The organism is Pedobacter sp. AK017, from assembly GCF_014200825.1.
In the GTDB taxonomy this organism is placed as follows: domain Bacteria; phylum Bacteroidota; class Bacteroidia; order Sphingobacteriales; family Sphingobacteriaceae; genus Pedobacter; species Pedobacter heparinus.
In genome coordinates this window covers 115,344-173,014 of record NZ_JACHCW010000008.1, presented here as the reverse complement: position 1 = coordinate 173,014, position 57,671 = coordinate 115,344, and the positions used below count along the sequence as shown (strand labels likewise).

The 57,671-nt window shown below is 43.9% G+C and carries 38 protein-coding genes (2 of these 38 cut by a window edge); 26 read left to right on the top strand and 12 right to left on the bottom strand.

Translation table 11 applies throughout. From position 1 onward, the window contains the following. From HDC92_RS13175 to HDC92_RS13140, 8 genes are all read left to right on the top strand, one after another. Positions 1-454: the 3' portion of an RNA polymerase sigma factor gene (locus HDC92_RS13175; protein ID WP_183875156.1), read on the top strand. The gene continues 131 nt to the left of window position 1, outside the view; 454 of the gene's 585 nt are visible here — the last part of the coding sequence; its start codon lies off the left edge, out of view; its stop codon occupies positions 452-454. A 105-nt stretch (positions 455-559) separates the two neighbouring features. Next, the gene (locus tag HDC92_RS13170; protein ID WP_183875154.1) at positions 560-1,558 is read left to right on the top strand and encodes a FecR family protein; all 999 of its coding nucleotides are present in this window, start codon (positions 560-562) and stop codon (positions 1,556-1,558) included. A gap of 180 nt (positions 1,559-1,738) precedes the next feature. Beyond that, positions 1,739-5,164, top strand: a complete 3,426-nt coding sequence (locus tag HDC92_RS13165) for a TonB-dependent receptor (RefSeq protein WP_255484526.1) — start codon at positions 1,739-1,741, stop codon at positions 5,162-5,164. A 21-nt stretch (positions 5,165-5,185) separates the two neighbouring features. Next, positions 5,186-7,027, top strand: coding sequence for a RagB/SusD family nutrient uptake outer membrane protein (locus tag HDC92_RS13160; RefSeq protein ID WP_183875150.1), 1,842 nt, complete (start codon positions 5,186-5,188; stop codon positions 7,025-7,027). A 22-nt stretch (positions 7,028-7,049) separates the two neighbouring features. Beyond that, positions 7,050-8,012: a DUF5017 domain-containing protein gene (locus tag HDC92_RS13155; protein WP_183875148.1), complete on the top strand. Its 963-nt coding sequence runs from the start codon at positions 7,050-7,052 to the stop codon at positions 8,010-8,012. Positions 8,013-8,221: 209 nt separating this feature from the next. Beyond that, positions 8,222-9,742: a DNRLRE domain-containing protein gene (locus HDC92_RS13150; RefSeq protein ID WP_183875146.1), complete on the top strand. Its 1,521-nt coding sequence runs from the start codon at positions 8,222-8,224 to the stop codon at positions 9,740-9,742. Positions 9,743-9,821: 79 nt separating this feature from the next. Beyond that, positions 9,822-10,262 carry a hypothetical protein gene (locus HDC92_RS13145; protein WP_012781445.1) on the top strand — a complete coding sequence of 147 codons (441 nt, stop codon included), beginning with the start codon at positions 9,822-9,824 and terminating at the stop codon, positions 10,260-10,262. A 162-nt stretch (positions 10,263-10,424) separates the two neighbouring features. Next, positions 10,425-11,810, top strand: a complete 1,386-nt coding sequence (locus tag HDC92_RS13140; RefSeq protein ID WP_183875144.1) for a Gfo/Idh/MocA family oxidoreductase — start codon at positions 10,425-10,427, stop codon at positions 11,808-11,810. 147 nt (positions 11,811-11,957) lie between these two features. On the opposite strand, the gene HDC92_RS13135 is transcribed toward HDC92_RS13140, so the two are convergent. Next, positions 11,958-12,317 carry a bleomycin resistance protein gene (locus HDC92_RS13135; protein WP_183875142.1) on the bottom strand — a complete coding sequence of 120 codons (360 nt, stop codon included), beginning with the start codon at positions 12,315-12,317 and terminating at the stop codon, positions 11,958-11,960. Positions 12,318-12,559: 242 nt separating this feature from the next. On the opposite strand from HDC92_RS13135, the gene HDC92_RS13130 reads away from it, so the two are divergent. Continuing rightward, on the top strand, positions 12,560-13,003 hold the full coding sequence (locus HDC92_RS13130; RefSeq protein WP_183875140.1) for a DoxX family membrane protein: 444 nt from the start codon (positions 12,560-12,562) through the stop codon (positions 13,001-13,003). 9 nt (positions 13,004-13,012) lie between these two features. Here the strand turns inward: HDC92_RS13130 and HDC92_RS13125 are convergent, their stop codons facing one another. The 3 genes from HDC92_RS13125 to HDC92_RS13115 form a co-directional block, all read right to left on the bottom strand. Continuing rightward, complete coding sequence (locus tag HDC92_RS13125) at positions 13,013-14,140, bottom strand: glycoside hydrolase family 105 protein (RefSeq protein WP_183875138.1); 1,128 nt, start codon at positions 14,138-14,140, stop codon at positions 13,013-13,015. Then, complete coding sequence (locus HDC92_RS13120; RefSeq protein ID WP_012781449.1) at positions 14,140-14,952, bottom strand: SDR family oxidoreductase; 813 nt, start codon at positions 14,950-14,952, stop codon at positions 14,140-14,142. The genes HDC92_RS13125 and HDC92_RS13120 overlap by 1 nt, the downstream gene beginning before the upstream one ends. A gap of 61 nt (positions 14,953-15,013) precedes the next feature. Beyond that, a complete protein-coding gene (locus HDC92_RS13115) occupies positions 15,014-16,405 on the bottom strand; it encodes a sialate O-acetylesterase (protein ID WP_183875136.1) in 1,392 nt (463 codons plus the stop codon). A gap of 261 nt (positions 16,406-16,666) precedes the next feature. Between HDC92_RS13115 and HDC92_RS13110 the strand changes: the two genes are divergently transcribed. The 14 genes from HDC92_RS13110 (at position 16,667) to HDC92_RS13045 (ending at position 43,542) form a co-directional block, all read left to right on the top strand. Next, the gene (locus tag HDC92_RS13110) at positions 16,667-19,273 is read left to right on the top strand and encodes a glycoside hydrolase family 2 TIM barrel-domain containing protein (RefSeq protein ID WP_183875134.1); all 2,607 of its coding nucleotides are present in this window, start codon (positions 16,667-16,669) and stop codon (positions 19,271-19,273) included. 17 nt (positions 19,274-19,290) lie between these two features. Beyond that, positions 19,291-22,320 (top strand): discoidin domain-containing protein, encoded by a 3,030-nt coding sequence (locus tag HDC92_RS13105; protein ID WP_183875132.1) that lies wholly within the window; start codon positions 19,291-19,293, stop codon positions 22,318-22,320. A 32-nt stretch (positions 22,321-22,352) separates the two neighbouring features. Further along, positions 22,353-25,292 carry a glycoside hydrolase family 2 TIM barrel-domain containing protein gene (locus tag HDC92_RS13100; RefSeq protein ID WP_183875130.1) on the top strand — a complete coding sequence of 980 codons (2,940 nt, stop codon included), beginning with the start codon at positions 22,353-22,355 and terminating at the stop codon, positions 25,290-25,292. A 12-nt stretch (positions 25,293-25,304) separates the two neighbouring features. Then, on the top strand, positions 25,305-26,540 hold the full coding sequence (locus HDC92_RS13095) for a DUF2264 domain-containing protein (protein WP_183875128.1): 1,236 nt from the start codon (positions 25,305-25,307) through the stop codon (positions 26,538-26,540). 13 nt (positions 26,541-26,553) lie between these two features. Continuing rightward, a complete protein-coding gene (locus tag HDC92_RS13090; protein WP_255484525.1) occupies positions 26,554-27,756 on the top strand; it encodes a glycoside hydrolase family 88 protein in 1,203 nt (400 codons plus the stop codon). After that, positions 27,753-29,324, top strand: coding sequence for a GH39 family glycosyl hydrolase (locus HDC92_RS13085; RefSeq protein ID WP_183875124.1), 1,572 nt, complete (start codon positions 27,753-27,755; stop codon positions 29,322-29,324). The genes HDC92_RS13090 and HDC92_RS13085 overlap by 4 nt, the downstream gene beginning before the upstream one ends. Positions 29,325-29,532: 208 nt before the next feature. After that, positions 29,533-32,322 carry a SusC/RagA family TonB-linked outer membrane protein gene (locus HDC92_RS13080; protein WP_183875122.1) on the top strand — a complete coding sequence of 930 codons (2,790 nt, stop codon included), beginning with the start codon at positions 29,533-29,535 and terminating at the stop codon, positions 32,320-32,322. 11 nt (positions 32,323-32,333) lie between these two features. Then, positions 32,334-34,031 carry a RagB/SusD family nutrient uptake outer membrane protein gene (locus HDC92_RS13075; protein ID WP_183875120.1) on the top strand — a complete coding sequence of 566 codons (1,698 nt, stop codon included), beginning with the start codon at positions 32,334-32,336 and terminating at the stop codon, positions 34,029-34,031. Between the two features lie 42 nt (positions 34,032-34,073). After that, positions 34,074-37,163, top strand: coding sequence for a SusC/RagA family TonB-linked outer membrane protein (locus tag HDC92_RS13070; RefSeq protein ID WP_183875118.1), 3,090 nt, complete (start codon positions 34,074-34,076; stop codon positions 37,161-37,163). A gap of 11 nt (positions 37,164-37,174) precedes the next feature. Further along, a complete protein-coding gene (locus tag HDC92_RS13065; RefSeq protein WP_183875116.1) occupies positions 37,175-38,899 on the top strand; it encodes a RagB/SusD family nutrient uptake outer membrane protein in 1,725 nt (574 codons plus the stop codon). 25 nt (positions 38,900-38,924) lie between these two features. After that, positions 38,925-40,430 (top strand): hypothetical protein, encoded by a 1,506-nt coding sequence (locus tag HDC92_RS13060; protein WP_183875114.1) that lies wholly within the window; start codon positions 38,925-38,927, stop codon positions 40,428-40,430. 12 nt (positions 40,431-40,442) lie between these two features. Further along, positions 40,443-41,930 (top strand): hypothetical protein, encoded by a 1,488-nt coding sequence (locus HDC92_RS13055; protein ID WP_183875112.1) that lies wholly within the window; start codon positions 40,443-40,445, stop codon positions 41,928-41,930. A gap of 336 nt (positions 41,931-42,266) precedes the next feature. Beyond that, complete coding sequence (locus HDC92_RS13050) at positions 42,267-43,034, top strand: helix-turn-helix domain-containing protein (protein WP_183875109.1); 768 nt, start codon at positions 42,267-42,269, stop codon at positions 43,032-43,034. A gap of 64 nt (positions 43,035-43,098) precedes the next feature. Beyond that, complete coding sequence (locus HDC92_RS13045) at positions 43,099-43,542, top strand: hypothetical protein (protein ID WP_183875107.1); 444 nt, start codon at positions 43,099-43,101, stop codon at positions 43,540-43,542. Between the two features lie 61 nt (positions 43,543-43,603). Here HDC92_RS13045 and HDC92_RS13040 read toward each other — a convergent pair whose 3' ends face one another. From HDC92_RS13040 to HDC92_RS13030, 3 genes are all read right to left on the bottom strand, one after another. Then, the gene (locus tag HDC92_RS13040) at positions 43,604-44,104 is read right to left on the bottom strand and encodes a DinB family protein (RefSeq protein ID WP_183875105.1); all 501 of its coding nucleotides are present in this window, start codon (positions 44,102-44,104) and stop codon (positions 43,604-43,606) included. 98 nt (positions 44,105-44,202) lie between these two features. After that, complete coding sequence (locus HDC92_RS13035; protein ID WP_012781466.1) at positions 44,203-44,538, bottom strand: MmcQ/YjbR family DNA-binding protein; 336 nt, start codon at positions 44,536-44,538, stop codon at positions 44,203-44,205. Between the two features lie 90 nt (positions 44,539-44,628). Continuing rightward, positions 44,629-45,204 carry a ferritin-like domain-containing protein gene (locus HDC92_RS13030; protein WP_183875103.1) on the bottom strand — a complete coding sequence of 192 codons (576 nt, stop codon included), beginning with the start codon at positions 45,202-45,204 and terminating at the stop codon, positions 44,629-44,631. A 165-nt stretch (positions 45,205-45,369) separates the two neighbouring features. Here HDC92_RS13030 and HDC92_RS13025 point away from each other — a divergent pair, with 165 nt between their 5' ends. After that, positions 45,370-45,663 (top strand): hypothetical protein, encoded by a 294-nt coding sequence (locus HDC92_RS13025; protein WP_012781468.1) that lies wholly within the window; start codon positions 45,370-45,372, stop codon positions 45,661-45,663. Between the two features lie 26 nt (positions 45,664-45,689). On the opposite strand, the gene HDC92_RS13020 is transcribed toward HDC92_RS13025, so the two are convergent. From HDC92_RS13020 to HDC92_RS13005, 4 genes are read right to left on the bottom strand one after another with little or no spacing between them, the layout of a single operon-like run. Further along, positions 45,690-47,897, bottom strand: coding sequence for a glycosyl hydrolase 115 family protein (locus HDC92_RS13020; RefSeq protein ID WP_183875101.1), 2,208 nt, complete (start codon positions 47,895-47,897; stop codon positions 45,690-45,692). Between the two features lie 12 nt (positions 47,898-47,909). Then, positions 47,910-48,908: a GRP family sugar transporter gene (locus HDC92_RS13015; protein ID WP_183875098.1), complete on the bottom strand. Its 999-nt coding sequence runs from the start codon at positions 48,906-48,908 to the stop codon at positions 47,910-47,912. Positions 48,909-48,915: 7 nt separating this feature from the next. After that, complete coding sequence (gene rbsK, locus HDC92_RS13010) at positions 48,916-49,815, bottom strand: ribokinase (RefSeq protein WP_183875096.1); 900 nt, start codon at positions 49,813-49,815, stop codon at positions 48,916-48,918. A gap of 12 nt (positions 49,816-49,827) precedes the next feature. Further along, positions 49,828-51,183 carry a hypothetical protein gene (locus tag HDC92_RS13005; RefSeq protein ID WP_183875094.1) on the bottom strand — a complete coding sequence of 452 codons (1,356 nt, stop codon included), beginning with the start codon at positions 51,181-51,183 and terminating at the stop codon, positions 49,828-49,830. Between the two features lie 183 nt (positions 51,184-51,366). On the opposite strand from HDC92_RS13005, the gene uxuA reads away from it, so the two are divergent. Next, positions 51,367-52,569, top strand: coding sequence for a mannonate dehydratase (uxuA, locus tag HDC92_RS13000; RefSeq protein ID WP_183875092.1), 1,203 nt, complete (start codon positions 51,367-51,369; stop codon positions 52,567-52,569). A gap of 5 nt (positions 52,570-52,574) precedes the next feature. After that, a complete protein-coding gene (locus HDC92_RS12995; RefSeq protein ID WP_183875090.1) occupies positions 52,575-54,713 on the top strand; it encodes a glycosyl hydrolase 115 family protein in 2,139 nt (712 codons plus the stop codon). Here HDC92_RS12995 and HDC92_RS12990 read toward each other — a convergent pair whose 3' ends face one another. Next, positions 54,714-57,671, bottom strand: partial view of a hybrid sensor histidine kinase/response regulator transcription factor gene (locus HDC92_RS12990; RefSeq protein ID WP_183875088.1) — the 3' portion only. The gene runs 1,155 nt beyond the window's last position; only the last 2,958 of its 4,113 coding nucleotides appear in the window; the start codon falls outside the window, past its right edge; it ends in the stop codon at positions 54,714-54,716.

The window sequence follows — 57,671 nt, the reverse complement described above, 5'->3', positions numbered from 1 at the left end:
CGTGGCAAAGGATATCATTCAGGAAGTTTTCCTGACTTTATGGACAATGCGGGAAAAACTACACGAGATCAACAATATTGAAGCTTATCTTTTCCGGATTACAAGATTTAAGGTAATTAAGTATTTACGTAAAGTTTCGGCCGATGACCGCTTAAAAGAAAAGATCTGGATCGCTTTAAAAGACCTGGAGGAAGATGGTGATGCAAGAATAGAGGCTCGTGAATTTGATTCCATCCTAATTTTGGCCATAGCGCAGCTTCCTGCTAAAAGAAAACAAGTGTACCTGTTAAAAAATACTGAGGGCAAAACGTATAAAGATATTGCTCATGAGATGAAAATATCACAGCACACCGTAAAAAACCATTTGTCTTCCGCCAGTGAAGCCATCCGCAAATTTTTTGACCTTACCTTTAAAGCCATAGTGGTTGTGCTCACGACCTTCTGGAATATGTAAATATTTTCGACTGATTTTCAGTTGTTTACCTTTCTTTTTAAGCAATCAGCTGGACTACAATAGGAAATTGCCCTGAGCTGAAGCTACTATATATAAAAGCTTGAGATGAAAGACCGCATAACCTACCTTTTCATGCAGTATTACACAAATAAATCGACTAGAAAAGAACTGGAAGATTTTTTTATGGTCATCAATGCAGCAAAGAATGATAAAGAGCTTAATGACCTGATTAAGCGTGTATACAATGAAATCAAAAAAAACAACCCGTCGCTTACCTATATAAATGAAGCCGGTAAACTTGTACTCAGAGAGCCAGACTGGTTATACGAACCGGAGGTTGAAACACTGCAAACAAGGGCAAAAAAAAGAAGCTTTCATGTATGGCCTGCTGCAGCCTGCTTATTTGTAATTGTTTTTGGTGCAGTAATGTTACAGAAGTTTAATACTGATGTTGTTGAAATTGCCGTAGTGCAAAAGTTTACGGAAAGGGCCGAACATAAGTTTTTATTGCTGAGTGATAGTACCCAGGTGTGGCTCAATGCCTCCAGTACAATTAATTATCCTGAGCAATTTAACGGAAAAAAACGTGAGGTATACCTCAATGGTGAAGCTTATTTTGATGTGAAACATGCCGATAAGATTCCTTTCGTTATCCATACCGGAGAGGTAACTACAGTAGTGCTTGGTACTGCTTTTAATATTAAGGCATACGAAGGCCAGCAGCATATTACTGTATCTGTTAAAAGAGGTAAAGTCCAGGTATTGAAACAGGATAAAGTGGTTTTTACTTTAATTAAAGGACAGGAAATAAAGATCAATAAAAAAGACCTGCAGCAACCTACCGACAAGGTAATTGAAAACAACAATGCAGGATCATGGCAGTATGGATATTTAACTTACGAGGACGAAAACTTTGGTGACATCATCAGCGATATGGAACGGGTATACAACACAGAGATCATCCTGATGAAGGGACAACTGGAAAAGCTATCTGTAACTACCTCCTTTAACCGTGACATTGGTGCAAAAAAAGCGCTTGAAATCCTTTGTGAGCTAACAGATTCAAAGCTGGAAATTAAAAACAACCAATACCTTATAAAGTAACCAGACAACTAACAGAATGTTAACTAAAAGATGAATTGATGAAAAGAACCAGCTAAAATAAATAAACCGTTCCCGGGTACCAGCCGGAGAACGGTATTACGATTAATTAATAACCCATTCGAGAATTATTAAAAACCATTCAAAACTATGCAATTAATCTTTACATACAAGTTTGCTATTATGAAACTTTTTTATCTGATATGCTTTTTAACGCTTAGCGGAGTACTTCAGGCAAACACTTTAGTAGGGCAGGATCTGAACAAGATTGTCGTCTCTTTAGAACTAAAGAGTGCAAGCCTGAAAGAAACGTTGAAACAAATAGAACAACGCAGCAAAATCCGTTTCACTTATAAAAGTGAAGACCTTTCAGGATCTGATCTTGTTACCTATCAGAAGAACAACCAGAAACTGTCAGACGTACTTCAGGAACTGCTGGCCAACACCGGGCTTACCTATGAAAAAATCGCTACAAACGTGCTGATCATCAAAAAAGAATCTGTCTCTAAAGATGCAGAAACAGCGCAGGTATCAGCAGTTGTCATACGTGGTAAAGTCACTGATGATAAAGGAATGCCTATCCCTGGCGTTAACGTGTTGATTAAAGGGACCACTAACGGAACTGTAACTGCCCAGGATGGGACTTATACCCTAAATGCTCAGCAAAATACAGGTACGCTGGTTGTTTCCTTTATTGGATACATTAAACAGGAAATCAATTTTTCAGGAGCAGGAACTTATAATGTGAGCCTCGTAAATGAGGATAAAGGCCTGAATGAAGTAGTAGTGATCGGTTACGGTACAACCACCAAAAAAGACCTTACAGGATCGGTAGGCCAGGTAAAAATGGACGACCTGGTAAAAGCTCCGGTTTTCACTTTTACCGAAGCGCTTGCAGGCCGGGTGGCGGGTGTGCAGGTGTCTACAAGTGATGGACAACCAGGCAGTGCACAAGACATCGTAATACGAGGCTCTGGTTCGCTAACCCAAAGTACTGCCCCATTATATGTAATAGATGGTTTTGCGATGGAGAGTTTTCAAAGTAATTCTTTGAACCCCGACGATATTGAATCGATCACCGTACTAAAGGATGCCTCGGGCACAGCAATTTATGGGGCGCGCGGGGCCAATGGGGTAGTTGTAATACAAACCAAAAAAGGAAAAGCAGGAAAACCTGTAATTACACTAAACAGTTCCCTGGGCGTGCAGGAGTTGAGAAAACAAATGGAAATGATGAGCCCTTATGAATTTGTTAAAACGCAATCAGAGATGATCAACACCAATCTGGTAAACCAGGTTTATTTTCCCAACGGTAAAACTTTAGAATCGTACCGGGATGTGGCTGGTGTGAACTGGCAGGACCTGATATTTCGCCGTGGAACCATGCAGACCCATAATTTTGCCGTCAGAGGAGGCGGTGAACAAAGCAGGTATTCTGTATCAGGTGTGTTAAACGACCAGGAAGGTTTAATGATCAATTCAGGATATACCCATGCACTTGCCCGGGTTTCGTTAGACCAGGATGTAAGTAACAAGTTGAAGGTTGGTTTTAATGCCAACTACAGTAATGCCACCTCTTTCGGTTTGGCTGCAGCTTCCAATACCGGGAGCTCGAATCTCTCCAATTATATATTTGCCAATGTATATGGCTACAGGCCGGTTTCGGCAGATGAAAATGCCAATCTGGAAGAAGAACTGATCGACCCTGATGTGGCGGTTAGCAGCAATAATGTACGTATAAACCCGGTTATCACTGCCCAAAATACACACCGTAAAACCATTAACAGCGAAATTGTTGGCAATGCTTATCTTACTTATAATTTTATCAAAGAATTGGCTTTCAATTCAAGAATAGGTTATAGAAAACGCGTGGTCAGAGGTGAAGCTTTCTATAATTCACTAACTCCGCAAGGCTCCCCCCTAAACCCGGTCAATACCCGTGGGATAAATGGAAATTTCAGTTTTGCTGAGAACAATACCTGGACAGCAGAAAATACGCTGACCTATCAAAAAACTTTTAAGGAAGACCATAAACTTACCGCATTAGGAGGCTTTTCGCTTGAAGGGGTTGGTACAAATACTTATGGGGCTACCTCACAGTTTGTTCCAAACGAACAGCTTGGAATGCTGGGATTGGATGAAGGGACACCTTTAGCAATTGCAGCTAGCGGTGGAGATAATAAACTGATGTCTTTTTTTAGCAGAGTGGATTATAACTACAAGTCAAAATATATGCTCAGTCTTGTTGTCCGTGCTGATGGTTCTTCAAAATTCAGGCCAGGCAAACAATGGGGATATTTTCCATCTGCTGCTTTTGCCTGGAACATGACAAGTGAAAGTTTCATGAAGTCTGTCCCTTTAATATCCAATTCTAAACTTAGGTTAAGCCATGGTTTATCTGGTAACAACAGGATTGGTAACTATGAAACTTACAACCGCATCAGTTTTGACAAGATCGTAAATGGTGTTTCCTTTAATGATACTCCACAGCAAACCTCTGCCTGGCTGTCAGAATTGGGTAATACTGATCTTGAATGGGAAACCAGTATTACCACCAACATAGGATATGACCTGGGCCTTTTCAGAAACAGGATTGAACTGACTGCAGAAATATACCGGAAGACAACCGACAACTTGTTGCTTAATGCCCAGATCCCATTCATTTCGGGATATTCGAACACCACCAAAAATATTGGTAAAATTAAAAATGAGGGTTTGGAGCTTTCCCTCAATACGGTAAACATTTCTACACCTTCATTCAGATGGGAAAGTAATTTTAACATCAGCTTCAACAGAAGCAAAATTCTTGAACTGACAGAGTCAAGTACTTTATTCTCTGACGTTTCAGGTGGTTTTTCGCCGGCTCCCAGTTTGTGGGTAGCAAAAGTGGGGCAGCCGATATCTGTTTTTCATGGTTATGTTTTTGATGGTGTTTATCAGTATGAAGATTTTAATAATCCTGTACCTGGCCTTTATTCGCTGAAGCTTAATGTACCTACAAATGGAAACGCCCGCGCATCTATACAGCCTGGGGATATCAAATACAGAGACCTGAACGGTGACGGGATTGTTAACGGTTTTGACCAGACCGTAATTGGCAGGGCCGAACCTGTACATACCGGTGGTTTTTCCAATAATTTTTCTTATAAAGGTTTAACGCTGAACGTGTTTTTTCAATGGTCGTCCGGAAATGATATTTTTAATGGCAATAGGCTGGTATTTGAAGGTAACTCAAATTATTATTACCACATGAACCAGTTTGCGTCATGGATAGACAGGTGGTCGCCTACGAACCCCACCAATAAGAATTTCAGAGTAGGTGGCCAGGGCCCCGCGGCAATGGGCTCTTCAAGGGTAATTGAAGACGGTTCTTACCTACGGTTAAAAACAGTATCACTTGCCTATCAGATCCCTTCAAAGTTCATTAATAAACTTTACCTGAAAAACCTTTCAGTTCATGCATCGGCACAAAACCTGCTTACCTGGACCAGTTATTCCGGCCTGGACCCTGAAGTATCTGTTAAGAGTTCGGCCTTAACACGTGGTTTCGACTATTCAGCATATCCGCAGGCACAGACTATAGTTTTTGGATTGAACGCAACCTTTTAAACCGTATTTAAAAATATTCTCATGAAACAGATCACTTATTTATTAATGATCATAGCTTGTTTAAGTGCAAGCTCATGCAAAAAATTCCTGGAAACAGACCCTAAGGACTTTATTTCTCCTGAAAACTATTATCAAACAGAAGAACATCTCAATCTGGCTTTAAATGGTGTATACGTTCCACTATATTCAAGGCCCGTATATGGCAGCGTATATATGGGCAGGATGAATATGTGTGCAGATGAAGCGTTTTACGCGCGGCAGGAAATAGGCTTGCGTACCAACTCACATGCCGCCGGTGACACAGAACTGGAAGGCATCTGGAAGAGTATGTATACCGGTATAGATCGTGCCAATGCGCTACTTGCCAACCTGCATAAACCCACAATGGATGAGGGTAAAAGACAGATCATCCGCGGACAGGCCTTGTTTTTAAGGGGTTATTATTATTTTATGCTGGTGCAGAATTTTGGTGGTGTACCGCTTGTGATATCGCCTACAACCTCTCCGGAAAGTGCCGGGAAACCGCGTGCATCTGTTGCAGAAGTGTATGCCCAGATTGTTAAAGATATGGAAGAATCTGAAAACCTGGTACAGCCTATACGCACATTGGGCTTTGGCGGCAAGATCAGTAAATCTGCTGTACGTGGTATGCTGGCACGTGTAAACCTTTATATGGCTGGCTATCCGTTAAATGACCAGTCGAGATATGCTGAAGCCAGTAAATGGGCAAAAAAGGTAATAGATGATCCGGAAGCTGCACATGTGCTGAACCCGGATTATAAAAATATTTTTATCCGTTATGCCAATGACACTTATGATGTAAGTGAAAGTATATTGGAAGCCGAATTTTACGGGAACAACTCAAACAGTAACAACACTTTCGGTGCTGTTGGCAGTCTGATCGGAATCGCGACCACAAATACCACAATAGGAGGTGCATATGGTATGCATCAGGTTACGGCAAAAATGTATCGTAAATACGAACCCGGTGATGACCGCAGGGACTGGAACATTTCTGCTTTTAACTATAATGCTACTACCGGTGCCAAGGTGTTTTTTAGCCAGGCGCTTTTAGATAACCCACCAAATACGAATATTTATACCAGATATGCAGCAAAATTCAGAAGGGAATATGAAAAGGTATTGCCAAAAATAAATTACAATACGCCCCAGAATTTCCCTATCCTCCGTTTTTCTGACGTATTATTAATGTATGCAGAGGCAGAAAGCCAATCTAAAGGATTGGTTACCACTGATGCAATTGAAGCTGTTAATAAAGTAAGGAGAAGGGCCTGGTCGCAGGGGATCAAGAATATTGCGGTCACCAGTGGCGGAACTGGTTACACTACCGCACCTTCGGTTACGATTTCGGGGACGGGTGGTGCTACGGCCACGGCAATAATATCAGGTGGTGTGGTAACTGCTATAGTATTAAACCCCGATGCCACATACGGCATGGGTGCAGGCCGGGGTAAATATACCTCTGTACCTACTATAACATTTAGCGGAGGGGGCGGAAATGGGGCTACAGCGGTTGCAACAATATATAAAACAGAGGATGCCAATCTTACGAATACCCAAACCGCGTCTAAAGAAAGTTTTATGGAAGTAATCCGTGATGAACGGATGAGGGAACTTGCCTATGAAGCGCTTAGGAAACCCGATCTGATCCGCTGGGGAATGTACATGGCAGAAATGAAACAGACATTAGCCATGATGCAATCAGACAATGCCGTGCAGCCGCTTACCGCATCGTGGTATACCCTAACCTATTCAAATGTAGAAGAGAGGAATCTGTTATATCCTATCCCAACACGTGAAATTACATTAAATCAAGCCTTAGTCCAAAACCCTGGCTGGTAATCATTGACATAAGATGAAGCATATGAAATTTATATATCAAAAACTATTCTTAGTATTATTTATACTATCAGGTTGTTCAAAATTTGATGAGGTGGGCCTGCCTGATTTTGAGGTCAGTACAACCTCATCTACATTTAAAAAAGGTACTCCTGTTGAGTTTACTTTTAATGGAAATCCTCAGTTGATTTCTGTATATACCGGTGAAACTGGCAGAGATTATGCTTATAAAGATGGGAGGGTAATGGACATAAGCAGTCTTAACCTTTCTTTTAACAGTGCAGTAACAAATAGTGCAACAAGCAATCTTCAAACAGGAATGTTTTCCCTTTTGGTTTCTACCGATTTTAATGGTGATTATTCAAATATTACCAGTGTTGAAAATGCTACCTGGACTGATGTAACCAGCAGGTTGAGCAAGCTGGAAGCGAATACGAATGCTACATCCAGTGCGGCCACACCAGCCGCAGGAATAGCACTTACCGATCTTAGGGTAGCAGGAAAACCATTTTTTATTGCTTTTAAGTACAACATCCGTCAGCAAAGCATTTATGGCGTCTGGAAAATATGGACTTTCCAGGCCTTTAGTCTTACCGCTACGGGATCTGCTGGTACACAAGTACTGGGCAATATGACCACTACTGCTTTTCGTGTTGTACAGAAAAATCCCGAGATCATTTCCAGGACTACTGCTACAACTACTGCGCTAACCTTGCAGCATGCAGATCTGACGCTTAATCCCGCAGCTGCAGAGATATCAACACAAAACTGGCTGATCACACAAGGGTTTACAAATACCAATAAGATAGACTATGGTCCCGATCTTGCTATCCCTATACAGGGGGGTACCAGTGCTGTAGAAAAAAAGAACTATACCTACACTTTTGCCAACGCTGGCAAATATAAGGTTTATTTTGTAGCTGCGAATGAGAATACAAAAGACAGAAAAGAAGTGGTAAGGTCAATCGAGCTGACCATTACTGAATAATAAAATACAATACAGGCCGCCATTATAGGTATGAAGTACCCAATCATTGGTGCTGAGGGATACAAATGCCGCTTCAGCAGTAATGGTGTGCCCTTTTCAGAGTGCGTCTGTTTATGGTTTGACAGACGCCTCTATTTTACAATCCTTTTAGATACAGTGCCGGAGAAATTAGGGAAAATATCATCATCATTAACATAATCTATTTAGAAATGAAAAAAGTATTCCTGTTTTTAACAATTGCATTGTGCTTTTCACAATGCAAAAAGGCTGGCAACACCCAGTCAGCTGAATCCGCCAACAGCCGTAAACAGTCTGTCACACAAACGCCGACATCACTCCAGGCAGCTGCAGCAACTGATTTTACGGTTATTTTTATACCAGATACCCAGTATTATATGGATGAAGATAGTCATGGAGGCACTTACTCCATGTTTGTCAAACAAATCGATTGGATCATTGCCAATAAAACCAGTCAGAACATCGTTTATGTGGGCGGGCTTGGAGATATTGTAGACAATGGGAATAATGTTTCGGAATGGAACGAAGCAAAAACCCAATACGCGAGGTTATCGGCTGCCGGAATCCCATATGGTTTAAGTGTGGGTAATCATGATCAATATCCAAACGGGACTCCCGGAGGCAATTCCACTGCAGAATACAATGCAAGGTTTGGAAGAACAGAGTTCCATAACCGTACCCATTATGGCGGCAATTATTTAGGCCCAAGCAGCAACAACAACGATAGCCATTATGATTTATTTACAGCTGGAGGTATTGACTTCATCGTAATCCATGTAGAATACGATGCTACAGAAGCACATGGATTATCCCTGAACAACTGGGTCGACGAAATATTGGCTACCCACTCGTCACGGAAAGCAATTGTTGTAACGCATTATGTCATCAACGGATCAGGTGCATTTAGTTCCCAGGCTTCATTGTTGTATAATAAAATCAAATACCGCCCAAACCTGTTCATGATGTATGGTGGCCATATCAGCGCAAGGGTATCCAATACGGCAACAACCAATGGCAATGTTACACGCTTATACCTGGCAGATTACCAGGGAGAGCCGAATGGGGGAGAAGGATTTCTCCGTATACTCAAGTTCAGGCCGGATCTCAATGTAGTAGAAACCAAGTCCTATTCCCCATATCTAAACCAGTATCTTACAGCGGCAAATGAACAGTTTACCCATACCATGTTTACCTTTCCCTATGTTTATCCCGTTGCACTCAATGCTGTTGCAGATGCACATGTAAGAGACGGCGTTAATGGGAATGTAAACTATGGCACCGCCACATTGATCGTACAGCGCGCCAGCCCCGCAGTAAACAGCTCTTATAAAACCTATCTTAAATTTGACTTAAACAGCATTACCCAACCCATTAAAAGTGCAAAACTCCGGGTATTTGGCAATTCCAATGTAACAGGTACAGGAACCTGCACCATTAATTGTTACGGCAATGGCGATGCATGGACCGAAACCGGGCTTACCTGGAACAATGCCCCTGCTGTAGTCAACGTCAAGCTCGCATCAACCTGGGTCAACAGCCTGAACAAATACCATGAATTTGATGTAACAGGCTATGTACAGGAGCAGGCAGCCGGAGACAAAATCGTTTCCCTGCAATTGAATATGACCGCAAACCAGGACAAGCAATGTAATTTCTATAGTAAAGAGAATGCTGCCGCTGCCAACAGACCCCAGTTATTTATATATCATTAACAGCAATATAAATTGGGGGACAACAAATGAGGAAGCCGAAAATCAATAACAGAGTAGGCAAAACACTAATCATTATACCATGAATATTTTTAATAAATTTAAATCATCCGGCTACAAAAGAGTATTTTTAGCCATTCCTTTGTTGATGGCATTCGTAATTTTTAACGCCTATAAAGGAAAGGATACATCAGCAGTTGTAAAACCAGCTGCACAATTCACAAAAACTACATTAAAAACAGATACCTGTGACCTTTCCAATGCCCTTACCACATTCCAATATCTGGATGGCATTACTCATATAACAACAGGTATTATAAATGTATCGACGAATGCCGTACCTGATGCGCTATACTATGTATGGTACCAGGATGATGCCTATCTAACAACAACTTATGTGCCTTATTTAGACACAGAGCCCTTATGCGGATGGCATGATCTTGACGTCAGAGCGGTGACACCATGCGGTGAAACCAATCGGATCGGAAGTCCTTACACCGGAGCAGGTCCGCACTGTCCTTAATAAATACCAATAAGGCGCACTGCATTTCCCCCAAGCAGTGTTGCCTTAAGCTGAATACATATTTACGCAAACGTTTGTGTAAATATATGGGTTTCTCCAAAAAATTTAAATGACTAATTTGGATTTGTTAAATACTAAATATCAACCATAACCAATACACAAATGAACAATAGAAGAGATTTTTTAAAACTGACCAGCATTGCAGGGGCAGGGCTTCTTGCAGGATGCGCTACCAGAAATGCAAGTGCTGGTACTGGTATAAAAATGCATAACCGGAATTATACCCAAAAATTCAACATGTCTGGCTATGCTGCCCCAAAATTACAAACCGTTCGCGTTGGTTTTATAGGAGTAGGTAACCGGGGAACTTCAGCAGTAACAAGGATGAGTAAAATAGAAGGTGTAGAAATCAAAGCCATATGCGATTTACGACCTGAAAAAGCTCAGGCTGCCAAAAGAAATATCGCAAATACCCCACATACGCCAGATCTTTATACCGGAGGGGAAAACGAATGGAAAAAAATGTGCGAACGCAATGATATCGACCTGGTTTACATCGCTACACCATGGAATTTACATACCCCCATGGCAGTATTCTCCATGGAACATGATAAGCATGCTGCTGTGGAAGTGCCTGCAGCCGAAACGCTTGAAGAGTGCTGGCAATTGGTCGAAACTTCTGAAAAGACAAAAAAGCATTGCATGATGCTGGAAAACTGTTGTTATGATTTCTTTGAACTGCTTACTTTAAATATGGCACGTCAGGGTTTCTTTGGCGAGATTGTTCATGCAGAAGGCGCTTATTTACATGATCTGCTGGATGAAAACTTCTCCAAAACACAGTATCAGGGCATGTGGCGTTTAAAAGACAATTACAAAAGCGGTAACTTATATCCTACACATGGGTTAGGGCCTGTTGCACAGGCAATGGACATTAACCGGGGCGATAAGATGGATTATCTGGTATCAGTATCCAGTAATGATTTTATGATGGCCGCTAAGGCTAATGAACTTGCTGCAAAGGATGATTTTTATAAAGAATTTGCTGGCAAAAGTTTCCGGGGAAATATGAATGTAACCACCATCCGGACCAGTAAGGGTAAAACCATTATGATCCAGCACGATGTAACCTCACCACGCCCTTATTCAAGGTTACACACCATCAGCGGTACCAAAGCCATCGCCCAGAAATACCCGCTTCCTGCACGAATTGCTACCAATCATTTAAACTGGGTAACACCGGAAGAAATGAAAGTGCTTGAAGAAAAATATCAGCCGGCCATTGTAAAGAAAATTGGTGAAATGGCAAAAAAAGTTGGTGGACATGGGGGGATGGACTTCATGATGGACTGGCGCCTGATCGATTGTTTGCGCAACGGTTTGCCTTTGGACATGGACGTATATGATGCGGCTACCTGGAGCTCGATAAAGCCATTAAGTGAAATATCAGTAGCCAACCGTTCCAATTCTATTGATGTGCCCGATTTTACAGGTGGTTCATGGAAAACGAACAAACAGGTTGACCTTACCTTAAGTCATCTTAAGTAAAAATTAGCCTTCTGTGAAACAGCACCTATGCCGTTTCGCAGAAGGCTAATTTTCAAATCTGATACGTACTTTAAGTACGGAGTTTATACACATTAGCTTCTGATAGCTAATCTTTTTAAGGAATCCCTCCTAAAAAATACAAATAATTTAGATTACCCCTTGTCCAAATGTAAGCAGGTTACTATCTGGATCGAGCATTGAAAATTCTTTTTGTCCCCAGGGTTTGATTTGCAAACTTCCATTTGGGTGTATAGTTTGATTGGAGTCCAGCATCGATTTATAAAGCGCTTCTATATCATTTGTGCGGATATAAACCTGCCCATAATTTTCTTTTGGATCAAGTTCTTCGAATTCAAAGAAGTGGATTTGTACATTATCTCGTTGAACCATCAGATAGTCTTTAAAATCGGCACTTCCAATTTCTTTAAAATCTAACTTATTTACATAAAAATCTCTCGTGATGGCTTTATCACGCATTGGAAGTTTTGGGTTAATTTCTGTAAGCATATTCTTTTTTATTTCAAAAATGTACAATTTCCGGCGCTAAAGCCAATCCTTCTTCCAATGTAAAAATTTGTTCTACAGGTCTTCCCGGAAGGTAACTATTCCCCTTTATCATTCGAAAATTTCATTTGATTAAACAAATTAGTGAAATTTTGTTGTAGGGGGATAATTAAGCATTACTAAAACCAAATGAGCAGGTTTTTTTAATCAGACTAACAAACACACTTTTAGTTTGTTAAGTTATCATGGTCAATACAATTGAATCTACTTCCAAGCTGCAAAACCTTGCAAGGATTATCCTTGGCCTGTTTATGATCTTAGCAGGTATTGGCCACCTCAGCATTCAGCTGCAGGAATTCCAGACACAGGTTCCAGACTGGATTCCCCTAAACAAAGATCTTGTGGTCATCCTTTCGGGAATTATAGAAATTTTATTAGGAGTAGCAATGATTTTCTGGCGCGGGCAAAGAATAAGGATTGGTATTGCTCTTGCTATTTTTTATGTACTGGTATTTCCTGGCAACATTGCCCAGTATACCGAACACCGAGATGCATTTGGCCTGGATACCGATACCAAACGTTTGATACGACTTTTCTTCCAGCCTGTGCTCATACTTTTGACATTATGGTCAACCGGGGCATTAAAGCAGCTGATTGGTAAATCACCAGGTATAAACAATCCTCAATGAGTTGGCTAATTACCTGGGAATGGGAGATGTATTCATCAGCTCCGTTCCCGCCAGTAAAAATCCACCAATGGCATACACCTCGGTATCATCGGCTTTGATTTCGGCCTTTGCCTTATTGCCAATGGGCTGTACATTGCCCAGCATACCTGTAGCTGTTATGCTGGTGGTAAGTGCATGCCATGCTTTCCATACTACGGGCAGATAGGTTTTGGCATCCAGTATTTTATGATTGATGCCCCATGCCAAAGCATAACAGTAAAACGCAGTGCCGCTGGTCTCTTTTGAAGGGTACGATTCCGGATCGAGCAAACTGGTGCGCCAGCTTCCATCGGCTTGCTGCAATGTTTTTATTTTACCGGCCATTTCTTTAAAGAGCTGTATATATTTCGGCCGGTCGGGATAATTTGCCGGCATATTGTCCAGCAGCCTTGCCATACCGCCCATTACCCAGCCATTGCCGCGTGCCCAGAATACCTTTTTACCATTGGCTTCTTTTCTGTCAAAAAACCTGCTGTCGCGATAAAATAAATGTTCTTCCTTATCATAAAGATAAGCTGTCGTTTTCCACCAGAGTTTATTGCTCAGGTCAAGGTATTGGGTATTGCCGGTAGCTTTGGCCAGAAGGGCAAGGGCAGGCGGGCCCATAAACAGGGCATCACACCAGGCCCATTCCCTTCTGTTGATTTTATTGATCCATTCCAGCGATTCTGTATGCGGCCGTGCCAGCAGGGTGTCGGCCAGTTGCCGAAAATCTTTGATCGTCCGGGGCTGTTTATCCAGAAGGTAAAGCTCAGTGTACAGCTGGCCTACACAATAGAAATCGGCGAAATAACGCAAAGAGTCTTTGGTGATCTGCCAGTTTAGTTTTTCGCCAACCTCCTTACGCAAAAAATCAATATAGGAACGGTTGCCAGATGCCTGGGCGTACGCCATCAGGCCGGTGTAAAGGGTACCATTGGTCCAGTCGTCTTCTGCATGTCGCCAGCCATGCTGTTTAATGCTGTCTACCTGCCATCTGGCTACTTTTTTCATGGTCTCCATTATGGCGGGCCGACTGCTTTGTCCATAGCATTTGTAAAAACCAAAACTCAGCACCAAATTTAAAATCAACAGAAAAATACCCTTTGTTTTCATCATTATACCCCGCTAAATGCAGAAAAACCACCATCAACTTTAATGATGGTGCCCGACACAAATTTAGATTCTTCACTCAGTAACCATACCAGTGCGCCTTTAAGCTCATCGGGGTTGCCAAACCTGCTAAACGGTGTTTTTTTGATCACCAAATTACCACGTTCTGTATACGATCCATCTGGCTGGGTAAGCAATGTCCGGTTTTGTTCGGTAATGAAAAAGCCGGGGGCTATGGCGTTCATCCGGATGGCATCGCCATAACGGATGGCCAGCTCTGTTGCAAACCATTTGGTATAATTGTCTATAGCTGCTTTGGCCATGCTATAGCCCAGTACCCTGGTAATGGCATGATCGGCCGCCATAGACGAAATATTTACAATACTGCCACTTCCTGTTTGGGCAATGGCTTCGCCAAATACCTGGGTAGGATTAAGGGTGCCCCAGAGGTTCAGATCGGCCACTTCGCGCATGCCGGGAATACTCAGTTTAAAAATGTCTGCCCCCGGCTGTAAAACCCCACCGGGCATATTGCCGCCTGCAGCATTCACCAGGCCATCTATCCGGCCATAAGCCTCCCATATTTTATCCTTGGCAGTTACCAGCTCCTCTTCTTTCAATACATCTGCCTTTAAGGCAAGCGCCTTGCCACCCATACTGTTTACCTGTGCTGCACGTTGTTGGGCTACCTCCATATTGCGGCCCAGTATACCTACAATGCCGCCCGCTGCGGCAATGGCTTCAATAAAGGCTTGCCCCAATATTCCGGTACCTCCGGTAACTACAATTACTTTGTCTTTTAAACTGAAAGGGTTCATATCTTAAATTTTCTTTTTTAGATGAGTTTTAGTGTTACAAGTTAAGTTTTTGTATGATCAATTACCAGTTGTCGGTACGAAAAGAAGAAGCCGGTAAACCGTCGTTGTTAAACAACTCTGCTTTTACCCATTCTTTATAGGCATATCGTACGGCTACTGGTCTGGCTACGTCCTGACTGCTTACGTTAACCTGATTGGCTTTGATCATAGCTTTGGCGGGGTAGAATTTTTTGTCCTCTCCTGCAATTTCAAATAAAGTGAGCGGTTTCCGATACGAGGTAAGGTAAGGGGCATAGTTAAAGGTAAGGACTGCCGTGTCACCTTTAATTTCCATGCTTTTCAGTTCGGGCGATTGATAACCGATGCCTTTAATGCCGTAAGTTTTACCCAGTGCCCAATAGGCCGATCGCTGGGCAAGTGTGGTTTTGTCCATAAAATGGATATCGGTTTCCATACCCACATCCAGGGCAGAGACCATTCCGCTGTTGGGGATTATTTTAGCGGCATTAAGCTGGGCCTCGCGCAAACGCGGGCCGCTGCGGGTTTTATCTGTACCCCCGTAAGGGGCAATCTGGATATAATAAAAAGGAATATCACCGAGGCCCCAGTTTTTGCGCCAGTCGGCCACCATTGCCGGAAAAAGTTTTTCATACAGCTCGGGCTCATGCCGGTTAGATTCGCCTTGCAGCCATAAAAAACCTTTTATTCCATAACCAAGCAGAGGTGCAATCATACCATTATACAATACAGTGGGTTCTTTATGCACGGCCTGGGCCGGATCTAAACTTTCCGGCACTTTAACTTCAGGAAAGGCATTTAAGCTGTTTTTGCTCATCCAGGCCTCAATCATGGTACCCCCTGTTGAAGATAAGATGATGCCCACGGGCACTTTTAATTTCTTTTGCAGGATCTGACCATACTGAAAGGCCAGGGCACTGAAATCGCGGGCTGTTGCTGATGTTGATTCCATCCATTGTCCTTTCAACTCTGCTGTGGGGGCAAGGGTTGCTGCCCTGCTTACCCGGTATAAGCGTAGACTGGGATTATCAGCATTTAGAATAATTTCGCTGGCATTTAATATAGGGGAGGAATTGCCCCTTAAAGCCATTTCCATGTTTGACTGGCCAGAGCATAACCATACTTCGCCAATCAGGATATTTTGCAGGCTAAGCAGGCTGCCATCATTAAAACCAAGAGTATAAGGGCCGCCGGCCTTAGGTGTCAGTATCTTTAAATTCCATTTGCCGCTGGCCGGAACCTGTAGGATATAGGCCTTTTTATCCCAGCTACCCACAATACTGAGCCTGGCATTGGGTTTGGCAAGTCCCCATAGCCTTACTGCCGATTGCTGCTGCAATACCATGTTATCGGTAAAGATTGAAGGTAACTGGACTTTGGCAGCAACTTGCAGACTAAAGCATAAAGCCAGCAAGATAAAAGTGGGTATACGCATTGTATATAATTTGATTTTAGGCTAAGATAGGCCGCAAAGGCTTTGAATGTGCAGGTCATTTAAGTCAGATATACAGGAGGCATGCTTCATCAGGAACTGTAAACCTAAAAAAGCGGGCGATTGGGCCTTCATGCTATATAAAAATGCAGATTGATCATTTAGTACGGTACTTATGCTTCATTTAGCCTGTAAAATTGGCCCTGCAACGTTATACCTTGCAACAACCAAATAACCCAATTCTAAATCTATTTTAAGAAGCGCATGATCCGAAGGCTTTTGATGTATCTGTTTTTATTGAGCAATGTATATACTTCTGCATCCGGGCAGCAACAGCCCAGGTTACAATGGTCCATAAATGACAGCTGGAAATATTTATCCCAGGGGGCAGATTTTGCACAGCGACCAAAAGCTGATGATTCCAAATGGCAATCGGTAAACATTCCCCACACCTGGAATGCAAAAGATCCTTTTGACGATGACGAGACTTCCAGGAGGGACATTAGCTGGTACCGGAAAAAGGTAATGCTTGACAAGCGGTTTCAGGGCAAAAAGATCTATCTGAATTTTGAAGGTGCCTACCAGGTGGCCGATGTATATGTAAATGGGGTATTTGCAGGGCAGCATAAAGGTGGTTATACCGCTTTTACTTTCGATATTACCCACTTGGTTAAGCTGGGCGATACCCCAACAGAAAACCTGATTGCTGTTCAGCTGAACAATGCCCAGGACAACTTTATACCGCCGCTATCTATTGGTTATGCTTCTTATGGAGGTATTTACCGTGATGCCTGGCTCATCAGTACCAATAAACTTCATTTTAAAATGTTGGACCATGGTTCTCCAGGCGTATTTATCAGCACCCCGAAGGTAGACAGCAGCCGTGCCTCGGTTAACATCAAAGGTACCGTAAGCAATGACGACAGTATAGAACGAAAGTTTGAAATGCTGCATGTTGTTTATGATGCCCGGCAAAAAGAAGTAGCCAGAGTAAGTAAAAATTACACTGTTGCTCCTGGCAAAGAACTGGTTTTTGCACTAGATGCCAGTGCACTTAAAAATCCTGAGTTATGGTCGCCCGATAAGCCTTATTTATATACTGTAAAAAGCCGGCTGATAGAAAGTGGCCAGGTGATTGATGAACTAAGCAACCCGCTGGGTTTCCGCTGGTTTAGCTTTGATGCCAATAAGGGTTTTAGTTTAAACGGTAAAAAACTGGTCTTAAAAGGCACCAACCGCCATCAGGACATGAAAGATCATGGTGATGCCCTATCGGCCGAAGACCATTACCGTGATTTAAAGCTGATCAAAGATATGGGCTGTAATTTTTTAAGACTGGCCCATTATCCACAGGCACCTGAAGTATTGAAACTGGCCGATAAACTGGGCATACTGATATGGGAAGAGATTCCGCTGGTAAATTACATGAACCCGGTGCCCGAGTTCCTGAAAAACTCAAAAACAATGATCAAAGAAATGATCAGACAGAATTATAACCATCCATCTGTAATTATATGGGGTTCCATGAATGAAGTGTTGTTGTGGAGCGAGAAAGCGGAACGCATACAGGTACAGGAAAATGCAGCTTATGTAAATAAGGTGAAAATGTATGCGGTAAAGCTGGACAGCACAGTACGGGCAGAAGACCCATACCGGTACAGTACTATGGCGATGCATATGGGAGACGATTATGATAAGTATGGGCTGTCGGACATTCCGCAGCTGGCCAGTTATAATATCTATAACGGTTGGTACAGCGGTAAATCGGAAGAATTTAAACCTACGATAGATAACAAGCACCGGCAAAACCCCAGGCAGGTTTTGTTTATCAGTGAATATGGTGCGGAGGCAGATAACCGGGTCAATACCGAAAAACCGCAACGCTTTGATTTCACAGGACAGTACCAGCGCTTGTACCATGAATCTTATTTAAGCCAGATGAAGCAGATGCCTTACCTTGCCGGAACAGCGATATGGAACCAGTTCGATTTTTCACAGCCTAACGTGGGTGGGGTAAGCAACAACATGAACCAGAAAGGAATGGTAACCTGGGACAGAAAACCTAAAGATTCCTATTATCTTTATAAGGCCAACTGGAATGCTGAACCGATGGTCTATATCGCCTCGCGCGACTGGACGCACAGGGCAGGCCTGTCCGGAAGCACAGCTACCATTGAAGTTTATTCCAATCTGGACGAAGTTAGCCTGATGGTGAACGGTGTATCGTATGGAGCAAAGCAACCAGATCACGTAAAAAAAATGATATGGAAAGTGAAGTTAAATGAAGGTGTAAATGATATTGATGCCAGGGGTAAATCGGCTAAAGGCCTGGTGAACGATCACCTTAACTTGAATTATGATGTTTACACGGAAAACCTTAAAAATACTGCACTGCCTTTCTCACAACTGGCAGTAAATGTGGGTTCTAATGCCCAATATCTGGACAATTCAGATCATATCTGGCTGGAAGACCGGCCTTATAAAACGGGTAGTTTTGGTTATATTGGTGGAAGCCCTGCGATGCTTAACATTAAAACGGTAAAGAAGAATACCAACGACAGTCCGCTTTTCTATACTTACCAGGATGACATCAAGGGCTATCGTTTTGATGTGCCTGACGGAAGGTATGAACTGGAGCTGTGTTTTATTGAAAGCGACAAGATCCCGGCAAATGAACGGATTTTTGAAGTATCCGTAAATGGGGATAAGCTGATCGAAAACCTGGACCTAACGGCCCAATATGGTTTTGGTGTTGCCGTAAGGAAAAAATACAGGATCAGTGTAAGCAATGGCACAGGCTTACAGGTGATCTTTAAGGCCATAAAAGGCAAAGCTGTTTTAAGCGGGATTAAATTAAAGGCCGCATTGTAATGCGTTAAAAGAAAAAGATGAATATTAAAATATACCTGTTGCTGTTTATTTGTTTTGCTTGCCCCACTGTTAGGGCGCAGCAGCAAAATATTGCCTTACATAAAGAAGTTACCGTATCTTCTGAAGCTGAGGGGCATCCTGCCGGGAATATCGTAGATGGTAAGATATCCCGGTCATCGGTTTGGCGGGCAGCTGTTGCCAAAGCACCGCATATTGTTGAAATCAATTTCAATACCTACTATAATGTGAATGAGCTGCGGATACATAGTGGTATTATGGACCAGGAAAAGAAGCCGGATGAAATGAGCCAGGCCGCTGGTTTCTGGTCGGTAAAGAACTTTAAGCTGCAATACTGGGATGATGCCAACTGGACAGATTTCCCGAAGGCTGAGGTACATGAAAACAGATTGACCACTGTTGTGATGAAGTTTCAGCCAGCAGTAACTACCTTTAAGATCCGTTTGGTATGTGACGATGGAGAGCCCATCAGTATTATGGAAATAGAGGCCTTTGGCTCGGTTGCAGCCAACATGCCGGCACCACCAACCGGCAATGCCAATGTGCTGCAGCAAAAGAAATTAACAGGCCCCCAAAGCGCCAACGTTAAAGTTACACCGAAAGTTGTGGGCAAAACCATGAAGTTTGTAGGCTATAACCAGGGCTATTATTTGCCAAGTACAAATGTCTCGGGCTGGATGGAATATGCCAATGTAAACAGTGTTCGCCTTTGGGCAGCTTTGAATGCTTTTGTACCAGAAAGAACCGTGCAGGTTGATCCGGGTATAACCTCGGTTGAAGTGTTTGACAAAAGAAAAAATGAACTGCGTACCAGCCCTGAGCACAATAAATACCTGAAATGGGATGAGCTGACACCACTATATGACCTTCCGGACTCATCCTCTACCAATGCCATGGTATACAATTATGCTTTAAAAGAATTGAAACGTTTGGGCATTGCCGTGGTTTTGCAGGTGGGGAGTACCGATTTTAAAGATACTTGGGAAAATAAATGGAAGCAATGGCAGCGGTATTATGCCCTGGCTTACCATTCGGCAAAAACCGGGGATGTAAGCATGTTTGCGATGCAGAATGAACCAAATCACAGAAACGCCGGTCCTATGAAGCTGGACGACTGGATCATGGGGATGCAGATCACTTCCGATGCCATACACAGCGCCGTAGCCGACGTGAATAAAAAGTATGGCAAAAAGCTGGAGGCAAAATTTGTAGGGCCGGTAACTGCCGGTCAGAATACAGACTGGTGGGCGGCCGTAGCTAAAGCCATCCGTACAGATTACCATGGCAAACAGGTGGATAAGGACCTGATGGAGATTTTTTCTACCCATTCTTATAACTCGCCGGCCATAGGCTATGCGTCCAGGATCAGCAATATCCGTAAAATTATACAGGAACACCATCCAAAGGGAGCTTCACTGCCCATTGTATATACCGAAATCGGCCGCTGGATGAACGCTTACCTGATTGATAAGGAAGAGACCATGGACGATCCCTCATTATTTACAGAATGGGCGGGCATTTATTCCAACAACATGAAAAATGCAGGTTATGGGATGTGGGCATTTAAGTTTGCCAATACAGCAAGCGGCCCTTATGCAAGGGGTATCAAATCGGGACACCATTACATCTGGCAGGGCAGGCGTATTGTGGAAGATGCCTATCAAAACCTGGCGCTGCGGAAGCCGGTTAAAACCAGCAACTCAGCAAGCAACTCAGCAGTAGTTACCGATGGTGACAAATCCGATGCCTCGGCCTGGGTATCAGCTACCGAGGGTGAAAAATGGATAGAGATAGATCTTGGAACTGTACATACCCTAGGCAGTTCGGTAGTCTACACCGGTTCTGCAGGAGGGATATATACTGCGCCAGACCGCATAAAAAACTTTAAACTACAATATTTTAGTCAGGGACAATGGCTGGACATTCCCGGTACAGCAGAAAAAGAAAGCAGGTATGCTCAGATTTTCAGTATTTTTAAACAGCCGGTAAATACCAGCAAAATCCGTTTTATAAGCAAGGATAAAGGCAACCTGAAAGTAAGGGAAATCAAAGTATTTGCCAAAGGTGATGGTCCTTCCGATAAAGCTGATTTTAATGTTTCAGGTATTCAGCGTACCGGAGAGGTGGTACGCCTGTTTGCAAAAGGCTTTAAAGATGAGCGTAACCTGCTGCAAACCAAAGTTTCTGTAAACGATACTGACCTGGATACCTATACGTCTTATGATGCGCAAACCGGCAATTATTATATATGGCTGGTTCAGCGCGGTACCTTTAGTTATAAGCTGTCTGTAGACCTTTCTGCATTAAACCTTGCCGCAGGTACTCCGGTTACTGCAGAGACCGTAAACGCTTTAAATTATGGTGAAGTAACCCATAACATCAGTCTGCCAGCCAGCCAGACCTTTAATTTTGAACTGGCACCGCAAAGTGTGGTACTACTAACTATCCCATCGGCTAAATTGGTTAAGACTACCGTATATCCGGTTGCGGATGCCAGTGTAGCGGGTGGTAAAAATGCATTGCTCAGTAATGGTACAGCAAAGCAGCTTGCGGTGCAGCTTGACGCTGCTGTGCCGGAAAATAACCAGGTCGCTTACCTGTACTTTAACCTCTCCAAAAATAACCTGGCCACTGCAAAAAAAATCATTGTGGGACTAAGTGGGGCAACTGATCAGAATAAAAGACCATATCGTTTGCATGTTTACGGAATTCCGGGGCCAAAATGGGAGCAGCAACAATTAAACTGGTCAAATGCGCCATTGCTGGACCAGAAAGAAGCCCTTATTAAGGGTGTGGGGGAAAAAGCCTTTGTTGCTGGCGAGCTGGCTTTTAACGGAAAGGAGCAATACCATCAGCTGGACATTACCGGCATGGTCAAAAAACTTGTTAAAGAGGGCCTTACACTCGTACTGATACGGGAAACCAGGCAACTAGGTGATGATGAGGATAAGGGCAGGAAAGTAAGAATCAATTCGATGGAGTCGGTAAACAAGCCCAAACTGGAAATCTGGCATGAAACCTCAAAATAACTTAAAGCATATACCAACAACCGAATATAACCATGATGAAAAGAGCCCTTTTACTTAGTTTTTTATTTCTTATCCAGATCAGTTTTTCAACTGCGCAGTCTGCCTATCAGCTTACACCTTTTACCGGGGTAGATTATGTAAGGGTAGTGGTAAGCAGTGCATTTAAAACTGCTCCGGACAATACTTTTAAACTGCTCATCAGCTCGCCTAAAGATGGTAAGGTACTTTGGCAGGGGCCTGTTAAGGCTACAACAGCTGTAAATGAAGGCAATAACCACCTGGCCTTTACTGTAAGCAATTTAAAGCCGGTTTTATGGACACCCCATAACCCTTTTTTATATAATGTTACTTTGCAGCAATACAGTGGCAAAACCTTAAAAGCTGAGTTGAAGGAACGTGCAGGTTTCAGAAGTTTTGAGCGTCGCAAAGGCAACCTGTATCTGAACGGCAAGCCCATCTTTTTGAGGGGTATAGCCATTAATCCACCGGGCAGGGGAATTCCTGATGAACTGGAAACCAGCAGGGCTTTTGCGCTCGATTACGTGAAGTATATGAAAAGCATCAATGTCAACATCATCCGTATCCCGGATGAAGAAGCCTGGTTTGATGTCTGCGATGAATTGGGTATGATGGTGTTTGGCGGAAACTACAGCGGTAAGGTCGCGGCCGGCGAAAAGGTGAAAGACCAGGAAAAAGTGGGCGATGAAACCGACGGTGGTTTTCCTAAAGACTATGACAAAGGTGTAGCCTGGTACGAAAATGAAAAATTGGGTGTCATTGCGCATCATCCGAGTTTAATGGTGTATGCCATGACCAATGAAACACCTTTTAAGGGCAGCAGGGCTGATGCCTGGGAGAAATTTTTGGATTATGCTTTTGGCAAACTTAAAAAATGGGATGAAACCCGTGTATACATTGCCAATGCCGGCTATGGATATGGTAAAACAGGTGATATCCTGGACATTCACCGGTACTGGGGCTGGTATTACAGTTCACCCTTTACCTTTTTGCACATCCGCGACCATGCCAAAATTGTCCCTTATCCTAAAAAGGAAGATATGCCCATTACGTTTACAGAATGCGTGGGCAATTATACAGGGCCCGATGGACGGTACAACCTGACACCTCAGCATAAAAACCCAAGTTCGCAGCTGGCCTGGACAGGGCATGAGCGCCAGGATCTGCAGGCGCAGCTGGCCGATGAACACCAGAGCTTTACTTTAAGGCAGGCAACAGAGTCTTTCCGGCAGCTCCGGTCTGTAAATCCAGACCTGAGCGGAGTATTCCCTTTCACTATCCTTTTTTACAACTGGAATACCATTGAAAAGTTTGCCGATATGAAACCCAAGCCGGTTACCGATCAGGTCAAGATCAGCTACCAGCCGGTATTGCTGAGCTGGGAATGCTGGACACCTAATGTGTATGCCGGTGCAGAAATTAACCCTGTTGCACACATCAGCAATGACGACAATGATTTTAAAGACCTTAAAAATGCAAAGCTGGTTTACCAGATCAGGGACAAAGCCTATACCATTGTATTTTCTGATAGTGTGAACATCGGGGATATCCCTTATTACAGTACGGCTAAAAAGAAACTCAGCATCCGGCTTCCTAAAGACCTTAGTTCTGGAAAATATGAATTGACCGGTAAAATTATCTCTGCAGGCAAACAGGTATCCCACAATTATTATAAGCTTTTTATAGCCGACGATAATTTTACAAAAGCTGTGGTACCCATTGAGAGCGTTGAGAGCAGTGTATTGCTGTATGATAAAGAAGGAAAGACCAGGAAATCTTTAGCTGCTTTGGGACTGAAATTTAACAACATCGGTTCCTTTGGCAAACTGCCTGAAAAGGGGGTGCTGATCATCGGCGAAAATGCCGCCGATCAGGAACTGGCAGGTAATGCAACAGCCATCCGGAATTTTATAAATGGCGGGGGCAGGGTAGTTGCTTTGCGGCAGGACAGCCTGCGGATGATCAACTTAAACCAGCTGGCCATCCATAAACTGGTAAACAGGAATGTAGATATTGATGATCCGGTATATCCTGTTTCCTCAAAATCGCCACGCAATGGGTATTACGTTAATGCAGAAAGACCGAACCATCCTTTATTTGCAGGTATTACCCGTGAAAACATGCGCATCTGGTCTGATTACACCAATTGGGACGAAACAAAGGCCGGGCTGCCTGCCATCAAGCCCGTTACGGATGGTTTTGTTTTGGAGAACAAAGAGGATGTGGCGAATACGGCTATCCTGGCCAATTACAGTTCTGGTTTACAGGGTATTGCCATTGCCGAACAGTTTATGGGCAATGGAAGCCTGCTGCTTTGTGGCCTGGACATTTCAAACCGGACCTCAGTAGATCCGGTAGCGGCAAGGATAATGCTCAATATGGTCAGTTATGCTGCTTCGGCTACTGGTCATGAACAACATCAGCTGATCAGTAGTCCGATTGTATGGGGAGAGTATGAAACGGAAAAAGGGATCGTGGTGGATGCTTACAGTGGGTTTCTGGTAAATGCAACCCCGCGTGTACCACCAAATTACCTGGGTAAAGGTATTGTGGTGACCAAAGAAGGGTACCAGCTGGCAGGCGGCAACCGTTCGGGCTTCAATACCCGTCCGGGTATACAATATGTGGCCAACGGCCGCCGTCCTTTCGGGCCGTATGTACAAAGCTTTGGCGGGCAGCCCCTGCCAGATAAAGATAGTACCGAAGGGGTTGGGAGTTTCTGGTGCCGCATTCCGCAAGGGCAGAACCTGGCTACATCTGTAGCATGGAACCCGGCCAAAGAACCAGTACAGCTTAAAATAAAAGTGAACGACCTGGCAGAAGTGAATAAAACCATTCCAGCAGGTGCTAAAATAGCCATTGAAACACCTGTAAATGCTGAGGTGGTAAAGATGACCTATTCGGGTGACCGCCGTGTGGTTATCCTTGAAACTGCATTTAGTAAAAAGAATTAATCCAATATCACAATGTATAAAAAATTATTAATCGTATTAATTTGTGCCAGCCCGCAATGGTTATGGGCACAGAAAAATGCTGCTGTACCTGACGGACTGGCGCAGCGTGCCTACGAGGTTACGGTACTTACGCGTATTGCCGATCCTGTACTGATTGCCTTAAGCAAAAACCAGCTTAAAAGTACCATGCCTGTAGAAGCCAAAGTGGCTAAAGACCGGGTGTACAGTACTTACCTGGAAGCTTTTGGCCGCCTGCTGGCAGGCATGTCACCCTGGCTTGAACTTGGGCCCGACAATACAGAAGAAGGTAAACTGCGTAAAAAATACATAGACCTGGCAGTTACCTGCATTAAAAATGCAACAGACCCGAAAGCAGCCGATTTTCTGAATTTCAAAGAGGGCCGTCAGCCCTTGGTAGATGCTGCATTTTTTGCGCAGGCCCTTATCCGCGCACCTAAACAGTTATGGGCTAATCTGGACTCGCAAACACGTAAAAACGTACTGGATGCTTTAAGGTCGAGCCGGATAATCCAACCTTCTTATACCAACTGGCTAATGTTTAGCGCTACTGTAGAAGCTGCCTTGCAGAAATACGACAATTCGGGTGATAAAATGCGCCTGGATTATGCTATTAAAGAACACCTGCTCTGGTATAAAGGAGATGGGGTATATGGCGATGGTCCTAATTTTCACTGGGATTATTACAACAGTTTTGTGATCCAGCCCATGCTGGTGGATGTACTTAAAGTACTTAAGGAAACCAAGCAGGATCCCAAAAACTATTATGAGCTGATCCTGGGGCGCGCGCAGCGCTGGGCAGCCATACAGGAACGCCTGATCTCGCCTGAAGGTACTTATCCGCCGATAGGCAGGTCATTAACCTACCGTTTTGGCGCCTTTCAGGCACTTGCCCAGATGTCGCTCATGAAAACCTTACCAAAACCGCTAACACCCGGGCAGGTACGCTATGCACTTTATACGGTGATTAAAAAACAGATTGAGGCGCCGGGAACATTCGATAAGGATGGCTGGTTAAGAATAGGACTTTACGGGCACCAGCCCAACCTGGGCGAGAACTACATCTCTACAGGCAGCCTTTATTTATGTTCACAGGGATTGCTTGCCCTGGGTTTGCCACCAGCTGATCCTTACTGGCAGGATGCCAATGCCGACTGGACCGCCCGCAAAGCGTGGAATGGCGAAATGATAGAAATAGACCATGCCTATACTGATCCAAAAGAAAATTAAACCGAATATAACCATGAAGACCACTAACAGCATTTTAATAACCGCACTTATTTTGGGTACAACTGCCGGTACCGGCATTGCCCAGAAATTAAACTATAAACCTAAGGCAGACCTGGTAAAACTAATCGACAGGAACCTGAAAGATGGTGCAGCCCAGTATAAAGTATTGATGAAAAATGTACCTGCCGATAGTTTACCTGAAACCTTTGAAAATAACAGATCAAAAAGTACTACGCCCAAAAGCTGGGTAAGTGGTTTTTACCCGGGTACTTTATTTTACCTGTATGAAGGTACAAAGGACAAGGCATTGTATGAGGCCGGCCTGGCCAAACTACCGATTATGGAACCTATAAAATACATCGATTCGCACGACATAGGATTTATGATGTATTGCAGTTTTGGCAATGCCAATCACATTAAGCCCAGCGCTGCATACAAGGACATCCTGCTAACCAGTGCCCAAAGCTTAAGTAAACGCTTTAACCCTATAGTAGGCTGCACCATGTCATGGGGATCAAAGCCGGGAGAATTCAGGGTGATCATCGACAATATGATGAACCTGGAACTGCTCATGTGGGCCACAAAAGTGAGCGGCGATTCTTCTTATGCAAAAATTGCCATCAGTCACGCCAATACCACCATGAAAAATCATTTCAGGCCAGATTATAGTTCTTATCACCTTGTAAACTACAATCCGGCAACAGGAGGTATCAATAAAAAGCAAACTGTTCAGGGCTATGCTGATGAGTCGGCCTGGGCAAGAGGGCAGGGCTGGGGTTTATATGGGTATACCATGATGTATCGTGAAACCAAAGACCCTAAGTATTTGGAACAGGCCAAACACATTGCTGAATTTATTTTGAACAATCCAAACTTACCAAAAGATAAAGTGCCTTATTGGGATTTTAGTGCACCTGATATCCCTAATGCTTATCGCGATGCTTCTGCAGGTGCCATTTATGCTTCAGCTTTAATTGAACTTGCCGGTTATGTGGATGCGGTAGCGGCAAAAAAATACCTTGATGTAGCGGAAACCATTATCCGTACCCTATCCAGCGATAGGTTTAAAGCTGCTTACGGAGAAAACGGGGGCTTTATTTTAAAGCACAGTGTGGGGCACCTGCCTAAGCCCGCCATGATAGATGTGCCGCTCACCTATGCCGATTATTATTTTGTAGAGGCCATGCTGCGCTATAAAGACCTGGGTAAAAAATGAGAGCTCTGGTTTTAAATCTATGCACCGTGTTGCTGGGGTTTTTTCTGTGTCTTTCTGTTCAGCCGGTAAAGGCACAGGTTAAACGTCAGATCCATGCCGACCTGAAATCGGTTGCCGGAAATAAAAGCACAGTATTTAATGAATGTATTGGTGCGGGAAGGGCAAACGAGGGCCTGCGGGCCGACTGGCAGCAGCAGCTAGCCATGATCCAGAAAGACGTACATTTTAAGTACATCCGTTTTCACGGCCTTTTGCACGATGACATGCGGATTTATAGCCTGGATAAAACCGGTAAGCCGGTTTATAATTTTCAATATGTAGACCGGTTATACGATTTTTTACTGAGCATCAACATCCGGCCTTTTGTCGAATTTGGCTTTATGCCGCCCGACATGGCATCGGGTACCAAAACCATTTTCTGGTGGAAAGCGAATGTGAGCAAACCTAAATCCTATACACAATGGGATACGCTGATTACCAAATTGGTGAAACATTGGCAGCAGCGTTATGGAGAAGAGGAAGTGAAAAAATGGTATTTTGAAGTATGGAACGAGCCTGACCTCAAGGGATTTTTTGATGGAACCCAGGCTGATTATTTCGAATTATATGCCCATACCGTTAAAGCAGTTAAAAGTGTTTCCAGGGCTTACCGTGTGGGTGGCCCTGCTACCTCGGCTACCAAGTGGATCGCTGAGTTTTTATCCTATTGTGAAAACAATAGATTACCTGTCGATTTTGTGAGTACACATGATTATGGTACAACTTCGGTACTGGACGAGATGGGAACCAAAAAACAACAACTGAAAAGCATCCGTGACACCATTGCCATTGATGTAAAGCGGGTAAGAGCCATCATTAATGCATCGGCCTATAAAAAAGCAGAGCTGCACTTTACAGAATGGAACACTTCTCCATCGTCCAGAGACCCGATCCACGATACTTATCAAAACGCGGCGTATATTTTACACGTATTAAAAAAGGCTGCTGCCAATAGCAATTCCATGTCGTACTGGACCTTTACTGATGTTTTTGAGGAAGCAGGCCCGGGCCCTACACCTTTTCATGGGGGGGTTGGACTGATCAATCTCCAGGATATCAAAAAACCGGGATATCATGCTTATCATTTCATGAAGGAGCTGGGTAATACAGAGCTGAAAAATGAGGATGAAAGCTCGTATGTCTGTAAATCTGAGCAAGGGGTACAGGCATTGATCTGGAATTACACCCATCCCTTAAATGGATACAGCTTTAACCAGGATTACTTTAATAAAGTACAGCCACCTGCAACCAACCATGATGTCCGGTTCAGTGTGGCCAATCTGAGGAATGGTACTTACCTGCTGGAAGAGTACAGGGTAGGTTACGGGCAAAATGATCCCTACACTGCTTACCTGAAAATGGGAAAGCCAGAACAATTAAGTAGGGCAGAAGTTAGCCGGTTAAAGCAGTTGTCGTCCGGAGCTGCATTCCGTAAAAGCACCATAACAGTAAGCGGTGGGAAATTTGAACAGCTTATCCGGCTTTCTGACAATGAAATCGTATTCCTGAAGCTGATCAGACACCTTTAACATGTATTTATGAACGATTAGACACGCACAAATCATTGGCTTAAAGACTAATATTGAACAAACAAACCAAATAAACAAACCAAATTAAACCAAAAGTGTATGAGCAAAACTATACTTCAGCAGCATAGCCATTTTTCCGGCATGCACTTATGCAGCTATCTTTTTTAAGAACACTGTCAATTTAAACCTCATTTATTAAAACATATTTATGTGTAATTACTACTTGAAAAGAAAAATAGTACGGTTACTTTTTTTACTGATCCCGGCTTTAACGCCGGCACTGGTTTTCTCTCAGACAGCTGCCGTAGACACAAGCCGCGTTTACCTGCTCAATAAAAGCCAGCAAAAAAGTAACCTGCTCCAATCAACTGCTACCGTATATAACGAACAGTTGATCACCACTCCCGCGCCCTCATTTCTACAGGCTTTGCCAGGCAGGTTGTCTGGGCTGTATACAAGGCAAAGAAGTGGGGTTCAGGCAACGGATGATCCCATATCGGTAGTTGATTTTAAGATCAGGGGCCAGATCCCTACGATCTTAATTGATGGTGTACCCAGGGATTTCAGTTCCATAGAACCCGAATCGATAGAGTCGGTCACCATCCTGAAGGATGCTTTGTCTACCGTTATGTTTGGTCAGCGTTCCTCAGGTAACATTATCCAGGTGATCACTAAAAGACCTGTAGCTACACCATTTAAATTGTCCTTTACTGCCCAGCATGGTCTGCAAAGCATGATCAATAAGTCTAGACCTGTTTCTGCTGCAGATTTTGCCATTCTTTACAATGAAGCCCGTAATAACGACGGACTGGCACCGGTTTACTCCGCTGCCGATATTCTGGCTTACCAGACCGGCTCTGATCCTTTATTTCATCCCAATAACGATTATAGTAAACTTTTCCTGAACAAAAATGCAGCATTAGACCGTTTTAACATCAACATCAACAGCGGAAATGAAACTGCCCGTTTTTATGTGGCCATGGATTACCAGCGGGAGGGCGGCTTTTTTAATACTGCAGATATCAATACGTACAATACCAATTCTGGTGTAGACCGCTATATTGTAAGGTCTAACGTGAGTATAGACCTCAATAAAAACCTGAACATTGGCCTGAATATTTTTGGCCGCATCCAGGATGCCAATCAGCCTGGTGGTACTACTTCCAGCATTTTTTCGGCCATAACTTATACCCCAAACAATGCCTACAGTATTTTTAATCCTGATGGTTCTTTGGGGGGCAACAGTACCTTTTCAAATAACATTTACGGCATGCTCAACAATTCGGGATATCGTAAATCAAGCGCAAGGGACCTGGCTGCTGATATGGAGGTTACACAAAAGCTAAGTGATCTGGTACCGGGTCTATGGGTTAAAGGAAATATTTCCTATAACAATACCGTGGTTACCTCGGTAGACAGGAGCAAAGATTTTCTGGTGTACAATTTGGATATTGGCAGTGGAACACCTGTTTACACACAAATAGGGACCAGCAGGGCCCAGTCGACCACCTTATCTATAGGTACGCGCCGTACTTACACATATGGTAAGTTAAGCCTGGGTTACGATAAAAGTTTTAACGGGCACAACCTGAGCCTGCTGGCTTTGGCTGATAACCAGTCGACCACCATTAACCTGGACCTGCCTGCCAGTTATACCAATATTGCCGGTAATGCCACCTATAACTTTAAAGAAAAATATTTTGCTGAAGCGGCATTGAGCTATGGCGGGCATAACCGCTTTAAACCGGGCAACAGGTTTGGCTTATTTTATGCCGCAGGCTTAGGCTGGAACCTGGCTAAAGAAGATTTTTTAAAGGATGTATCCTGGATCAGTATCCTTAAGCCACGTATCAATTATGGCCGCACGGGCAATGCAAATGTAGGCTACTATGTGTACGATCAATATTATGATTATGGTGCGTCAGCTGCGGCCTATTATTTTGGCTCAACACCAGCAGTTGCCAGGTATTACAGGGAACTGCCCCTGGCCAATCCAAATGCAACCTGGGAAAAAGCCAACAAATTAAATATAGGTTTAGACCTGGAACTATTTGCCAGTCGATTTAAAATTACCTCAGAGTATTTTAATGACAGCTATTCCGACCTAATGCAGAACAGGGGCAAAACGATCCAGCTGATCGGGCAAACGTACACTGCAGAAAATGTAGGCAAAAACAGGTATAGCGGCTTTGAGAACAGTGTTTCCTGGAATGGTAAATCGGCCTCCTTCGGTTATTTTGTTTCCGGAAACATTTCCATCCTGCAGTCTAAGGTGATTTATCAGGACGAGATTTTTCGCCAGTACGACTATCAAAAGCGTACCGGTTTACCCGTAGACCAGGTTTTTGGTTACCTGGCCGATGGCTTTTTCCAGTCGCAGGCCGATATCAATGCCAGCCCTGCGGTAGATGGTTATACCCCTGTACCGGGCGATATTAAATATAAGGACCTGAACGGGGACGGCGTCATCAACCAGTTTGATGAAACGGCATTGGGTACCCAAAAGCCAATGATCTATTATGGCCTGACTACCGGTTTTAATGTAAAAGGCTTTGATCTGAGTATTTCCATCCAGGGGGTGGCTAACCGGGACATTGTGTTTGCCAGCGGTTACAATTCGGTAGCCGATGCCAGGGAGTTTGATTTCCAGAACAGCGGCAATGCACAGGCATTTGAACAGCATTTAAACCGTTGGACCCCTGCCAATGCAGCCAATGCCACTTACCCAAGACTTTCTATCGGTACCAATACCAATAACCAGCGCGCCTCAAGTTTCTGGGTACAGTCTATGGCCTACCTGCGCCTGCAAAATGTAGATTTGGGCTATACCATACCGGCCAGTTTAACCAGCAGGATTAAACTGAACAGTGTGCGTGTTTTTGCAAATGCATTTAACGTATACTCTTTTGATAAACTAAACTATAGCGACCCGGAAGGTTACAACTCTATTTTTCCGCTCCGCAGAACGTTCAATATAGGCCTCAATGTTAAATTATAAATGCTAAGAACATGATAAATTATAAATATTCATTGTTTAGTCTGGCTTTTACAGCCCTGGTCTTTACCGCGTGTCAGAAACTGGAAGACCGGCCCCTGGAATTAATTACAGAAGAATACCTATGGGATTCCAAAGATTCGCTGGGTACCAATGCCAGTTATTTTTTAAACGATATTTATGCCGGCCTGCCCAATGGATACAACAGGATTGATGGTAATTTACTGGATGCAGCCAGTGATGATGCCGTTCCATCAGCCGACAATACGGCCATTTCCAGGTTCACCAATGGGGGCTATTCAGCACTGGTAAATGGTGATGATGCCTGGGGTAGTAATTACATCAGCATCAGGAAATGTAATCTTTTTGTACAGAACTTTCCCAAAGTGAACCTGAAAAAGTCTGATCCTGCCATATTTATACAGGGCCAGTACTGGAAGGCAGAAAACCGCTTTTTAAGGGCCATGTTTTATTATGAACTGATTAAACGTTATGGTGGGGTACCTTTGCTGGGCGACCGCGTACTGACCATTAACGATGACCTGAGGCTGCCACGCAATTCTTTTGACGATTGTGTAAACTATATTGTAAGTGAATGTGATGCCATTAGCGGCGATTTAAGACCTGACCCGATCCCTGCCGGAGATTACGGCAGGATCACAAGATCCATTGCTTTAACCTTAAAGGCTAAGGCATTGGTACTGGCAGCCAGCCCGCTGAATAACCCTGGAAATGACATCGGTAAATGGAGAAAAGCAAAAAATGCACTGGCTGATGTGATCAGGACGGGTGTATATAGCCTGGAAACTTCTTTTGCCAATGTTTTTCTTGTCCGTAAAAATAACGAGGTGATCCTGGCCTATCAAAGGGCGCTGACATTTGATGTGGAAACCAATAATGCACCTGTTGGCTATATTAATGGTACTACAACCAGCCGCGGGCGGACCAGTCCTACCCAGGAGCTTGTAGATGCATTTCCGACCAGAAAAGGTTTGCCGATTACAACTGACCTGAAATCGGGCTCCAATCCGACAGGTTATGATGCAAATGATCCTTATGCCAACCGCGACCTGCGCCTGGATTTAACGGTATTTCGGAATGGCTCACGCTGGTTAGGCCGTGAGGTCGAAACATTTAACGGCGGCAGGGACCGTCCGGGAAATTCAACTGTACAGACCAAAACGGGTTATTATATGCGTAAGTTCATGGCCGATTTTTCTAATGGAACAGCCTATTCCAACCAGACCCATAATTTCCCGATATTCCGCTATGCCGATATCCTGCTATTGTTTGCAGAAGCTAAAAACGAAGTGGATGGCCCGGGTACAGGTGCCGATTCGGTCTATACCTACCTGCGGGCCATCAGGGCAAGGGCCGGTATCCTGCTGGGTACAGCACCCAATACTTATGGCCTTACTGATGGCCTCAGGGCCGATCAGATGCGCGAACAAATCCGTAATGACCGGAGAGTGGAACTGGCATTTGAAGAACAGCGTTTCTGGGATTTAAGGCGCTGGAAAATTGCTGAACAGGTGTACAACAAACCTTTACATGGCATCCGTATTACCAAAACCGGAACCGCATTGAGCTACCAGGTAGAAACCTTGAGCATACCTTTCCAGTTTTTTGCACCAAGGATGTACAGGTATGCCATTCCGTACAGCGAAATTTCCAAAAATGTAAACCTAACACAAAATGAAGGATATCAATAATAATCCCGGAAGGGCTTATTAAAACTTAAATGATATAAGATTATGAAGAAATTAATACAAATGATCATCCTGCTCAACTGTTGTTTGCTGTCATTTATTGCAACTGCACAAACAACAATTCGTGGTACGGTTAAAGATAATGCAGGTGGTTTACCGGGGGTGAGCATACAGGAAAAAAATGGAAAGGGCAACGGGACCAGCACCAATGAGACAGGCGAGTTCCGGATTACCCTGAAAGGGAATTCCAATATTTTAGAGGTTACAGCCATAGGCTACCTGAAACAGGAAGTGAATGTGGCCGGCAAAACCACCGTAAACATTACACTGAAAGAAGACACCAAGGGCCTGGAAGAGGTGGTGGTAATTGGTTTTGGAACAGCCAAGAAAATAACAAATACAGGTGCCATCAGTACCATTTCGGCTGCTGATGTGCGCACTACACCCACGCCAAATATCCAGAATACGCTGGCAGGCCGTGCGCCGGGTTTTATTTCGCAGCAGCGCTCTGGCCAGCCCGGAAAAACCGGCGCCGATTTTTATATCCGGGGGGTCAACTCACTTTCGGGCGAGTCGCAGAAACCTTTGATCATCGTAGATGATGTAGAATATACTTACGATCAGGTGGCACAGTTAGATGTGAACGAAATTGAAACCTTTACCATCCTGAAGGATGCCTCTACTACTTCTGTATATGGAATCAAGGGCGCCAACGGTGTATTGGTGATCACTACAAGACGTGGCAAGATAGGTAAGCCAAAAGTATTTTTCAATACGGAATCTGGTTTGCAGTCTGCCGTACACAAACCAAATTTCCTGGACGCCTATACCGTTGCCAGCTTAAAAAACGAGGCCATCAGGAATGACGACAACGGCACACCGCCGGAGTTTACTGATGCAGACCTGGAGCACTGGCGTTTAAAAGACGACCCTTATGGACATCCGGATGTAGACTGGTACAATGCCGTGTTTAGAAACAATGCTTACCAGGTCCGCAATACCGTAGACATTTCCGGAGGCAGTGAAAAGATCAAATACTTTGTATCCGCCGGGCAGGTATTTCAGAACGGGGCCCTCAGAAACTTCAGCAAAGGTACGTATGAAGCCCCCGATAACAATTATGCTTATCAGCGCTATACCTTCCGGTCCAACCTGGATATGCAGGCCACTAAAGACCTGGTCTTACGTTTAGACGTAACCGGACGCACTGGTACCATTACAGAACCACATATTGCCACCTCGCCTTTAAGCACCGTATATAGCTTTCAGCGCCTTCCGCCTTATGCAGAGCCCTTACTTAACCCCGACGGGAGTTACCCCTGGGCATTTCGCTCAAGGAGTTCCTTCTATGAAACCAGTCTGATTGGCCGCTTGGCTTTACAGGGCTACGATAAAACCTACAGAAATGAGTTTAATGTACTCGTGAGTGCCGATCATAAGCTCGATTTTATTACCCAGGGTTTATCTGTACAGGCCAGGATTGCCTATTCAGGTGATGTGAGTTATGACAGAAAACTTTACCGCAACAACATCCCGGCCTTTTATTATAACCCGGTAAACAATACCTATACCATTCACAGCAATAACCTGTATCGTTTGGAGCCTTTAACCCTGGAGAGTTCTGCGGAAAATGCCATTACCAGGAAAACGCTGAATACGCTGGCCAAGATTAATTATAACCGGTCTTTCGGCAACCACAATATTGGGGGGCTGGTGCTTTATAATATAAATGATGTTACAAAAGGCAGTTACAATACAGATACCAATGTTAAACTGCTACAGGAGTATGCACCGGTAAGTTCCAACGGATTTTCATACAGGGCCAGTTATGATTATAAGCAGCGTTACCTGGTCGATTTTAGCGGGGCATATAACGGGACCAGCCAGTTTGTTGGAAAAAAAACCAAAGGTTTTTTCCCGGCAGTATCTGCAGGCTGGAACATTGCTGAAGAACCTTTTATGAAAAATAACTTTAAATTCATCGATCTCTTAAAATTAAGAGGTTCCTGGGGGATGACCGGGTCCGACATTACAAAGGGCAACAACTATAAAACAGAACAGATTTATGGAACGGGTCCAAACTATAATTTTGGTGAAAGTTCCAATACTTTTACCAGCATACAGGAAGGTAGTTTAGGAAATCTGGACATTACCTGGGAGAAATCCAAAAAAACAGATATCGGTTTGGATGCACAATTTTTTGGCGGAAAGCTAAGCTTAACGGCAGATTATTTCTATGATTACCGTTACGACCAGTTGTATATCAAAGAAGATGTGTTGAAGATTATCGGTGTCGACCTGCCCTATACCAATTCGGCCATTACCGAAAACAAAGGTTTTGACGGGCAGCTTGGGTTTCGTCATAAAACCGGTAACCTGAATTATTCGGCCAGCTTTACCTTCTCCAGGGCAAGAAACAAAGTGGTGTACCAGGGAGAGGCTGCACCAAGATATGCATACCTGGCAAAAACTGGCCTTCCAATAGGCCAGGGTTTTGGCTATAATGCCCTGGGCTTTTTCCAGACACAGGAAGAAGTTGATAATTATGCGCATGTTGCAAATGCCAAACCTGGAGATATCAAATATGAAGATGCCAATAATGACGGGTTAATTGATCAGGAAGATTACCGGGCCATTGGTAAACCTAATTTGCCACAAACCGTATTGGGTACAGCCTTAGGTGTAGAATACAAGGGCTTTAGCTTAAATGTATTTTTTCAGGGCAGTTTCGATTACAGTTATCGGATCGCAACGGCAGGGGTTATCCCTTTCCAGGGCAACCTGCAAAAATCTGCCCTGGGCAGGTGGACACCAGAAACCGCGGCAACAGCAACGTTTCCACGCTTAAGCAATGATCTTGCCGGGCCAAGCAGTCCTTCAAATGCCTCTTCTTTCTGGATGGTCGATGCCCATTACATCCGGTTAAAATCGGTCGATATCGGATATATGCTGCCCAAACAATGGACCAGTAAAGTCAAGATCAGTTCGGCCAGGATTTATGTAAGCGGTTATGACCTGTACACCTGGGCCAATTTTGATCTGTATTCACAGGATCCGGAAATCGCCAGCGGTGGCAGTGCCGGAACCTATCCTGTGCAAAAAGTAATTAACCTGGGCCTGCAAGTTGGATTTTAATATTTAAGACGATGAAAAAGAAAATATTTTTAGCTGCAATCTTTATGGTTCTAATGGCTGCAGCCTGTAAAAAAGGAGGGGTGCTGGAGCAGGTTAAAACCACAGATTTAACAGAAGAAAGTACCTTTGCCGACAGTGCCCGCACTATGCAGTTCCTAACCAGGATTTATACTGATATTGGCTTTAGTGCCGATCCTAAAAGGTTTACTGATGCTGGAAGTGGCGTTGGAATTTATACGCTTGGTGACGAGGTAGAAAGTTCACTTCTGGCCGCATCTGCATTTAACATTATCTTTCAAACCGGTGCCATCAGTGCCCTCAACGTGCCTAAAGATGCCTGGGAAAAAACTTATGCCAATATCAGGAGGGTAAACATATTGTTGAGCCATTTATCAACTATACCCTTATCACAACGTTTAAAAGACAGGATTGCCGGTGAGGCCCGCTTTTTAAGGGCCTGGTATTATTTTATCCTGATTAAACATTACGGGGGCGTGCCGCTGGTAGGCGATGTGGTTTATGGCGCCACTGATCCGGTTTCAGGCAAACGCGCCACTTATGAAGAATGTGTGAATTATATTGAATCGGAATGCGATGCTGCTGCACTGGCCCTTCCGCTCGTACAAACCGGGCTCGATTTTGGACGCATTACCAAAGGTGCAGCATTGGCACTAAAATCCAGGCTGCTGTTGTATGCTGCAAGCCCGCTGTTTAACGGGCGGGCAGATATGGATGGGGTATTGGGTTATCCGAATGCCGATCCTGCCCGATGGAGCAAGGCTGCAAAAGCAGCGCTGGATGTGATCAGCCTGAACCAGTACAGTCTTTATGAGCTGGCTGGTGGTCTGGGCTTTCAGAAAGTATTTACCCTGCGCAAAAACAGCGAATATATACTGGCAGCCATGGCAGGCAACAACCGGACGCTGGAAGCCATGTGGGATCCGGCGACCAGGACAGGGTCTGGTAACGCTATGCCCTACCAGGAACTGGTAGATGCTTTTGGTACCATCAACGGCAAACCAATTACGGAGGATCTTAAATCGCCTGGAAACCCTACAGGTTATGATCCCACAAATCCTTATGTAAACCGCGATCCCCGTTTCAACTGGAGCATCCTGTACAATGAAGCCCCAAGGTTGAACACCAGTAAAACCGTTACACCGGTATTTACTTACGCAGGTGCTGCGCAGGACGGTTTTAACTTTACCAAAACCGGCTATTATTTAAGAAAAATGCTGGACGACAATACCATTGCCAGTAGCACCTCATCGGCAACAGAACGCTGCTTTCCTTTAATCCGCTATGCCGAGATCCTGTTAAATTATGCCGAAGCCAGTAATGAGGCAGGTGATACACAAACCGCATACACACAGCTCAAGGCCATTCGCAAGCGCGCAGGCATATTGGCTGGTCCGGAAGACGATTATGGACTGGCAGAGGGGCTTACTAAAGAAGGGATGCGGACGGTTATCCAGAATGAAAGAAGGGTAGAGCTGGCTATTGAAGAGCATCGCTACTGGGATGTACGCAGATGGAAGATTGCAGAAAATGTATCCAATAAAACCCTGCACGGGATGAAAATCACCAGGCTAGGTACCGGTACACCTGCAACCTATACTTACGAACTGATCAATATCCGTACACCGGCCTTTGTTGCACCGAAATATTACCTGTGGCCAATCCCGCAGGGCGAGGTCAATAAATCAGCAGAGCTGATGCAAAACCCGGGCTGGTAATCAAAATTCACAAAAAAAGAAGATTATGAATCTAATAGCTGCGCATTCATCAGGCATCAAAACCCGACTCATCATGAGCATTATGATTATGGGTATGCTGCTTAATTCCTGTAAAAAGGATAAATTTAACGTGCCACAAAATGTGGGTACCATCAGGTTTGCGGCCAATGCCTATACCATTGAGAACAATACCGTAGATCCTTTAACCATTGTCTTACCCCTATCCTTACCACTTGAAGCAGATGCTACGGCACTGATTACAGTAGATAACCAGAGTACTATAGCTGCAGACCAGTATACTACCACACCAGCCATACCGGTTGAAGGCTTAACCCTTAACCTGCCTAAAGGTGCTACCCAGATTTCCTTTCAGCTGAGTTCTTTAAACAATTTTGAAGGAGAAAAAACGCTGGTATTAAAGCTGAGCTCTGCTACCGGAGGACTCAGTGTAGCCAATATCAACTCAACGGCCAGTATTACCATTAAAGGAAACCCAATTGTAATTCCGGAGATCAGAACTTCAGAACCCGGACTCGCTTTTGGCAGCGTGGTTACCGGTACAATTTCTGATTCAAAATCGTACGTGCTCAACGCTACGAAATTAACTTCAGACGTGCTGATCAGTGCAAGTGCAAACTTCCAGGTATCATTGGATGACAATACTTTCAGCAGCACTTTAACCATTCCTTTTGCTACAGCCAACGCTACACCTGTAACTATTTATGCCAGATTTTTGGCCACTACAGGTATAAATCAGACAGTAACCGGGACCATTTCACATCGTTCGGGTACTGTTCCTGATGCGGTTGTAAATGTTAGCGGAGTAGAATTTGGAGTGGCCATACCTGGAGTGCTGGTGCATAAAGAAGATTTTAACTATGGTACGGTCGCAAATTCCATTACAGCGGTATCGGGTGGTAAATGGACTGCCTACTCTGCAAGTGCAACAAGGCCGGTTCAATATTTGTCACCTGGCTTAACCTATACCGGATATGCAGGGTCGGGTATCGGAGGAGCGTTGGTAATGCAAAACAATGGCTCGTCTTCTGAAGACGTTTCCATGGATTTTCCTGCGCAATCAAACGGAGTGGTTTACAGCGCACAATTGATGAATTTTGCCTCAGGGCCAACTACTGCCGATTTCTTCTATTCTTTTGGAGATGGAGCGGCAGGAGCAACGCCAGCCTATTTTAACAGGATCTATGCTAAAGCGAACGGCAGTAAAATGTCATTGGGCTTGGGCCGGAATTCTACAACTGTAACCTATGCTGCAACAGATCTGGATTATGGCGTTACTTATCTGGTTGTAAGCAAGTATGAATTTGCTACCAATATGTCAACATTGTATATCTTGAATGGAACTGTGCCGCTAATTGAACCTGGTACACCAAGCGCGGTATCTAATGTTTCCGGTGCCGATCCTACGGCTTTGACCAGGATAGTTGTAAGGCAAAGTACAGGTGTTCCGTTAAAGGTGACCATTGATGGCGTCAGGATAGCAACATCATGGAAAGAAGCAGTTGGACTTTAAAAAATTAAATATATGATCACATTAAAAAGAAATATTCCCGGATTGCTGCTGGTTCTTGTACTGGCCATGGGCTGTGTAAAGAATGCCCCTCAGCCTGTTGTACCTGTAATGCCTGAATTGCCCCCTGTTACCGGGGGCAACGGATCTGCAATGGTTACGGTAGACTGTGCGGTAGCACAGGGAGACGTGATGCGTTTTGAACAATCAAACGTCCACTCCACCACTTCGGATTTGCCGGGCGAAAAGGCACGCCTCTGGTTGCAGGGCCTAAACCATAAAACCATACGTACCTGGCTGGCTTTGGGTACCATTAATAGTAAGGGCTATAACTACAAATACAGTAGTGATGTGCCGGTAGAAACTTCTCTGGCCTATTATTCTACCTGTGCCGATTCGCTGCTGATTGCCTTAACGGCTTATAAATCCTCGCCGACAACACCATTGCCCGGCGATGGTAAGGGCGTACTGTTTCAAAACTTTATCAAACAGACCATTATCTATTACAAAACTAAATTCCCGAAAATCAAGTATATACAGGCAGGCAATGAACCTGATTATGCTGGCGAATCTGCGGCCAGCTATTACGAAGTGTATAAAGATTATTATAAGGCCATTAATGCGGCGAATGCCGAGCTGGGTTTGGCAGGTAACAACAGGCTGATGCTGAGTAACGGCGCATTTACCAGTACCACTAATTTTTCGGCCCTGGTAGATTATACCAACCAGTTTCTGACTTTATATGCAGCAGATACAGATCCGGGCAGGCGGCTGGATTTTTTCAGTATGAACTGTTATACGGAACAGACTAACCCTAAACTGTTTGAAACGGCTAAACCCCAGATTACAGCGGCACTGGCAGCCAAAGGGATTACACCCAGACCTGTTTTTGTAACGGAGTATGGATTGTCGGGAGGCGATTTTCTTCCTGCAGCATGGGTACGGGCGCAGATCATGACGGCCTGGGCACCAGCTCAACTGGCAAAGGCATTTTATTTGTATGAGGGTGGGGTAGACCGGGTGTTTAACTGGGCCATCAGCCATGGCGAAATTCTGCATAAAAGCGAACTGGCCGATTTAAATAATGCTTATCCCAATCCTTATGGCTATGCCCTGATGTTTGGCAAACAGATTTCAGACCGGGGTACGCGTGTAAAAGCGACTTCCGCAAAATTATCTGCCCAGGGCCTGGGCATCAACGCACTAGCCGCTATGGGTAATGGTAAAGGGATTGCGGTTTTGGTCTGGAATTTTAACTATACCAATTTCACGCCCGATCAGGAGATCAGTGTAAAGATCAATAACATTCCGCAGGCTACATTTACAGGGAAGATCAATGCCAAGGTGTATATGATAGACAGTAAAAACAACAACATCTATAGCTTTCCCTCGCAAAACAGCTTAACTGCCAGTGTTGAGCAGGCTTATGATTATGCAGCCTCTTTATCCATACCATTAAAACTGGAGGGCAATTCGGTGGCATTGATTGTATTGAATCCTTAAAAATTACCTTCTCTTCATCGGCTGCATAATTCGCTGAAAAAGCGAAAGACGCTATGCCGTTTCAGAGAAGGTAATTTTTATGTCAAGCAGGATGGCTGCTGTCCCCGCTACGATATGCTTAAAATTCCCATTAATATGAGGTGCAGTTTCAATGGTTTTTGAGAGGGTATTGTGCCGGTGTTGGATAGGGGTGGAACCATAAAAAAAACCTTTCAACACCAAACCAACACGCTTGCAATACCAATATAAATGTAATAAAAGGGGATAATATCTTTATATTGGATCCAGTTTTATTAACTTAGGCTGGCTTAAATACCTAAAAAAATTGCGGTGAAAATGAAAACGTATACACCTGCTGTAATATTACGGCCATTCATCAAAGCTTACAAAATTATAGAGAGCAGGGATGAACGGATTAACAGGGTTGTACCAAATACTTCATTTGCAATTGCGTTTCGTTTTAGGGGCCAAATTTCGTACATCACTGAAACGGGCAAAACAGCATTACCTGCCGCAACATTTTCGGGTTTGCGAAAATCTGTACGGCTGATCAATTATGCGGCCCAAACAGCGGCTTTAATTGTACAGTTTGAAGAAACGGGCGTATCTGCTTTTTTCAGGCAACCGCTTCAGGCGTTATTTGAGGAAAGTATCTCATTAGATAATTTCTTTCCGTCATCTGAAATTTCAATTGTAGAAGAGCGCTTAGCTAAAGCAACAAATGATCTGGCAACAATTGCCATTGTGGAGCAATTTTTATACTCAAAGCTGGACCACAACAAGCCCGACAAGCTTGTATCGGAAGCTATAGCCAGAATTCATTCAAATCATGGAATAATTAAGATTAATGACTTAGCTCAAAGTTTATACATCAGCAATGATGCTTTTGAGAAAAGATTCAGAAAAGTGGTTGGCGCTACTCCCAAACAATTTTCTTCCATAGTAAAAATCAAAACCATTATTGACCAAAATCCTGCACCATCCACCTTTACTGAGATTGCACTTGAACATGGTTACTATGATCAGCCCCACTTTAATAAAGATTTTAAGCTTTTTACAGGACAGACACCAACAGAATTTTTCAAGTCGGGCCAATATTGGTAAATCAATGATTTTTTACAATGTCGGGACAGCCAACAGATTGATATTTGTATCAAAATAAAGACAAATGAAATTAGGTTTATTCGAGGCTTTTATTTGCCTCGCATTCATAGGTGGCAAAACTTATGCACAGAAAAATAGTAATCATCACCAGCAAAAAGATCAAATGAAACAGTACAGTTTATTGGTAAGGGTGCCCGACACTTATAGTACAGAACAGGCAAAATTAGTGGGGCCCTTATGGGAGAAATTGCTGGAACAATGGAAAGCAGAAGGCGTTTATATATTGAGCTTCGCTTTTCCTGGAGAAAGTTACACGGTATCAGGAAAGGAGCATCTGATCAGAAAAGAAACGGTCTTATCCGGCAATCTCAAAGTTGTCAGTAACCTGGTTCTTCGGGCAGAAAGTATAGAACAGGCTTTAGTGCTTGCGAAATCCTGCCCTGTTCTTTTATACGGTGGGAAAGTAGAGGTACGGGAAATTCCGAAGCCAGTTAAGCCTATTGAATGATCCAGCTAGAAATTAAAAGTATTATCCGGGCGACCACATTGTGGTGTAAACTTATGGGGCCTTAATGGGGGGCAATTTTAATATGTTTCAATTGATGTATGTGTCTTTGGGTATGAAATATATTAAACCATATCCATTCTAACCTGGTGAAGTATCCATATTCGGGAATGGCAAAATCCAGACAGGTTGCTGTAAGATCCCTGGTTTTAATAATCTCTTTTAACTCTTCAATCCGGTTTTTTAAATCCTCCAGTAAACCGTCTTTGGAAATGAAATTGTCGGAAGGTAATATTTCTACAGGCGACTGCATTTTGATGCCAAAATCCAGGAACAGGTCTTTTATAGAAGCTACCTTTTCATCAGCAGGGCGTTGGCTAGGTTCGGTTCTCCCCCTTAGAGTTTCAACAGATGCATAGGACTTTAAGATATGTTCACCAATTTGAGCTGCTGACCATCCGCCATTCAAAGGTTTTTTATTTAATTTTTCACTTTCCTGGCTACTTAGTAAATCTATAAGTTGTTCAGCTGTTTGTTTAAAGGGTGTAAGTGGTTCATCTTGCATATGATCTGGGTTTGGTGACTTCCTTATAATAAAGGTATATATAGTAACCATTATTTTTATGGGTTGGATGCGACAAAAAGGATGGCTATACACGCCATTTATTGCAGCTTTTTAGGCAGGCTTTCAAAAACCAGTTCATAAGAATGGTCAATCAATTCGCGAATGAGTGCCGGTTTTAAACCACCATCCATATAAATGGTATTCCAGTGTTTTTTATTCATATGAAAACCAGGAATAATTTCAGGATGTCTTTCACGTAATTCTATAGCCCGTTCGGGATCACATTTGGCATTAAACCGGTTGGCTTGTTCTAACCCGATAAGCAGAAATATTTTACCACCTACTTTAAATACTAATGTTTGTTCTCCGAAGGGTAGGCCTTCTGTTGTTCCGGGCTTGCTTAGGCAGTAGTCACGTAAATCTTCAATGTTCATTGGGTATATCACTAAGTGATCTAAATATACACACCTTTTTCTGATAGAACCTTAGGCTCATCGGAAAAAGGTGTGTTTTGAAGCAGGTTATTATTCTGCAGCTGCCTGTTCGTTAATGGAACTTACTGCAATTTCGGTTAAAGCCACATCAGTTGCCTTTTCATTGTCGAGGGTAAATTGCAACAGTTCAGCTACATCGGTATGGCCCATATTCTGTGCAAATACAACTAATGTACCATAAGTAGCAATTTCATAGTGTTCCACTTTTTGTGCAGCCAGTATCAGTCCTGCATCACGAATCATAGTGCCGGAATCGGTATCCTCAATAATACTGTCGGCTTCTTTTAATAAACCTTCCATCGCATCACATTTCTTGCCTTGTACCTTTTCTTCCAATAAAGAGAATACTTGTTCTAAAGTGGCAATGTGGGTGTTGGTTTCTTCCGTGTGTTTTTCAAAAGCTGCTGCCAGTTCTGGACTTGTGGCTGCTTTTTTCATTTTAGGTAAAGCCTTTACCAGATGTTTTTCTGCCCAGTAAATGTCTTTCAGCTCATCTACAAAGAATTCGTGAAATTCAGAATCTTCCATTTTTCCTGTTTTAGATTTGATCGAAACGCTGGAGGTTTTAGCAGCTGTCTTTGCGCCGCCGGTTTTTGTTGTTGCCATAGTATTTGTTTTTAATAGGTGTATAAAAGTATTAGCAGTGGTATAAACTTCTTTCCTGAGTTTTTGTTTAGAAAATTTAAATAAATAATAAACAAAACATTTTGTAATAATGCTTGTTATTGCATTTCAGTTACTTATGGATTATTATTAAACGCTAAAAAGGAAATGGACAGCGCATTTAACATCAGAATTGGTTATGGCAAAAAAGAAGTCACTGTGACCATTTTGCCGGTAAAGGAAAATTATTATAAGGTAATTTATTATGGTGGTGTAATGGGAGCAGTATATTACAACGGGGATGAATGGGAGCTGATAGAAAAGGAAGATGTAGAGCCGGGAGATTTACCACTTTACGAACCTGAACTAATAGGCGAAAGACTCGAAATTATACTTAATGAAACTACTGTCGATGCTATTGGCGATGAGATCGAGCTTTATTTTCGGGAAGAAACAGGTTGAATCCGGATTTGAAAAAAACGATTGTATCAGTAAGTAGCTTTTATCCTTGCCGATTCCTCTATAAAATCACTCCATAGCCTGGCACCATCAATGTTATGCCCAAATGTCATTCTGGGTTTTATAGGCGTTTCAGTTCCATTATTGGCCATAAACTCCCGTAGTTGTGTATAAGACCGGTGTATGTTAAATGGGGATACCGGTGTCCTGATCCAGGTTGGGATATACCACTTGTCGAAAGGTGGCCGCTCTGCCCTGAGAATTTCCACCTCCAGTTTTTCAAGTGGTACCATTGCTGCTGCAATGAGGTTCCAGGCCCTGGCATCATTGGGTTCTGCCAACGCCTGTAGCAAGAGCAGTGCAGCCTGCGTTGGCCGATGGTCTATCCTTAAACCCAGTTCCAGGTGTTCAAAAAAGAATTGCCGTTGTTCCCTGTTCAATTGGGGCAATACCAGGTTAATCTGTTTAAAAGCATCCTCATATTTTTCATTCCTGCCTTTGAGTTCAGCTATTTTAGCCGGTTCTAATTTTGCCGGCTGTTTTTTATTGAACCTGCGGTGCAGCTGGTCAAGGATCAGTTCAAACTGTGTGGCGCCAAAATAGGTTTTTTCGGAACTGTCAATCAATTCATAATAATTTTGATAAGCCTTTGTTATGACAGCTGGATTTGCCATGCCAAAATATTCCCGGGCCCACCATTGCAGGTAGTTTTCGGCGGCATTCTTCTGGTCTAATACTGCAGTTGCATTCCAGCAAATGTCTGCAATCATCCTGGCTTCCATAATGTGTTCCCGCATTTCGGATACATTAACGAGCATAAACTCAGTTGCACCGGCAGCTACAATGGCCTTAAACTGTTCAGCAATACGATAAGGTGTAATCACATGCGTGCCTTGTTTGGTTGGCGCCCCGCCAAAATAAGCCAGGTGATAATACACCCCATGCTTCCATTTATCGGGACCATTGGGCAGGTCGCGCATCAGTCCGTCGTTGTTGTCGGGCCATACCAGGATCACATCTTCGGGTACATTAAAGTCTTCCGGGTGTTTCCTGTATTTTTCCAGCATTTCAGTATACAATGTAAAATGAAATGCAGCAGGCTCACTGGCAGGTACCAGTTCTTTTACTGTTTTTACCTGTGCATCAATGGCGTCTCTGAATACTTTTGCCTGTTCTTTTTCGGGTGTATCTTTCGGGAATTCATAAGCATGGTCATCAGTTCCACGCAGGCCTACAGGCCATATTGCATTGATGTCCTTGTTTTCTTCAACCCCGCCACGCCAGTAGCTGATCATGTTTTCCTTGTTTTTAAACCAGTCCCATTCCTTACTTACCCCTCTTTTTTCGGCCAGGTGAAAACGTTCAATGCCAAAAGGATTGGACAGTAAAATGTCATAATGATGGGAGGTGTAATACAGGCCCCAGTCGCTCGCACATTTCTGCACTTCGTAGCGCCTGTGTACACGTACATACGGTGCCGTCATGTTCATTTTCAGGCGCAGCGCGGTCTCAAAATATCGTTGGTACCATTCCAAAGGTACATCTCCTATGCGCAAGGGGAAACCATACTTATCAAAAGGCCTTGGCAAAACATCCTCATCATCATGAAAAAAGCCCCGGTATTTTACAGTAGGTGAATCGGCAAAGAAATTTGTCTGCTTCAATATTAAATTGGTATTCCGCAGGGGCTGATAACCTGTCCACAGATAAAGAGGGTCTATGCCCAGCCCTTCGCTCAGGGTATAAGCTGCAAAAGCTGTTCCGCGGAAATCAGCACCCAGCAGCCAAACGGTATTGTTGCTGCTCAGTACAGCAAAAGCTTCCCGTTTGTTTTTCAGGCGGTTCAGCGGAGCCGTTGGTGCATTGCCATTTCCTGCAGTTTGCAAAACAATATTTACAATGCCCTTTACTACAGTTTCCTGTATGGCTGGGCGGTATCCGCTGATCTTTTCTATGTCAGCGGCCAGGAACAAAGCTGCCTGATGAACGGCCGAATGTTCATTTTTAGCTACTATAATTGCGCTTTGTTGCAAGGTAATGTCTCCCTTTTGGGCTAGGCCTGTCTGCACCCAGGAACCTCTTAAGATACCCTCTGCTGGTTTTTGTGCCTGAACCTGGTAAAAACTGGTGTCGCGATCTGGTGCTGCCGCTTGTAAACTGCCTAATCCGGTAGCCATTAAGCCAAGTGTGGCCGAACAACCTTTTATAAAATTTTTGCGTGAAATAGTTTGCTTCATATTGTACTGGGTTTAACTGCGGGCAATAATTAACAAGGCTATGCCAGCCACATAGAGGGCCAGCATAATGTACAGCTGGTTATTGGTACGCCTGTCCGCATTTTTAAATTCTTTCCAGATAAAAATACCCCATATTGCTGCAATTACGGTTGCCCCCTGGCCCAGCCCATAAGAAATGGCAGGGCTGGCCTTGGCCGCGGCCAGGATATTCAGCGACATGCCCAGGTTCCAGATTACGCCACCAATAATGCCCATGGCATGGTCTTTAAAAGAACCCTTAAACCAGGCCGACCATGGAATGGCCCCGCCCACGAAAGGTTTGTACATGATAAAGCTGTTGAAAATGAAATTGCTGACAAAAATACCTACTGCAAACGAAACCAGGGCAGTATACGGTGTAAGTTTACCCGGTTCAGGATTGAGCTGGTCTGAAACCATAGACACTGCAACGTATTTGTAAAAGAAGCCCAGCATAATGCCCGCTGGAATGGCAATAACCAGTCCTTTCATTGAAAAATTACTTGTTTTCCTGTTTAACCGTCGGTAAGCATTTGCATTTAGCAATATGGCAATAGCAATGAGCAGTACGCCCGAAAAAAGTACACGGGGATCACCTTCTGGCTTAGCCAGATAATTTACCACTACGCCCAGGATCAATGCTATGCCTATGCCTGTAGGAAAGGCGACAGACATGCCGGCAATGGCAATGGCAGCTACCAGCAGGATATTGGCCAGGTTAAAAAGCACACCGCCGGTAAAGGCGGACAATAAATTTGCAGGATCGGCCTGTGCCAGATCGGGAATAAAAGCACGGCCTCGCATGCCCATGCTGCCTGCTGTAAAGGCAAACAGGATGGAAAACAGCAAAATGCCGATCACATAGTCCCAGTAAAACAATTCGAAACGCCATGTGCCCGAGTTCAGTTTCTGCATGTTTGCCCAGGATCCCCAGCAGATCATGGTAATGAAACAAAATAAAATGGCTGTGGTATAACTTTCTACAATAAACATATTTGACTTAGTTAAGTTCCTGAAATGTTGGGGCTGAGGATTGTGCGCCGATCCGTGTAACAGAGATGGCAGCCGCTTTGCAGGCATAACCTACTGCGGTTAGCCATTCCTGGTTTAAGGAAAGCGCATGTGCCAGCGCGCCGTTAAAAACATCTCCGGCGGCAGTAGTATCTACGGCTTTTACAATAGGGGCAGGAACCAGGCAGTGGTGCCGGTCAGCCGATACCCAGGCGCCTTTACTGCCTAAGGTAATGATCACATGCTGAACACCTTTTTCTTTTAAAGCTGCTGCGGCCTGTTCCGCTGAATGCTCATCCTTCACTTTTATTCCGGTCAGGATTTCAGCCTCTGTTTCATTTGGGGTAATCAGGTACAGCATTTGTAAAAGTTCATCTGGTAAAACACCAGCTGGCGCAGGGTTCAGGATTACTTTTTTACCCTGCCTGTTTGCCGTTTCAGCTGCATAACTTATCGTTTCAATTGGGATTTCAAGTTGCATCAGCAGGTATTCATGAGTTCCAAACAAAAACTCCATGCCCTTCAGCTTTTCGGGAAGCAATTGTGTATTGGCTCCTGGCGCCACAACAATGGTATTTTCACCGGCCTCATTTACAGTAATTAAAGCCGTACCGGAAGCCTGCAGTGGGTCGGTAATGATAAATGACGTATCTATACCTTCTTGTATAAAACCCTGGCGGCTTGTAGCGCCAAAGGCATCGTTGCCCATACAGGTGATAAAGGTAAGCGCTGCGCCCAAACGGGCAGCAGCGACTGCCTGGTTTGCACCTTTCCCTCCCGGATTTATTAAAAACTTTCCACCAACAATAGTTTCACCAGGTTCCGGAAAACGCTTGGTAAGGATCACCATATCTGTATTGGTGCTGCCTATAACTAATATTTTATGCATTAAAATAAGAATTTAAAATTCGTAAGCGCCTAAGGCAGGTTTTGTATTTTTCACAGGATAACCGTCCAGATCGTAGGTATAATTGGTTTTTGTCCCTTTACCCAGGGCGGGGCTTTTGGCACTTAGCCTGAAATTTCTGTTTTGCAGATCAATGAACAATGGATCGGCCAGCAAATCCCCTTTTCGGGCAGTGATACCTATTGGATTTTCGTTGCCCGGCGAATAATATAAGTTTTGTTCCCTTGGCTGCTCGCCAATGGCCACCCGCACATGGTCGGTCACTTTTTTTACTGGCCCAAATACCCCCAGATCGGATGCAATGTAAAAAATGTTGTTTTTCACATTAAAAAAAGTAAGCTCCGGGTTAAAGGTCCAGAATACATAACGGTCTACATTGGGTTCACGCGTACGCACTACCGTGTTGTTAAATACATTTACCTTATAGCCCCCTCCGCCAATAAACTGGTTGCGGTCATCACTTAAATTATAGGCCACAGTAACACTGTCTACATTTCGGGCAGCAATTTCCAGAAAGCCATGGTTGTTTATCGAGGTATTGTGGTGGATGTGGATGTTGTTTGCCTTAAAATTATCGTCTACCCCGTCCAGTTCTATTACCCCGCCATCAGAACCATAAGGTCCGCCATAAGCGCCATAGTTTTCAACCCTGTTGTGCGAAATTTCATTGTTACCGGAAACTACCATAATGGCAATAGGCCCCCAGGAATAGGCCATCATATTTGCTGCATCGTGCAAATGGTTCCGGGTAATGAGGCTGTAACTGCTTTTAACTTTGATGCCTACAGGAGTATGAAAAAACTCGCAGTTCTTTACCACCTGGTGATGTGTACCCAGGGCAAGGTAAACCGCCCCAAGTTTTTGCACATTTTTAGTGGTCTTATCACTGCCAGGAGGATTGGTGTTGTCGTGGAAATACAGACCGTCTATCACCACGTAGCTACCTTCTATCCTGAATATGTTTCCATTCAGCACATTCCAGTCCGGATTGCTGAAGGCAGGGGCAGGACCTGCCCCGTATTTTTCAAATATAGGTGTGAGTTCTGTTCTGGGTGTGTTTTTAATTACATCTGCACCTACACTATAATGAGAGATTACAATAGGATGTGCGGCATTACCCGAACTGCTAAAGATTACTCCGCCGGTATAAGCCGAGCCCCTGGCAAACAAAATGCTGTCGCCGGGCATAAATTTGTTTTTACCCAGGTTAACCATCGTTTTCCAGGGCCGATCTTTACTATTGCCCGCATTGTTGTCGCTGCCAGTTTTGCTGTTGATGTAATAATTGGTAGCAGCAGCGGGTATCGCCGCAAGCATAAGGAAATAAAAAAGTAAATTTTTAAAATTCATACCTGGTTTATTTGGTTGGTTCAGGAAAGCTAAGTTAAAGTTAGCTACTTTGGATTAAACAGGGACATCGTACAAATTTGCAGGCCTATTGTAACATGGCTATATGAAACATTTATCATGGCTGCAATCCCCCGGAACTGTTTATCTTGCTGTACTGAAATGATAACCAAATAGAACCAATTGATGACTAAACTGACACAAACCTTTAGGTGGTTTGGCCCAAACGATGAAGTTACTTTAGCCGATATCCGGCAAACCGGTGCTACCGGAATTGTTACTGCCCTGCACCATATCCCATGCGGCGAAGAATGGAGCATACAGGAGATCAATGATAGAAAAAAGCTGATTGCCAGCGCAGGACTAAGCTGGGAGGTGGTAGAAAGCGTGAACATCCACGAAAGCATTAAAACCGGGGAACCGGAACGTGACCATTACATAGCGCTTTATAAACGTTCACTGCAAAACCTGGCTGCCTGTGACTTAAAAACAGTATGCTATAATTTTATGCCTGTGCTGGACTGGACACGTACGCATCTGGATTTCAGGTTGCCAAACCAAGCCAGTGCCCTGCGTTATGATGCACCGGCCCTGGCAGCTTTTGAGCTGTTTATTTTGCAGCGTGAAGCAGCTTTTAGTGAATACAGTACTGTACAACAGGAAGCTGCAAAAAGGTATTTTGACAGTATTACCGAAGCAGAAAAGAGCCTGCTTAGCAATACCATTATGGCCGGACTGCCCGGAACAGATGAGGTATTTACGGTTGAAGAATTCAAACAGCACTTGCGGCGTTACACACAGGTAGGCGCTGCACAACTTAAAGAAAACCTGGCTTATTTTTTAAGGGCCATTATCCCCTTGGCAGAAGCCCTGGGCATTAAAATGTGTATCCATCCCGACGATCCACCCTTTCCAATCCTGGGGCTGCCACGTGTGGTATCCACAGAAGAAGACCTTTTGGATGTGGTTAATTTTATTCCGTCCCCGAGTAACGGCATTACTTTTTGTACCGGTTCATTAGGGGCCAATCCTAAAAATGACCTGCCGGCAATGGCAGAGCGACTTGGCCCTGACATCCATTTCATTCACCTTAGAAATGTACAAAGAGAAGCCGATGGCAGCTTTTACGAAGCTGAGCACCTGGATGGAAGTACGGATATGTATGCTGTAATGCGGAACATCATTAAAGAACAAAAGCGGCGTGAAAGTGCCGGACGCACAGATATAGCCATTCCGATGCGGCCAGATCATGGGCATAAAATTCTGGATGACGTACACAGGAATACCTATCCTGGTTATTCTGTAATTGGCCGGATGAAGGGCCTGGCAGAACTGAGAGGCCTGGAACTGGGTATTCGCAGGTCTTTATCCGATCAGATTAACCGCTAAATCTTATGATAAAAAGAATTGCCACCTTAATCATCTTTTGCAGTTTGAACATCATTGTTTTAAAAGCGGCAGTTTCCCGATTGGGCGGGCCGGCGGTAATATTAACTGCGGGAACTGTTATTTTAGTAGATAAAAATGAGGACATAGCCATAAAACGTGCAGTTTCAGATCTGCAGCGCGATATGAAAAAAGTATTGGGCAGCGTCCCTAAAATCATTTCATCCCTTTCAGCAGCAGCTAAAAACGAAAACCTGATTGTGGTTAGCTGCAAAGGAACAAGTACAAGAGTCTTCCGTGAAGGGGGCATTACAAATTTTGAAGCGCACTTGCTGACTACTGCTGAACATGCGGGCCATAAAGCAGTAGTATTACAGGGTGCCGATACGCGGGGTACCATTTACGCGATATATACTTTCTCGGAAAAATTTCTTGGCATCCCCGCCTTATGGATCTGGACATCCTTTGAACCTGCTAAAAAGAAACTGGTTCAATTACCTGCAAACACCCGTTTGTACTTTCCACCGGCTATGGTAAAATACAGGGCCTGGTTTCCGAACGATAAAGATTTGTTAAGCCCCTGGCAGGCCAGAAATGCAGAAAACTATGATGCCATTTTTGAAACCATGCTGCGGCTGAAACTAAATACACGCGAAGGTTACCTGATTGATGCCGAGGGCTGGAACAATCCTTATCATGCCAGTAAAGAGGCAAAATATGCCAGGGACAGGGGGCTTAAACTGAGTTTTACACATACTGCACCCTTCGGTGCTACTTTTACGAACTGGGAAAGGTACTGGAAAAACATCAGGCACCAGAAAATACCCTTGCTGCTCAAAGACACTGCGGCATTAAAAGCATTCTGGACTTACCATATTGAAACGATAAAAAGGGAAAAGCTGGATGTGATCTGGCAGATCGGATTCAGGGGCCTGGGCGATAAACCCTTTTGGCGCAAAACTTTTGCCGATGCAATGGATGAGCCCAAGGATGACAAAGCGCGCGCGGCCATCATCAACGCAATGCTGGCCCTGCAGGTGACCCTGTTAAAAGAAGCGACCAGCGAAAGTCACCCTTTAATGAAAATTACCATTTACAATGAAGCCTCTGATTTTTTAGCCAAAGGTTTGCTGGTATTGCCCGATGAACCCAATCTGATCCTCAATTATTCGAATGTAAGGGGAGACCATTATCCACCACCTGAAATACAACAGTTTGACCGAACATTGGCCTTAAAGCCTATTGGTTATTATTTAAACTTCCAGTTTACGGGTACAGGTGCACATCTGGTTGCTGCAGAGGGTCCCTGGAAAATGGAACAAAGTTTTCGTTACCTGGCACAGAAAATTGGAAAGCTGCCCACATTTTCTGTAGTCAATACCGGAAATGTGAGGGAGCATATTTTAGAGCTGAGTGCAAATGCTGCAATGATGCAGGATTTCAAAACTTACGATACAGACAACTTTCTGAAAACCTATTGTGCGACCTATTACGGTAAAAATTCTTCAGCCCAGTTGCCAAAGCTATATACTGCTTATTATAATGCCTATTGGTTGCCACGGAAGAGTGACATTCCGGGTTTCGACCGTCAGTACATTTTTCAGGACCTGCGTTATGCCAGGGGCTTAACACAAATTTTTACGCTATGGCACAAACCTTATCTGGAAAACCCTTTTAATGATAAAAATAAGGGTATAGGAGGGGCAATGGCTACAGAAGGACGACAGTTTAGCATAGTCCCTGCCGATAACCATGCCGCCAACCAGGTAGACGCTGCCATAAGCGGCCTGCAAAATGCTGCAAATAATTTTAAAAGTTTAGCGCTTTCCGCGGATTCTGTCTACAGGATTTTACCTGTGGATAAAAAGTCCTTTTTTAAGGATGACCTTTATATACCCATACGCTTTATGGAAAATGTAAACAAGGCCTTGGGCAACCTGGTTGAAGGCTACAAAGCCAGCCACCTGGGGCATACAGCCATAGCAAAAGGCCATGTTCAAAATACCTTAAAATGCCTGACTTTATTGAAAGAGACTAAAGCTGAAGTTAACCATGGCCCGTTTGAAGGCTGGTCTTTGCCGGAAAAGAATTTTGGCATAGACAGCATCCGGAATGATATTCAGGAACTGTTGAAAAAGATGAACTAGCTATTTGTCTTTTTCACCAGCCTGGCTGGCATATTCTTTAGGGGTATAGCCAAACTGTTCCTTAAAGCAGCGCCTGAAATAATCGATGTCCTGAAAGCCTACCATATAAGCCACCTCATTTACATTGAGCTTGTTCTGTTCCAGCAATTGTGCTGCACGTTTCAGGCGTACACTTCTGATAAACTCAATGGCTGTCTGGTCTGTGAGGCCCTTGATTTTCCGGTATAATGTAACGCGGCTCATACCTACTTCTTTACCCAGCTCTTCTACACTCAGAGAAGCTTCGCTGATGTTCTGTTCAATATAAGCCATTGCTTTTTCCAGAAACTTTTCATCTGGTGAGGTAATGGCAACATTTTTAGGCTGCAAACTGATCTCTTTCCGGTAGCGTTCGCGCAGTTTTAGCCGCGAATCCAACAGGTTCCATACCCTGGCTTCCAGCATGTTCAGGTTAAAGGGTTTGGTAATGTAATCGTCGGCACCTGTTTCATAACCTTCAATCTTATACACCAAAGGGGTACGGGCGGTTAGTAAAATAACCGGAACATGGCTGGTACGTGTATCCGATTTGATTTTGCTACATAAAGTAATGCCATCCATTTCCGGCATCATCACATCGCTGATGATGATATCCGGAATGATTTCAGTAGCCAGTTCCATGCCCTTAAGTCCATTTTCGGCCTGATGAATCTCAAATTCAGCTTCAAAATGTGCAGCAATAAACTGGCGTACATCCTGGTTATCTTCTACGATCAGTAAAATCAGCCTTTCTTTATCTGTAGCCGTTAATACGAGCTGTTTTCTTTTTTCAATGGTCTGTTTGGCAATGGCCGAAATCTCTGTATCCTTATAACCATCAATATTTTCACTGTCTTTGTAGTTGGCAATCATTTCTTCTTCACTCAGGTGTGCATTGCCCAGCGGCAGCGAAATGGTAAACAAGGTTAAGCCGGTTTGCTGCGGACTGGCCACGGTACTTTGTACGGTTATACTGCCATGATGGAGTTCTATCAGCCCTTTAGAAAAGGCCAGCCCAATACCGGTACCATTAATATTGGAATTGCTGTCGTCAAAATGGTTAAACTGTTCAAATATTTTATCGATGTGCTGCGGCGAAATGCCAATGCCATTGTCTTCCACTTCAATCAGCAGCTTTTCTTCAGCGGTTTTAATACGTACCAGTACCTGTCCGCCTTCGGACGTAAATTTTAAAGAATTGGAAAGCAGGTTATACATTACTTTTTCCAGCTTGTCGCGGTCAAACCAGGCCCTGATACTTTGCTGCTCCGTTACCAGTTTTAAGCGGATGCGACGATGGCTGGCATAAGATTCAAAGGCAATCAGGATCTCTTTCATGAAGCGTACTACATTGCCTTCGGCCGATTGCAGCTGCATGCTGCCCGATTCAAATTTTCTGAAATCCAGCAGCTGGTTAATCAGTCGTAATAAACGCTCGCCATTGCGCTGCATCAGCATCAGCTGGTTCTGGATTTTATTGTTGCCCTCATTCAGACCCAGTAGTTTGTCTATCGGGGCCAGGATCAGTGTAAGCGGGGTTTTGATCTCGTGCGAGATATTGGTAAAAAAGCTCAGTTTGCGCTGTGCCAGTTCCTGGTCTTTTTCGTGGCTCTGGTGTTCAAAAGCAAGGTCGTTTTTCAGCTTGCCCGTTTTAACAGAATAATAATAAAAAGCGTACAACAGTAATCCGATGATGGAAGCGTAGATGAGGTATGCCCACCAGGTTTCCCACCATGGCGGCAGCACTGTGATCTGCAAGCTCCGGATCTCATTGTTCCACACTCCATCATTATTGGCTGCTTTGATCATGAAAGTATACTTTCCGGCATCCAGATTGGTATAAGTAGCTGTACGCTGGTTGCCTACAAAGTGCCAGTCATCATCGTAAAAGCCATCCAGTTTATAGGCATATAGGTTCTTTTCCGGATTTACAAAGTTGAGTGCCGCAAATTTGAAGGTGATAAAGGCCTGGTCGTGCGTCAGGGTGATTTTATCTGTTTCCCCTATGGCTTTTTTTAGTGGCGAATGTTCAGCATTTATTGGGACAGCATTGTTTTTGATCAGAAAATCGGTGATCACCACTTTGGGCTTAAAACTGTTCCTCACAATTTTATCCGGAAAAAATGTAGTTACCCCGTTAATCCCACCAAACAAAAGTTCCCCATTGTCGCCTGTTTCGGCTGCGCCTGAAGCAAATTGGTTGCTCTGCAGGCCATCTGCTACTGTGTAATTCATCACCTGTACCATTTCCGGTTTTATGGGCAGGCCCTGTTGTTTAAGCACAATTTTTGATAAACCCTTGTTGGTACTTACCCACAAATTACCCGCCCTGTCTTCCCTTATGCCATGAATTACAGCATTTGCCAATCCGAATTTATTGGTGATGGCATAAAATTTCCCCTTATCGTAAAGGTTCAGTCCACCACCCTCTGTACCAACCCATAGCCGTTGTTTATGGTCTAAAAATAAAGCCAGCACGGTGTTGTGGCTCAAACTGTAGGCATCATCGGCCTGGTTCACAAACTGCCGGAAGGTGTTTTTACTTTTGTCAAAAAAGCTTAGGCCTGTCTCCGTTCCGATCCACAAGTTTCCGTTGGGAGCTTTTAGCAAAGCAATAATAATGTTTCCACTTACACTTTGTTTGTTTTTAGGGTTATTGATATAGGTTGTAAGTTTGCCGCTGTTGTCCCTGAATTTTAAGCCGCGGCCATCAGTACCCAGCCACAGGCCATTGTCGTCAACGGCAAGCGCATACACCTGTTTGTTTTCAGGTTTGGCATCATTTTCAGTAATTTCATAATCGGTAAACTGTCCGGTAGTGGTATTCAGGTAGCTAAGACCATCATAATTGCCTATCCAAAGGTTACCATTTTTGTCTTTAGCAAGCGATTTAACAATATTCTGTTGTTTGCTGTTGATCACGTAACTCTTGTAGATCCC

What these genes read in the sequence shown, in the direction of transcription:
- HDC92_RS13130 (WP_183875140.1), top strand. Translation starts at nt 12,560, where the DNA reads ATGGTCAATACAATTGAATCTACTTCCAAGCTGCAAAACCTTGCAAGG.
- rbsK (WP_183875096.1), bottom strand. Translation starts at nt 49,815, where the DNA reads ATGCATAAAATATTAGTTATAGGCAGCACCAATACAGATATGGTGATC.
- HDC92_RS13160 (WP_183875150.1), top strand. Translation starts at nt 5,186, where the DNA reads ATGAAACAGATCACTTATTTATTAATGATCATAGCTTGTTTAAGTGCA.
- HDC92_RS13165 (WP_255484526.1), top strand. Translation starts at nt 1,739, where the DNA reads ATGAAACTTTTTTATCTGATATGCTTTTTAACGCTTAGCGGAGTACTT.
- HDC92_RS13105 (WP_183875132.1), top strand. Translation starts at nt 19,291, where the DNA reads ATGAATATTAAAATATACCTGTTGCTGTTTATTTGTTTTGCTTGCCCC.
- HDC92_RS13125 (WP_183875138.1), bottom strand. Translation starts at nt 14,140, where the DNA reads ATGATGAAAACAAAGGGTATTTTTCTGTTGATTTTAAATTTGGTGCTG.
- HDC92_RS13155 (WP_183875148.1), top strand. Translation starts at nt 7,050, where the DNA reads ATGAAATTTATATATCAAAAACTATTCTTAGTATTATTTATACTATCA.
- HDC92_RS13015 (WP_183875098.1), bottom strand. Translation starts at nt 48,908, where the DNA reads ATGTTTATTGTAGAAAGTTATACCACAGCCATTTTATTTTGTTTCATT.
- HDC92_RS13150 (WP_183875146.1), top strand. Translation starts at nt 8,222, where the DNA reads ATGAAAAAAGTATTCCTGTTTTTAACAATTGCATTGTGCTTTTCACAA.
- HDC92_RS13050 (WP_183875109.1), top strand. Translation starts at nt 42,267, where the DNA reads ATGAAAACGTATACACCTGCTGTAATATTACGGCCATTCATCAAAGCT.
- HDC92_RS13100 (WP_183875130.1), top strand. Translation starts at nt 22,353, where the DNA reads ATGATGAAAAGAGCCCTTTTACTTAGTTTTTTATTTCTTATCCAGATC.
- HDC92_RS13110 (WP_183875134.1), top strand. Translation starts at nt 16,667, where the DNA reads ATGATCCGAAGGCTTTTGATGTATCTGTTTTTATTGAGCAATGTATAT.
- HDC92_RS13115 (WP_183875136.1), bottom strand. Translation starts at nt 16,405, where the DNA reads ATGCGTATACCCACTTTTATCTTGCTGGCTTTATGCTTTAGTCTGCAA.
- HDC92_RS13145 (WP_012781445.1), top strand. Translation starts at nt 9,822, where the DNA reads ATGAATATTTTTAATAAATTTAAATCATCCGGCTACAAAAGAGTATTT.
- HDC92_RS13090 (WP_255484525.1), top strand. Translation starts at nt 26,554, where the DNA reads ATGAAGACCACTAACAGCATTTTAATAACCGCACTTATTTTGGGTACA.
- HDC92_RS13170 (WP_183875154.1), top strand. Translation starts at nt 560, where the DNA reads ATGAAAGACCGCATAACCTACCTTTTCATGCAGTATTACACAAATAAA.
- HDC92_RS13060 (WP_183875114.1), top strand. Translation starts at nt 38,925, where the DNA reads ATGAATCTAATAGCTGCGCATTCATCAGGCATCAAAACCCGACTCATC.
- HDC92_RS13095 (WP_183875128.1), top strand. Translation starts at nt 25,305, where the DNA reads ATGTATAAAAAATTATTAATCGTATTAATTTGTGCCAGCCCGCAATGG.
- HDC92_RS13065 (WP_183875116.1), top strand. Translation starts at nt 37,175, where the DNA reads ATGAAAAAGAAAATATTTTTAGCTGCAATCTTTATGGTTCTAATGGCT.
- HDC92_RS13005 (WP_183875094.1), bottom strand. Translation starts at nt 51,183, where the DNA reads ATGAATTTTAAAAATTTACTTTTTTATTTCCTTATGCTTGCGGCGATA.
- HDC92_RS13080 (WP_183875122.1), top strand. Translation starts at nt 29,533, where the DNA reads ATGTGTAATTACTACTTGAAAAGAAAAATAGTACGGTTACTTTTTTTA.
- HDC92_RS13070 (WP_183875118.1), top strand. Translation starts at nt 34,074, where the DNA reads ATGAAGAAATTAATACAAATGATCATCCTGCTCAACTGTTGTTTGCTG.
- HDC92_RS13025 (WP_012781468.1), top strand. Translation starts at nt 45,370, where the DNA reads ATGGACAGCGCATTTAACATCAGAATTGGTTATGGCAAAAAAGAAGTC.
- HDC92_RS13140 (WP_183875144.1), top strand. Translation starts at nt 10,425, where the DNA reads ATGAACAATAGAAGAGATTTTTTAAAACTGACCAGCATTGCAGGGGCA.
- HDC92_RS13020 (WP_183875101.1), bottom strand. Translation starts at nt 47,897, where the DNA reads ATGAAGCAAACTATTTCACGCAAAAATTTTATAAAAGGTTGTTCGGCC.
- uxuA (WP_183875092.1), top strand. Translation starts at nt 51,367, where the DNA reads ATGACTAAACTGACACAAACCTTTAGGTGGTTTGGCCCAAACGATGAA.
- HDC92_RS13045 (WP_183875107.1), top strand. Translation starts at nt 43,099, where the DNA reads ATGAAATTAGGTTTATTCGAGGCTTTTATTTGCCTCGCATTCATAGGT.
- HDC92_RS13085 (WP_183875124.1), top strand. Translation starts at nt 27,753, where the DNA reads ATGAGAGCTCTGGTTTTAAATCTATGCACCGTGTTGCTGGGGTTTTTT.
- HDC92_RS12995 (WP_183875090.1), top strand. Translation starts at nt 52,575, where the DNA reads ATGATAAAAAGAATTGCCACCTTAATCATCTTTTGCAGTTTGAACATC.
- HDC92_RS13135 (WP_183875142.1), bottom strand. Translation starts at nt 12,317, where the DNA reads ATGCTTACAGAAATTAACCCAAAACTTCCAATGCGTGATAAAGCCATC.
- HDC92_RS13055 (WP_183875112.1), top strand. Translation starts at nt 40,443, where the DNA reads ATGATCACATTAAAAAGAAATATTCCCGGATTGCTGCTGGTTCTTGTA.
- HDC92_RS13035 (WP_012781466.1), bottom strand. Translation starts at nt 44,538, where the DNA reads ATGAACATTGAAGATTTACGTGACTACTGCCTAAGCAAGCCCGGAACA.
- HDC92_RS13120 (WP_012781449.1), bottom strand. Translation starts at nt 14,952, where the DNA reads ATGAACCCTTTCAGTTTAAAAGACAAAGTAATTGTAGTTACCGGAGGT.
- HDC92_RS13075 (WP_183875120.1), top strand. Translation starts at nt 32,334, where the DNA reads ATGATAAATTATAAATATTCATTGTTTAGTCTGGCTTTTACAGCCCTG.
- HDC92_RS13030 (WP_183875103.1), bottom strand. Translation starts at nt 45,204, where the DNA reads ATGGCAACAACAAAAACCGGCGGCGCAAAGACAGCTGCTAAAACCTCC.
- HDC92_RS13040 (WP_183875105.1), bottom strand. Translation starts at nt 44,104, where the DNA reads ATGCAAGATGAACCACTTACACCCTTTAAACAAACAGCTGAACAACTT.